The following is a 57,671-nucleotide window of genomic DNA, read 5'->3' as shown; positions in this document are numbered from 1 at the left end:
CTGATCGGCATTGGCATCCAGTTGGTTTTTATATCTCCGCTCCAGCAGTTGTAAATAACTAGTTACCATCCGCAATGGCTCTTGCAAATCATGGGAAGCCACGTAGGCAAACTGTTCTAATTCCGCATTAGAATGAGCAAGTCCCTGACTTTGCTGGGTTTGTTTTTCTAATAGTTTTGCCTGAGATAAAGCAATCCCAATTTGGTTCGCTAGTTGCTGTAACAAATCCATCTCAAACTGATTCCACTGTCGAGGTGCGTCACACTGATGAGCTAGCAATAAGCCCCAAATATCGTCCCTGACAATAATCGGCACTACCAGATTAGCCTTGACAGCAAACCGCTGAAGAAATTCTCGATGGCATGGTTGGATATCAGCAGTTTCAATGTCTTCAAGGGCGCTGACTTTTCCCTGGCGATATCTTTCTATATAGTCTTCTTTGAAGGAGGGGTCAAAAAGATTTTCTCCTAGAATTACCGGCCAACCAGGCAGCACTGCCTCTTGTACTACTGTTCCCGAACCGTCAGGTTCCACTCGAAAAATTAACACTCGGTCAGCTTGCAGTAATTTTTGTACCTCTGTGACAGCGGTTTGAAGAATTTCATCTATTTGTAAAGATTCTCGAATTTTTAGGGTGATTTCGGCTAATAATTGCGATCGCAAATTTTGCCGCTTTAATTCTTCATCTGCCCGCTTGCGATCTGTGATATCAGTATAAGAACCAACCATCCGTACTATATCACCCAATGCGTCCCAAAGTGCCTGTCCTCGATCTAGAATCCATTTATAGCTGCCGTCTTGGCACTGGACTCGATATTCACAGACGTAAAACGGTGTTTTCTTGGCAAAGTGGTCTTGGAAAGCCTGAAGTACCCAATCTCGCTCATCGGGATGGATTCGTTTTGTCCATTCGTCCCAACGGTTGGAAACTTCGTAGTCTTTATAGCCGAGCATTTCCTTCCATCGAGTTGAGAAGAACACTTCATTAGTCTTGAGGTTCCAATCCCAAATACCATCATTATTACCATGTAATGCTAATTGCCAACGTTCTTCACTTTCTCGTAGTGCTTCTGCTGTTTTCCGTCGTTCAGTAACATCTTGAAAATAAACAGACAAGCCGTCTTTTGCCGGATAGGCGTGAACTTTAAGCCATTGTTGCTGTGGCAGATACAACTCCTCAAATTCGACACTAACCTGTTCTAAGATTGCCCTGCGATATTCACAATCAAATGTTGTGCCGATAATTTCTGGAAACACCTCCCAGATGTTTTTACCTAAAAGCTCATTGTGAGTTTTTTGCAACAGCCGTTCTGCTTGATTATTAATATAGGTGAATTGCCACTTTTGATCTAGAGCAAAAAAACCATCAGTGATACTTTCGAGAAGATTGGTGATGCGGGTTTTGGCAGCTTCAGATTGGGCGCGGGTTGCTTGCTCTTGTGCCACTAGTTTCTCAGTAACTTTAGATACCTCACTTACATGACGCCTGAGTTCAAGTTGGTCGATTACCAGGCGACTCAAACCCACAAAAGCCTCCACTTGTTTTTGGCTTAGTTGTCGTGGAACTTGGTCAATCGCACACAGAGTTCCTAACATATCTCCCTGCGGAGTAATTAAGGGTACACCTGCATAAAACCGTATATATGGATAGCCAGTTACTACCGGATTATTTGCCAGCTTCTCATCAGCTAGAGTATCAGGAACCACCACAACATTACGCTGCTCTTGGCAAAGATAAGATAATCCAACACTCCGGGGCATTTCTGATACGTCTAAACCTATTTTTGCCTTAAACCATTGACGGTTTTCATCAATAAAATTTACCAAGGATATGGGAGTGCCACAAATAAAGGCCGCTAACTGAGCAAGATTGTCGTAGGCTTCTTCAGGTTCTGTGTCAAGAATTTGATACTGGCGGAGGGCTTCTAACCTCGCTACTTCTGTATCAATATGTTTAGGTTTCATTAACTTTTTTTAATAAATCTAAATGTGATATCCAGTCAGCAGCGTGATTGTCTCAAGAATAGCTTATTCTACTGTGTCGGGATTCTCAGGAATACTGGCTTTTACATTAATGTGAAATTTATCTGCATCAGCATTAATTAGCTCAAATATCAGCATTGATGCACAAAGGCTGATTGTGATATATCGCTCTAGTATTTGCACTACATGGCTAAGGGTATTCTTAATTTGCTCAATCAGTGTACTGCGAATGTATAAATAAACTCCGCTAGCAAACAGCAGTAGTAATCTGGCAGTTGCTGAAGTGTATCAAATTTAAAGACTGTAGCGAGTAGTCTGAAGTATATTTTTTACTCCATTTTTGAAGTTAAGCGCCTTTGATTACGTATTTATACGGCTAAATTATTGCTCGATTTTTGAGCTGTGGTGATTTTGCTGAGGTTGAATTTTTGCTCAAGAATTACACTCTTGTTGCAGTAAATCTGCTTAATCCTATTTTATTCTTTGCGCCAGGATAAAAAATCAAGCTTTTTTGACTACCTATATTTACTGAAACACTGTTGAATTCCTCGAATCAAATAAATCAATAATAAATTCAAAGACTAAGTATTAAATAATGGTTAATTTTTGACATTAGCCAATGTTCAATAGTTTGAATCGCCAAAAATTTTATTCTGAAAACATTGAAAAATCCAAATCGAAAAGGTATCAATATCTCCCTAATGAGATTCAAAAAAAATGTAAAAATTCTTGGAATTTGTTTATTGTATTCAACGATTCTATACAAAATTGTATTTATTAAATTACCTGCGATCGCTTTAAGCATAAACAGGCAAAACAATATTGATTTAATCGCTACTCATAACAAGTCATTAATAAATTCCGATCAAAAAACAAATAACTTACCAAGGCAAGAACTGTTAAAACAGGCTTTAAAAAAGTCTAACTCTAACCTAGAGAAACCAAAACAATTACGCCAATTCATCATTGCTGACGTTATCCCAATTGAAGAATACAAAGACAAACCTCCCAAGCTACCTGAAGAGGATGAAGAAAAGCCTCAGCCAGATACAATTCAACCATCAAATTCAAATCCATCAAAACCATACACACCCCAGCAACAAATACTAATAGAAAAACTACGTCGAACAAAAAAACAACAACAAGTAATCCAAAAGAAAATAATTATTGATGCTCTGACAGCAAGTTCCAATCGGTATTCTTGGATTGTTAATCCAACAGATAACCTGACTTTTAAACCTCAATTATTTAAACCAAATGAAGACGAAAATTATATAGATACAGATTTAAATATCAGATTTTCTGGAGACAATCAGTTTATTGATAAATTTACTCATGCTAAATTTCCCAAGGACGACCAGTTTTACTGGGTTCTCGATAACAATAGATTAGTAATTGAGACTAAAGGTAGACAAGCTGGTATTCTTGCCCAAGGTAGAGCTTCTGAAACTTACACTACCCAAAATATGACATCAACCCAAGGATTTTGGGGATTGCAAAATATTAGTACTTTACCTGTGAATTTTGATGAATTAGTCGGCGGAGCTGAAATTCAAGATTTTTCTATACTTTCTCTAGCAGGAGAACTAATTAATCCTGAAGGAATACCTGCTGGTAAAGTAATAATTAATAGCGGAATTAATCTTAACGATCCTAATGTCATAGTTCTGGGAAATACTACACCAATTATTGGAAGCGGTTCCACTTTTAGTAATGATGGTGGCGGATCTTTATTTGATTTTTTAGATGCTACTAATACACCTAAAATTTTACAAGCCTTTCCTACTACTAATTTAAAGCCTTTACTAAATGGCGGAAGCGTTCAACTTAAACTAGGCGAAATTATTCCTGATCGGGTTCTAGAAGCGACTGGTATTTTATGGGGAAATATCTTGACAGGTGAAGGTTTTGGTTTTACTGCTCCTGTCTCTTCACTACCAGGTGTTAAGATTGCCCAGATAGGCGAATTTGATAATTTTGATTTATTAAATCTAGCAGTTAATCCTTACTTGACGCCACTTGAGAGAGACTTGTCTTATTTAAATTCTTTATCTTGGGTATCTTTCGGCAAAAGAGACCCCATATTTAAAACTTTATCTGAGACACAAAAAACTTCTAATTGGCATAGATTATATGTTAACTATCCTCATAACCGTACTATTGTTCAATATGATAAAGAAAAAATTAGTGCTAGTTATTCTAATATTTTTTCTAGTCCAGGATTGTCTCTTACAGCTAATTTAAGTGACTTTAGTATTGATAGTATCCAAACAGCTAACTCTACTTTAGGATTGGCATTAGGCGGAATCTTTGAATACATTAAAATAGATAATATTAATGAAAGTTTAGCAGAAGCACGAGAAAGCTTTAAAAATGGAGAAGGTTTTGTTGAATTAAATACAAAGTCTACACCAAATCAAAGAAGACAAATTAACAACAGACTAAATCGTACTTTAGCTTATTCTAATGCAACCAGCGATCTAGAGCAAGTGTCTGGAAGTATGACAATTCAGAGTAAAATCACTCCCAATAATTCTAGTATTTTGGAACTGAGAACAGGAAATCATAAACGCACAGTCCAATTTTTACAAAGAGATGTTGAACTTTTAGATCCAGGGGATACATTCTTTTCAACCCTCAGACTTTCTAATGAAAGATTTGGCCCTCTGACTTTCATAGGAAATCAGATGCCTTTGACTAATACTGACATTAATCCTATTAACGAATCTAGCGGTGCTGAAGTTATTTTGACTAACTCCCAAGGACGACAATTTGTACAACGATTTAATTCCGAAGATAACACTATAGTACCAATTCCAGTCCGCACATTTGATTTAGCATTCGATTATTTTGAACTCACCAGAGTCGATCGTATAGGTGTGAGTTTTAAAAAATTTGATGGTTATCTATCTTTACCTTCAGTTGAATTATTAGCTGCGGGTTCTGCTGGGGATTTAAACTATAGTGCTAGCTTAGGAACTTGGTTTAATATAAATGCCAACTCAGCGCCTGAAGTTTCTAATAATAATTTAGGGTTAGCAGAACCATCTGTGGGTATATATGCCAGTATTCTGGCTAACTATATTAAAACTCATGTCCAGTTAAACTCAAATAAAAAACCTGTAGCTGTCAATACTCACATACCATCATTAAAAATTGACTGGAATAGTGCATCAAATAACAATAATCCTTTTTCAACTGTATTCAGCTATTATTTTAATCATCAAGAAAAACATCTAAGTTTTTCCTTAGCGCCTGCAATAGCTTTTATTCAAGATAATAGCAATGGTGAGTTTTTAACACTGTTTAGTGGTGAAGTTAGCACTAGTACAGGCTTAAATATTAATACTAACTTAGAGTTAGGTAAAAACCTTTTTTATGAGTTAGAAGGCTTGCAAAAAGTTGGTAGAAACTTCTCTGTTGGTGCTTATATTAAAAATTATTTTACTAAAAACGTGGGTTTAAATACCCGATTATCTGGTCTAAACTACGGAGCCATTTTTAGATATAATTTTACAGATAATAATATTTTTATACAATCTAAAATTGGTACGGGAGAGAATGGGCTTGATATGCAAATTCAAGGTGGTTATCGATTTTAAATACAAAAATAAATAGGGAAGCTAAAATTAGAAAAATTTATCCTGGATTATTTGATTAAATAATATAAATTTAATATATAAAAACAATCAGTATAATCCAAGGAGGCTTCTTTCCCTTTATATCTTGGCTTTTTCCTATTGCGTTCTGCCCTTTACTTCTTGCCTAAGAATTATCAAATATCGTAGATGCAGCAATAAATTTAATATAGTTTTTGCAACTATTCTAAAGCCCCTAAGCCATTAGTACTGTTGATTGTCTGAATTAAAGAGGCTGTATCGGGAATTAATGTTTGATTATTGACTGTTTCTAAAGTTTGGTTCAAAAACGAATTGTTATTATTTGTGATTATTTCATTTGCTGTGCCTACTGTCAGAGACAAAGAAGTTATTCTTTGATTAGTTGCTCCAATATTTGTCAAAGTAGGCGTTACTGTGAGAGTTGTATTTGTGCCGGGATTTAAAAAATTATTACTAACAGGTAAAGAGAGTTCACCACTAACACTTTGATAAGCGCCGGAAGGCGAAACTATAGAAATAGCCCCACGTGCCACAGCTTCTTGTGCATATACTGGCACTGCAATAAAATTGCCTATACTGATAAAACCTAGCAAGCAAATGGTTCTTTTGATAGTTCCAGGCAATTGACGAAACACGCTATACATAATTTATTTCTCATGCTTTTTTTGATTGGCATGAGCAATATAGCGGTAACTTTTCAGAAAATTTGATTGCTAGACTACTAAAATTTGGTATAAGAATTGACACTTAGTAAATAAAGGCAAAGTTCAATAGGCAAATAGCAAGAGTAATTATTGTGTGATTGTCTTTCGCCTATTGCCTTCTAGCTTCCGTCTTTTGCCTTTTGTATTTTACCTATTGGCTAATTTAAAAGATTTCGTGAAGTATCTATTTAAACAACATCAAAAGCCCGATTTCTGCAAGAAACCGGGTTTATATGGTAATATAGTAGATAAGTTTGAAATACCGCCCCTCAACTACATTCAAGGGGCTGTATTTTTTCTTCAATCTTTTACATCTCAGTCACTCTCTACTTTATCCCCTGTCAAAACTATGGATACAAGTAAAGTAGAGTCAGTCAAAGAATCGATTCGCGTATTACCAAATACTTTGATGCAAATGCCCAGCATGGGTATAGTCGTAGACGTTTCGTCTCAACTGATGGCAAAATTTTCTCAAACAATACCTAAACAGAGGTTGAAAATCAATTCAAGAAGTGAAAGCATATAGACTAAAAGCCAATAGCTTTTAACACTATAGTGATTTTCTGTCAGTTAACAATCAGTCTATTCTAGACCGCCATTAACACTAGCTGCTCTGATAAGAGCTGCTAGGTCTTCAACTGATGTAGCAGTACTCGGCATCAATCTTAGCTGCAATGGCTGCTTCGATTGTAGAACTGGGTGGTGAGACCAGGTTTACAACTGCACCTGGATCTATTGTTAAAGTAACTACGCTTTCGTCATTGGCACCTATGGTACCGTTATATGTAGGTGTAACAACTAACGCTGGTCCGGTGAAATATGCAGAAGTGGGTGCAGTTAACTCAGCACTGACGCTGACAGAAGCACCTGATGGTCTAACAATTGTAACCGCACCACGAGCAGCAGCGTCTCCTGCATTTGCAGGTGCTGCAAAGAAATTACCAACACCAACCAAACCTAATACACAAACGCTGCCTTTGAGAATTGCAGAAATTTTCATGATTAACAAACTCCCCGTGTTGTTTTTCTTTACGTTCTCAATATAACCATTGCCTACCAAAAAAATCCCAGTAACAATACTGAAATTTAGATAAATTACAGAGGTCAGAAATTAAAAAAACTAATAGATGGAAGTAATGGCGTGGATCTGAATAAAAGCTTCAAAACAATCATATAAATAGAGTCGCAGCAAGGCTTATGCATAGCCAGTGCCTGTATAAAATTTGTGGCAATAATCACCAAATTATGGATTTTAGTTTCTAAAATCCATAAAGTACTGGAGGTAAGGCTTGAGACTGCTTTCGACACCACAATCTATGTAAACACTGCTTAATAATTCGNNNAAACTTGTCAGATATGGCTACGTCATATCTTTGNNNAATCTTAGGTGCATATTTATGGTTAATATGCTGTGGGCAACGAATTGAATCCTCAAGNNNATCGCAGTTATTGTATGGATGNNCAATATTTTGAAAGGGCAGATAACTATACGCCAATACCATATTCCACAAAATTGAAAACGGCTATAAAATCTAGTTATGGGTTGGGTGGTTAGGGTGATTATCTAGAATAGGACTTATATCATGTCCGGCAAATCACCCATAATATAAATAGAGGTAGATGAATTGGTGGGGTCGCAATGCCAAAAATCATAAAAATTGAGCCACATCTGAGTTTAGAAGAGTTAGAGGTAGGTTATCGCCAAGCCAAAAAACCAGTATTGCGGACACATTACCAGATAATTTGGCTGTTAGCCAAAGGTATGAGTACAGAAGAAGTAGCAGTAGTCACAGGCTATAGCCGAAGTTGGATTTATGAGTTGGTTTGGGGTTACAACCGCAGTGGAATTGAAACATTGGGAGATCAAAGGGTCTTAAATCAAGGAAGTAGTAAACCACTTTTAGACGATGTACAGCAAGCATTACTATGGCAGGCATTACAAGAGCCACCAGTAGAAGGGGGACAATGGAATGGTCGGAAGGTTGCTGACTGGATTGCTGATTTAATCGGTCGTCCAGTCAGTCGCCAACGTGGGTGGGAATATCTTAAACAAATGCGTTTTCGTTTAAGAGTTCCGCGACCAGAACATACTAAATCTTGCCTGGAACAACAGGCTGATTGGAAAAAAAATCTACAGACCAAAGTCGAACAGATACAAACACAAAATCCAGAATCCGACGTAGAAGTATGGGCGCAGGATGAACATAGAGTTGGTTTAAAACCAGTAATCCGACGTATTTGGGTTGATGAATGGACAGTACCTACAGTAAATGTTAATTGGCGTTTTAAGTGGCTGTGGCTTTATGGTTTTGTTCATCCACACTTAGGTCAAACATATTGGTGGATACTGCCCTACGTCAACATTGAATTATTCAACAAAGTACTTGCAGATTTTGCACAACACTTTGGCATTGGTGAGAAAAAACAGGTAGTTTTAGTTGTTGACCAAGCAGGATGGCACAAGAGCGCCAAAGTCAAGATTCCACAAGGTATACACTTGGAGTTTTTACCTTCCCACTCTCCTGAATTACAACCAGCCGAGCGTTTGTGGACTCTTACGAATGAACTGATTGCTAATCGCAGTTTTGATAGTCTTGATGAGGTTGAGGAAATTTTAATTCAACGTTGTCGTCAAATTATTGACCAGCCTGATTTTGTACATGGTTTAACCAATTTTCACTGGTGGTCGAAATTTGCAGCTTAATTATGGGTAATTTACCGGACATGATATTATTACGCAAGAAACCTCTGAAACTCTCATTCCTCCGTGAACTCTGCGTCCTCTGTGGTTCGATTTTCTGTTAACCGTGCGTAAGTCCTGTGGAAGATACCCAAGGCATCGCGCAAAGCACCCAAAAATTTCTTAGGAATCTTGGCTTTCGCGCCTACACAAGTTAATTTTTGAATCTTTGACTACAGTTATTTAAATACAAATAGATTTTTAAAAATCTGATGTCTATCCTTTACCAGTAACGAGGTAGATCGTAAGCGCAGCAAAAAATTGCCTTAGCGTCACCCTCAAGCACCATTTAACTTACTATATTTATTGTCCCCCAGTTCAATGGGCTACATCTGCCTGCCGTTAGGTCATTATGGCAAAATCTAAGAAAAGCGCTACCCCCATCAATCTCAGCGATCCACAATATTATCTTAACCGAGAGTTAAGCTGGTTAGAATTTAATGCCAGGGTATTACATGAAGCCTGTGACGATCGCACCCCACTTCTGGAACGCCTTAAGTTTTTGGGAATATTTAACTCTAATTTAGATGAGTTTTTTATGGTGCGCGTTGCTGGCTTAAAGCAACAAGTAGAGGCAAAAGTTAGCCTGTTAACTCCTGATGGTCGCACACCACAACAACAGCTAGACGATATTAGGTCTACCCTCACTCCCCATGTCAACAAACAGCACCAACATTTTGAGGAAGTACTTCGTCCTCTCCTAGTAAATCATGGCATTCATATTCTGAATTACATAGATTTAAATCAAAAGCAGCGGACTCATCTCAACAGCTATTTTGAGGAACAAATCTTTCCAGTTTTGACTCCTCTGGCTGTCGATCCTAGTCATCCCTTTCCGTTTATTTCTAATCTCAGTTTGAATCTGGCTGTTGTCGTCAAGAACCCAGACACCGAAGAAGAATTTTTTGCCAGAATCAAAGTCCCTAGTGTTCTACCACGATTTTTACCGATACCGCCTGAGTTGGGAGATCAGAACAGCGAAAAACCTGCCCACTGGACTGGAGTACCTTTAGAACAGGCGATCGCTCATAACTTGGAATCTCTATTTCCAGGGATGAACATTCAAGAATATCATCCGTTCCGCATTACCCGTGATGCCGATTTGGTCTTAGAAGAAGATGAAGCAGATGATTTGTTGTTAGCGATCGAACAGGAATTGCGAAAACGGCGTCTGGGTGGTAGTCCAGTCCGGCTAGAAATTCAATCCCAAACTCCTGAAATAGTGCGATCGCGATTATTGCAAGATTTGGAATTAACAGAAAGTGATGTTTACGAGGTAGATGGTCTTTTGGGACTGCGAGATTTAATGTACTTTATGTCCTTGCCATTGCCGGAACTCAAAGATCCACCACGCCAATCTGTTGTACCGTTACGTCTGCAAAGGCTGAGAGAACCAAGTTTAGACCCAGATGCACTGGAGACGGATGAAGGAAAAGACTTTTTTGCTGTAATTCGGGAAAAGGATTTACTAGTACACCATCCCTATCAATCCTTTTCGGAAACGGTTGTTCGCTTTATTACCCATGCCGCATACGACGCGAATGTGTTAGCCATCAAGATGACCCTTTACCGGACTTCTGGTGACTCGCCCATCGTCAACGCCTTAATTGCTGCTGCTGAAAATGGCAAGCAGGTATCTGTGCTGGTGGAATTAAAGGCACGATTTGATGAGGAGAATAATATTTACTGGGCAAAACGACTAGAAAGAGTTGGAGTTCATGTTGTCTATGGTTTAGTCGGGCTAAAAACCCATAGTAAAACTGTTATGGTGGTACGACGCGAAAAAGACCGGATACGTCGCTACGTGCATATTGGGACTGGTAACTATAACCCTAAAACGGCACGACTGTATACAGATTTGGGATTGTTTAGTTGCCGTGAAGAATTGGGTGCTGACATCACAGATTTATTTAATTTCTTAACAGGATACTCTCTGCAAAAATCTTATCGAGAGTTGCTGGTTGCACCTGTGAATATGCGCGATCGCTTTTTGGCACTAATTCACCGCGAAATCGAAAATGTTCAAAATGGATTTTCTGGACGGATTGTTGCCAAAATGAATTCCCTAGTCGATCCAGAAATTATCGCCACTTTATATGAAGCTTCCCGCGCTGGAGTGCAAATCGACTTAATTATCAGGGGCGTTTGTTGTTTACGTCCAGGAATCAAAGACATTAGTGAAAATATTCGCATCATCAGCATTGTTGGTCGCTTTTTAGAACACTCTCGGATTTATTATTTCCATAACAATACACAGGAGGAAATCTATATCGGCAGCGCTGACTGGATGCGTCGCAACCTAGATCGCCGAGTTGAAGTAATTACCCCAGTAAAAGACCCAGATATTGCTAAAGATTTGCAAGAAATTATGGGAATTATGCTCGCAGATAATCGCCAAGCTTGGGAATTACAAGCTGATGGTACTTACATTCAACGGCGTCCTTATGATGATTCTCCAGAAGCTAATTCACAAAAAATTCTCATGAACATGGTATTACGCTCAACCTAGGTGTAGTCCCAACCTGATTGATTAAAAAATAAGTTACTTATACCTTGACAACTAGCTCAACTTAGTTTTTTTGGAAAAATTAAATTTTTGAGCAGTTGTCTAAGTTGTTTATCATAGGTTCACACAAGTTATTCAACCATAGGATAGAGTCAGTGCTGGCACTTGTTCTCATAAACTGGAGAAGTTATTCTGAATAAATTTGTCTTTCCCCTCAATGTTAATGTTATCCTGCGAGCTCTCTACCTTGCGTGTTTTAGTAGTTGATGACCACGAACTGACTCGTTTAACTTTACAATTAGTTTTTTCTTGCCAGGAAAATATTCAAGTAGTAGGTTTAGCCAGTAATGGTGAAGAAGCTATAGAAATGGTTAAACGTTGCCATCCTGACGTAATTGTTCTAGATTTACAGATGCCAGTCATGGATGGCTGGAGTGCGTCCAGTCACATTAAAGCTATATCTCCGAACACTCAGATACTTGCTTACTCCTCAGTGGAAGACGTAAATTTTCATGGGACAAAGGCAATGTCTAGCTTTGATGACGTTTGCAAGAAAGATGTACCTACAAACGAACTTATTGCCTTAGTTAGGCAGCTAGGTCAGCGTGCAGGAGATGGTTCAGTGGCAGGATAAATGATGCAGTGATTTATTGCTTCGCCAACTCAGGCTTAGTTCAATTCTGGGGATTTGAAGACATGATACTAGTGAAGAACGTCGGTCTAGCCTGAAGTTGAGGTTAAACCGACGTAATTTTTGATAACTTCTACTCTACCGGAATGGTGCGTGTAAATTCATCAATTAGTTCATCCAGTTCTTCCAAAGCCTGATTTACGTCAATTCTCAAAGTTCCCAGGTTTGGTTGCTCCAGTAAGCTTAATAGGTAATCGCGTTTACTTTGAACTGCGACAATTCGTTCTTTTATAGTCTGTAGATCCATTATTTTTTTCCTATCTTTAACTACCTTTAAATTTAAAGTTAACTCAAAATCTAATATTCTGGAACACTATACCGCCCTTAGTGGTACAACTTAGAGTCAGTTGCCTTCCCTACGGGATGCGGCGCGAATGTAGACTAAGGAAAAATTCAGTGTTTGAAAACCACAAAGATAAAGGTGGGTAAAGTCTCGTTTAAACGAAGCCTGTGCTTTAGGCGGTAATGTAATGCCTGACTTGTTCGCTCTTGGTGTGTTTCCTTCCGTCTCTTAGCAACTGGTGTGCGATTTCTAACCCTTATATAGCAATTTAGAATTAGTTGAATACTAGCGCCTGAAGGCGATGTTCTTCCCTAATTTGTTGCTTATAACCGATGATAATAAAACTAAGGTATTCAGACTTTATACTAATTTAAGCTCATGCTACGCCAAATCTCTTTAGGAACACTCGGTCTAACTATCGGCGGTATATTAACCATCATTGGCTTCGTCGCCTATGCTGATAACAATGCCACACTCAATCTTGTCGGATTTTTTTATGGGATTCCTCTATTATTGGGAGGACTGGCACTAAAAGCTAATGAACTTAAGCCAGTACCATTTACCCAAACTACGTCACCGTCAGCATTGATACTGCGCCAGCAGCAAGCAACTGAGACTCAAAATAAAATTCGCAAAGACATCACCCGATATTGCTACGGTCAAGATGCTCATCTAGATACAACACTTTCTTTTCTGGGTTTGAGTCCCAATGACCAGGAACGGCCAACAGTAACAGGGTTACGAGAAACAGAAGTTAATGGAAGCTATGCCCTAATTTTAGAATTTGATTCACCGCTAATACCAATTGATGTGTGGCAAAAAAAGCATGAAAAAATGACCAATTATTTTGCCTCTGGATTGGAAATTCAAATAACACAGCCATCTGAAAATACAATTGAGCTAGCGCTAATCAATACTCAAAAAGAATCACTAGTCAGTAGTCAATAGTCAAGAGCAAAAATTATCGTTACCCAAACTTCATACCTGCATGACTTGTTGTTGACTATATTTTTGCAACAGTCAAAATAATTAATAATTCATAATTACAATTAGTGGTGGCTCCTGTACTCTCTATTCTCTTGTTTACCACTAAATTTTGATGAGTGTGTGGACTAGTGTACGGTGTCTTTAACTATGAATTATGAATTAGTAATTATTCTTTTGGGAATTCCCTTAACCACGATTTAACTCCCCAACTTCTTGAAGAAGTTGGGGAGATGGGCAACAATTTTTGCTTAAGATTTCTTTGGGATTCTCTTAAGCACTTACCAAAAATTTACTTTTCTAAACGAACTGCGTACCACTGTAAATATTTCCCAGAGCTAATATCTAATTCGCAGCTAGTGTCAATTAAATATTGGGCTTGAGTTTCCACAGTATCAAACTTTTGCAAGTCAGGCGGTAAATCTTGAATTATGAGTTGTTGAAGAGTTATTTTGAGCTTTTCTAATAGCTCTGATGGCGTCATAAATTGTTCTGGTTGATTTGTTTCTAGAACAACAAAATTATCCTGCTGGTACATTAATGAGTCTGGCATTTTAAAGATTTAGCGAATGTCAATAGGTTTGGATGGTTTTTGTAAGAGCTTTTGCTTGTTTGTATAGCTAACGAACGTGAATACTGGGCGGTTTATGGCTAGAACGGAATGGTTATGAAGTCACTTGAAAATAAAGTTTTTCACTAAGTTTTATCTCAATCTTATGTAATTATACTAAACCTCAGCAAGCCTTGTCGGATAGACTAAATAAATTTCAGTCAGGTGATATTAGTATTTAGTATTAACTATCTTCTGAGGGTACTTTGGCAATTGCCTTGCTCTGGATCGCTAGGTTTGTCAACTAACTACACAACTAAAGAATTAAGGTGTGTATTTGTAATTCTCAAAAAAATCGTAATTTGACTTTAACAATAGGGAAATATAAAAGTAACATTTCCTCCCATAACCATCGCTGAACAAAAAGGTAGCAATTGCCTTCGTGTTCCAATTACAGATTGTCTATGCAACTTATTTATCTACCGCTTGCTTGGCCCAACAACATTGGGCAGTCCATTGTCAAAAAACAGTTGATTGTGAAGCCAGACACGCCTTTCCCGCAAATCCTGGCATTGATGAAAATAGCGATCGCCCCCATACGATTGAGTTGCACAGCCTTTTTCAGGATAGTTCTGCAAGTGGAAGGCAACTCATGTCAGGCATAAGCCCATTTACTGTTTCTAAGCAACCACCACTGATTCTAGTGGCTGATGATGACAAGACCATCCGGGTATTGTTGCGTAAAGCAATGGAACAAGAAGGTTATCGAGTAGTCGAGGTCAATGATGGTAAGCAATGTTTAGATGCTTACGAGACTATCAAACCGGATATAGTTTTGCTAGATGCTGTAATGCCTGTGATGGATGGCTTTACCTGCTGTAAGAACTTGCTCCAGATTGCTAGGAATAATTTAATCTCAGCCCTTGCCACCTTTGATACTGACTCGACTCTTAATAATACAGTCATCTCCAAGATATGGGAGCGCACTCCCATCTTGATGATTACATGCTTGGACGATGAGGAATCTGTAAATCGTGCTTTTGAAGCAGGAGCAACTGATTATGTTACCAAGCCAATTCACTGGCCTGTATTGCGCCAACGGTTACGCCGACTACTACAGCAAGCACAAGTATACAAACAGTTAGAGGCGGCAAACGAAGCTTTGCATCACCTTGCCAATGTAGATGGCTTAACTGAGTTGGCTAATCGTCGCCGCTTTGACGATTATCTCAATACTCAATGGATTAATCTCGCACAAGAGGGATTTCCGTTGTCAATGATTTTGTGTGATATCGACTTTTTTAAATTTTATAATGATAAATATGGCCATCCGGCAGGGGATGTATGTTTACAAAAGGTGGGTGCTGTCTTAAGCCTTAAGGCACAAAAACATCAGGATTTAGTAGCGCGTTATGGTGGCGAAGAATTTGCTGTGATTATGCCATACACTCCTGCATCTGGTGCACTTCACGTTGCCGCCGCGATCCAAGCTGGAATCAAAGATTTGCAAATTGTTCATGACGGTTCTGCGGTGAGTCAGCACGTCACTCTCAGTATGGGCGTGGCAACTGTTGTCCCGACATGGGAATCTTCTCCTTCAGAGTTGATCGTGCTGGCAGATAAAGCACTCTACCAAGCAAAGGCCGGGGGACGCGATCGCTTTATCTCAAGTTCTTAATTGTCATTAGTCATTGGTCATTTGTCAATACCCATTACTTAAGAAGGATAAACTGGCAGTGTGAAGTGAAACCATGCTCCGTTATTGGGGGCAGAATCCACCCAAATTTGGCCATAATGTGCCAGGACGATGCGTTGGCATAGACAAAGACCAATGCCGTAACCTTCTGTACCTTCATCCCGTTGCAGGCGGAAGTGGTTTTCAAAGATGCGATCGCGATTCTCTACAGGAATACCAGGTCCAGTATCGCCAATACTAAACTGAACTTTTTGGGTAGTGCGGTGCAATCCGGCGATGCTAATCTTGCCACCTGCTGGAGTGTATTTGATGGCATTATCCAACAGATTCACTAGCACTTGCCGGATGCGTTCTGGATCGGCATATACATAAGGTAAATCGTTGGGAATATCTGTTTCGACCTCTTGGGATTTGGCGGTATAGCGATCGCACAACTCTTCTAGTACATCTAAGCACAGTTTACCTAGCTGCACTTTTTGTGGTAAAATTGGAAACTCAGTATCTTTGCCACGACCTACCTGCAAAAGGTCGGCAATCATCCGATCGATGATCTTAGTTTGATTACGGGCTTGTTTTAATAGATGCGCTGTCAAAGATGGTTTGAGGCGCTGAAATTGCCCTGTCTCTAAATTGTAGTTAGATTGGAGAGTTTCAATGGCGATCGCGGCGGCAGTTAGGGGATTGCGGAGATCGTGTGCCAGCATCCCAATCACCCGATCTTTAAACTGTAGCTGCTCTTGGAGGTTATCTTTTTCTTGTTTTAAGCGAAAAATTTCGTCTGAGAGTCGGATGAGTTCGGCAGAAACAGCAACTGAACGGATAGTGGATTTGGGTGATGTCACTCTAGCAGTATCGTCTATCCGTTCTTGTAAGTCTTCCTGTAATTTCAAATAGGCGTCTACAGCGGCTTGCCAGCGAGGCCACCAGTTTTTCAATTGCGCTATGATATTACTCCCAGCTAAAACCTGTCGTGGTTCCGGGTGAATTTTGATTAAAGCTGGCGTTGCTACCAATTTAAAGTGTTCTGCTAAGTAAGGTTGTTGTCCAACATCAATAGTTTGAAGTTCAAAGCTATACTCAGCCTGCAATTCTTTTAAGTAAGCACGTATTCGCTGCACCTGTTGACGGGACTTGGGGCGTCCATCGACAAACAGTAACAGTCTGGAGTGGAGCCTCAGAATAAATAGGCTGATCCTGGGAAACTTGCATGTAATCGTGTTTCAGCACTGGTAACAACCCGGTGACGCTTTACAGAAAGTAAAAAGGACTGACGGTTGTCGATGGTCGTTGTTTTTTCTTCTTAATATCTATTTTAGATTTTCATATTCCTATCCGATCTGCGTTTTTGACATCAGACATATCTTATTCAGCCTTTTGCTCCCTTTTGGTTAACTTCATCTCCAAGAAACACCCAAGCCCCTTGAATATAAGTCTTAATTTGCCCTGAATCAAAAATTTTCACCAGAGCCAGGAGGTGAAAGGTTTAATGGTATGTCAAATCGGCTAGTGCAGCACCATGTCAATTTGAGTATTCGCTTTAAGCAAGCGATCGCCCAAGAAAACACAGATGCTAATTGTATCTAATCTATCAGGAAGCTGTTAACTGTTCAGACCAAGTTTGTAGAGGTTTTTTTTTCAACCGCCAGTGCATTTGATGAAGTGTCTTTTTTGCCTCAAGCCAATCATTAACTAGGATTGGGAAAAACAGCCATAGCTAGCTATGTACTACTTCTATAACTTGCGAAGCGCACCTTCCAGCTTTCCTAAAAGAACCACAGTCCTATCCCAGAATAACAGGGGATGGTTTGATTGAGGGAAAGTTTTGGATAGGCGATGCCTACGGCGGCAAACTACGCACTTTTAGACGAAGCACTCATTGCCTTCGAGGCTGTCAAAAAACCCTTGATTACAGCACAAGTAGCACTTTCTCCAGATAATAAATTTAGAAATACTAGGGAAAATGCTGCGACTCTTGACTGCTTTACCTATTTACCCCAGTTGCCAAGAAGAACGAACTTACGCTAATTTTCTGGAATTGTTTAACACTGCCATTTTCCAGAGATTGCCTTACTCACCTTACCATCGTCAGATGAATAATTTCCAGAATCGATTGTCAGCCAGTGTTAGTTAACTCGATCTATTCCCCTCTTTGGGTGAGGCTAAGGGGGGCTTTATTCCTAGTCTATCACTTCAGTTGCTTGGCGTAGGCTTTGCCCGCCATAGGCATCGCATTACAACTAGTGCATCTGGAAGTAGATTCAAGCTTTTGCTAGCTAAACTGTGTTTTGACCAGTTATCAATCAGTTATCTGCTCTACAACTTGGATGTTTAGATAACTCTCTAAAAGATTGGTTCACAATCTAGTATCGATCGGTTTGTAGTCGGTGGCTCTACGGTTTCATCTAAATACTAAAGTCCTGACTACGAACTCTCAAATTATAAAACTCCTATCTAGCAAGCATTTCAGATTTATTTATGTTTTTTTCTCAAAGATGTTAGTTTTTCATAATTCTAGGGAACTCTATAAATAAGCATAGGAATTATCAAAACCTAATGGCTGTAAAACGAAGACAATACGGTAGCTTTTGCTACCGTTTACTCATTTTTAGAGATATCATCACTCAAATAGACATTTAGGAAGAAGACGTAGTAAGTCGGTAGTGTCTTTTAGTGATACGGAGAGTCAGAGGAGAGCAGGGAAATAAAGGAGAATAACCGTGTTCCATGCCCCATGACCCATTCCCATTTAATGGACAGTCTGCGCTAGGGTAGAAATTGAAACTCAATTTGTGATTTCCTGTGCTTCCCTGTAAACGTCCAGCTGTATTTCTAATTTGGGCTGTTATACTCACTTCGTTAACAGCCTGTGCTAATAGTCCAGTCGCCAAAAACCTTGAGGAATCTTTGGCGGCAGATCCGAAACTGCAAAGCAATCCAGTTGTCTTTGGAGAATCTCAGAATAACCAACCGCAAGCACAGCAAAACGAATCAACTGTTCAGTTACCCGCTGATTTTCCTAAAGATATCCCTTTATATTCCAATGCCAAGCTACAGGAAGTTACACCTGCTAGCGGCTCAGAAAACAAAATCTCAACTCGTTGGTTAAGTTCTGACCCCAGTAATTTTATTGCTAGCTTTTATCGCAGCCAGTTTCAAACAAATAACTGGCAGATTTTACAACAGCCGACAGATGATACAGGAGGAGCTTTTGAGGCACGTCGCAACGATTTGCTGTTGAAGGTTTCCATTCAGCCCAAATCAGTTACTAACGCCACACCTAATCAACCCCAAACGGCCACTGAATTACTGATTGATTACGTACCGAATAGCACTGTAACAGCACAACCTACTTCAACTACAAATCCTAACGAAACTGCTAACGCCGTTCCTCAACCGGGAAATTCACAGTTCATTGGCCCAATACCACCCGCAAACTTGGCAGCACAGCCACCAAGCACAACTAATAACCAAACAATCCCTACAGCCACTCCTAAATCTCAGGTATTTAACGATCTGAATAAGGCACCACAAGAATGGCGGCAACATATCCAAGACTTAGCTGCATTAGGTGTTTTATCTATAGAAGCAAAGACAACTAAGAGCAACTCCACTACTACAACTAATCAGTTTGAACCCAGTAAAACCGTTACACATCGGGAATATGCTCGTTGGCTAATCGCTGCTAACAATGCTGTGTATACCAACAATCCAGCTAAACAGATTCGCTTGGCATCAGAAAGTACTCAACCAGCTTTTAGTGATGTGTCAGCAAAAGATCCTGATTTCCCAGCAATTCAGGGATTAGCCGAAGCTGGATTAATTCCCAGTCCTTTATCTGGAGATTCTACAGTAGTTTTATTTCGTCCTGATGCACCTCTAACGCGAGAACAATTGCTGCTGTGGAAATTACCCCTAGATAGTCGCCAAGCTTTACCCTCTGCTAACTTAGATGCGGTTAAACAAACTTGGGGTTTCCAAGACGCAGCGCGAATTGACCCAAGGGCTTTAAGAGCAGTATTGGCTGATTACCAGAATGGCGAACAATCCAATATTCGGCGGGTGTTTGGTTATACGACTCTGTTTCAACCCAAAAAACCAGTAACTCGTGCTGAGGCTGCTACGGCTTTGTGGTATTTCGGTAGTCAGGGTGAGGGTGTTTCGGCTACTGAGGCTTTGAAATTAAAGCAAAGTTAAAGCTATGTCTACGACGGTCTACGTAATTTAGTTGCGGTTAGTCTAGCATCAGCATAAAAGTAGGCAATTCCGTCCTTTAGGATATAAATTTTGCTATTTCTTTGTAATACACCTATTTTTCATCAAGAAAATGTAAATCTCAGTGTTTTAAGCGTTTTTACCTGTGTTTCATAAATTTTTGAGGCATAGTTAAGTGAAACAACGTAAATTACCTCAATAGACGTACTTAGTTTTGAAGTATCTCAAAAGAGTAAGTTGTGAGACTATCGCCCTTTCATTGCTTTTAACAAGTTAAAAAGACCACAGGTAAAACAAATATGAAAAAACAAGCTGTAGCAGCGGGATTTGTTCTATTTTCTTTCATGTTGCCGACCACAGCTTCAGCTGTGAGTTTTGATCGGCTTTATGTATTTGGCGATAGTCTTTCTGATACAGGCAATATATATAATGCTACTGGGAAAACATTCCCTCTAAGCCCACCTTACTTTGAAGGACGTTTTTCCAATGGGCCTATCTGGGTAGATTATCTCGGAGATCGGCTAGGTTTAAAGCCTACTTTATTAACTACTATTCCTTCCACACCTCCTACCCAAGGGATAAACTTCGCTTTCGGTGGGGCTAGCTCTGGTTCAGGTAACGCTGTCGTTCCTAATCCAAATTTACCGGGAGTACTCCAACAAGTCCTTGGTTTTGCTGGAACTTTGCAAGCAAATAATCAAACTGCTGACCCAAATGCACTTTATACATTGTGGGGAGGTGGGAATGATTTCCTTTTTCTTAACCCCGCAGACTCTACCACGCCAATTAGTAATATATCCCTGGCGTTGAATACTCTGGTAGGAGTCGGCGCGAAAAATATTTTAGTGTTTAACTCGTCAGATTTAGGAAAGATCCCAGCAGCTACAATTGACGATCGCAATCCTGCAACCCTTAGCAAATCTACTAATGAGTTTAACTTGGGTTTAGCAAAAACTGTGAGCGCTTTGAGTCAAAACCCAAATCTCAACATTATCTCTATTGATACTTTTTCTTTATTTAATCAGGCCAGTGCATTAGATTTTACTAATGTAACCGAGTCTTGTCTATCTAGGCTAGATATATGTAACCCAGTTAACAACAAGTTTCTATTCTGGGACGATTTCCACCCAACGACTGCTGCTCATAAGTTAGTAGCGGACGCTGCACTGGCGGCGATTGAGGCTAAGTCTGTTCCTGAACCTTCGATAAACTTGGGGATTTTAGCCCTTAGTGCTTTTGGTGCGGTAGGGGTGTTGAAGCGTCAACAAAAAAGGTCAGCAGTCCGGGTTATAGATGGACAATTTTCTCATATAACAGTTAAAAACTAAACTAATTGATGTGAGATTGCGATCGCTTATTTCAAATTATTGAAGAATTAGTTATGCACCATTCTCCTAGTGGTGCAGAAACCGAGATTAACCAGTTGTTAATGCAACGATTTGCCGCACTGGGTGTAGAAGTCTGGGGCGTAGCTTGCCGCCGTAGGCATCGCGCTGATAACATTATTGCCAAGATTCCAGGGAAAAATCCAGACCGAGCGATCGCTAATTGTATCGATTTATTAAAAGCTTTCTGCGAAACTGAGTTTGAGTGATAATTCGAGGCTTTGATTTGAAGGAGCGATCGCATATTAACCCAAAATAGCGTGAATTTTTCTGGTTGTAGAAAATGTCCGTAGGCCTAGCCCGTCGTAGACATCGCACAGCAAGATTATTCCTACTATTGATGTGACGTGAGTCAGATAATTTGCTCTAATGCCTACTTCTGTTTATTTCTCTTTGGTTTCGGTTGAGTAAACCACCACGCTAATATCCCAAAGATCGCCGTAGCTAAAACACTCCAAAGTAAAGATGACACCAAAGGGTGAACTGGGTACTTGAAATTTATCTGTGGTGCAAAGGGTTTATCTATGTGTTGGGTGACAATACCAGAAACTATTGCACCGCCACCAAGGGCTATACCTAGTACTTGGATGGTGCGTTCTAAAGAGCGATCGCGTTTGGCTTGTTCTAACTCTACTATGCCGCGAATTGTACCAATCATCTGGTCAAAGAGGTTTTGACCGGGGGTAAGATAAGCTAAGTTTGTGTTAACTTGTTCGACAAAGGTATCTTCAGCTAGTTCTAGGAAGTTGGAAAAAAATTCTAAATTATCTGAGTCAATGCCTATTTTATTTAGCTTGTCAAGATATAAACGATAGTTTTTACTATTAGTTTGAATTGTAGTTTTGTGCAGTTCTAAATCTCTTAAATAATCAACATAATTAAAAGAAATTTCTGGTATTTCCTGTAGCCATTGATTTAAATTACCAAATTTTGAATCTATAGAGTTATTTTTTTGCTCTTGAAATTCTTGTTTATACTTTTCCAGCTTATAATAAGCCGTTCTAGCTTGTTCGTAACACCATATAGCTTCAGAACGAGCATAAATAATTTTACTGCGACAAAGAAGAAGGTCAATTAAAGGATAATAATATTCTCCCTTGTTTTCTAATTCTGTAGTTTGGTAATGAGTATTTAACCAAATTAATAAATGACACTGTGTTTCAGGAAAATCAGCATCATTGTTATATTCAAATATCGGACTACCTAATAATTGCCCTTGATGCTGACGATAAATCTTTAGTTCTTGGCAAGTTTCTTCTGATAATAATGCTTTGACACAAGCATCAGCGAATGCTTGTTCATCATCTATTTTTCCTACAGGTTGAGCAAGAAATACTAGGGTTTGTCCTAGAGAAGCTTTGATATTTTTAGACAGTAAGCAATCATCTGGATTTAGCCGTCTTAAATCAGCAAGTTTTACTTCTGGATCAGGATAACGTAAAGTTAAATCAAGGGCGTAGGTATCGTGAATTTCTAGGGGATTAGCTTCACCGCTTAAGTGTAGATTTTGTTGATGTTGGATGGCGGTAAATTTTAAGAAACGTTCGGGAAGTATTTCTCCAGTGATGCTAGTTTTTTTATTATTTGCTTTTTCAATCAGTTCAGGTAAAGTTTCTAGTTTAGGAATACCAAGTTGTTTACCAAGCTGCTGGCATTTTAACCATAAATCATTGGCATTTTTTACAGGGGTTTTAGGTTTTTGCGATAAGCTATGCTTTAGATGAAAGGCATAAAGAGTTAGTTTGGGATAAGCTATTTTTCCTGTTGAAAAATAATCCATTTTAAAATAAAGATAAATGTCGTGGTGTTCAGATACTTTACCCCACCCTAACCCTCCCCTTGCAAAGGGGAGGGAACCGGATTTTCTTATTTCCCCCCTTTATAAGGGGGGACTAAGGGGGATAATAATTTGATAAAAATTACAACATATCACTTTTCAAACAACCTCTTAGCCTAAGTCGGTTTTTTTGTCTCCTTAGCAGATGACGAACTTTGTTGAATCTCATTAAGTATATTCTTTTTATCAAGTTCGTATTTGGGAATATTTGTATTTGCTTGCTTATCGCCTGGCGCTCTTGTTCCTATTTCCTCAAATTCTGCTAAAGCTTTCTCTACTTCAGGATGTTCTGAAAGCCAATATGAGATAGCATCGGATAAAGATTTAATGTCATCAGTTTGGTTATTAATCAATTTTATTAGTGTAATTCTATCCTCTGAAAATAGAGAAGATTGAGTCTTCAGCAGATGGATAAAAATATTAACAGTTATTTCATAATCAGACATTATTATTCTCCTATTTGCCAACAGCAGTAAATGCAGCCCAATGAAAAGGAGAGTTAAATGGTTGCTCTCCAGTCATATTATTAATTTGACGACGTATCTTTCCTTTCTTAGTGTTATCTAACGCCAATTTTTTTACCCATTCCTGCAATTCTTCTTTAGTCGCATCCCGCAACCAACGCTGCGCTTGATTCATAGCAAGTGGTATTGACATATCTGTAGCATTTTTTAAAATTTGAATGAACTTAATCATTAAAAAGGATGTTGATAAATCGTTTACCGTCCATAAACTACTTACAACACTGCTACTACCTGCGTAGAGAAAGCCACTAGGTAAGCCGATATATTCATCACTGGTATTATTGAAGTCAATTAAACCTGTTTCGCAGGCTGAGAGAACCACGAGACGAGTTTGACTAAAGTCGAAGGTTCGTTCAAATAAATTACCTAATGTTAAACATTTACTTAAATCTATAGCTTTGGTATCGGAAACTTTGAGATATCTTTCTGGATTAGCATCATCAGGAATAGGGGAAACGTAGGCATTTGCTAACAATAAAAAAGAATTTTGGGGAGAGTTGAAATTGAAATAACCGTGACAAGAAAAGTGAAGATAATTTGCTTTTTTTAATTGTGTTGCTTCTTTGGATAAGTCATCTTTTGTGGCTTGATTTTTGGATAATACTTGATGGGAGGGAAAGTAAGATAATATGCTTTCTACTTCCAAATTGGTGTAACTCAGGTTTTCTGTAGGATTTTGAATTGCAAATAGAGATTGAAAATCAGGACGTTTGCGCTGTTGTACCTGTTGCAGTAGTTGACAACTGGGTGCATAACTCACACCACCAGCAAATAAATCCAAAAGACAAGACGAATTTTCCGAATTTTGATTTACTGGAATTGCATGAAGGGGGAATAAGTGTAGGAATTGATGGGGAATTAGGATGAGTTTATCGCAGTGCTTTGGTATCTGGGTTAATATTTCATCAATGTGCAGAATCGAAGCTAATTGTTTAAGTTTTTCCTCTAAGTTATTTAGCCATTGGTCTTTTTGATTGTAGTAATTCTGCAAATATTGATTTACCCAATTTTCCAAAGCTTCTCGGTCTTCTGGTTGGGATGGGCAAACAGTTACCTCTCCTTGTTTTGTGACAATAAACACCAGAATTTTATCGTTGAGAATATACCACTCGATAATGGCTGTATCCTCATCCAAAGAACCTTGGAATGAGTCGAATTTGAAACTATAACCAACGAGTAAGTATTTGTTTTGCAATTCATTACGCTGGTTTCGCAACTGTTGGAGATGTTGTGCAAGGACTTTGGGATTTTCAGCTTTGCCATTTTGGATTTGATCTTGTCCTGTGGCTATTTCATATCTGTATTTTTCTAGTTGAGTCACAACATCTGGGGGGAAGATGTTTTTAGAGTCACGTTCCAGGATTTGTTCAACTAAATTACGAGTTTTACTACGTTCAACATATTCAATTGCTTCTGTGATGTTACTTAATTCCAGGCAAACTTCTACCATGCTGCTATAAAGCTTGTTCCATTCTTCTGCGTGTTTACGTTTTGTCTCATCACCAGAAAGAATTTCACTCCGCAAAGATTCAATTGTTTCTATTGCAGATTCAAAGATGGTGTAAGCTTTTTTGATATTTTCTGCCTTCTCTCCCACAATTCTATCCTTGTAGGCAGCACCGAGAATATTTTGCGTCATTGCCCAATCAATAGGAAAAGCTTCGCGAGTGAAGACAGTTAAAGCAGCAGTATAAGCAGTGATGGAATTTTCGATATTTTCTGCTTTCTCTCCTACAATTCTATTACTGTAGGTAAGACCGAGATTATTTTGCGTACCTGCCCAATCAACGGGAAAAGCTTCGCGGGTTCTGACAGTTAAAGCAGCAGTAAAAGCTGCGATCGCTTTCTCGACATTTTCTGCTTTCTCTGCCACGACTCTATCACGGTAGACAATACCGAGATTATTTTGCGCTTTAGCCCAATCTTCGGGAAAAGCTTCGCGGGTTCTGACAGTTAAAGCAGCAGTAAAAGCTGCGATCGCTTTCTCGACATTTTCTGCATTCTCTCCCACAATTCTATTAAGGTAGGCAACACCGAGATTAATTTGCGTCATCGCCCAATCAGTAGGAAAAGCTTCGCTGGTTCTGACAGTTAAAGCAGCAGTAAAAGCAGCAATGGAATTTTCGATATTTTCTGCTTTCTCTCCCATGATCCTATAAAGGTAGGAATTTCCAAGATTATTTTGGGTTGCAGCCCAATCAGTAGGAAAAGCTTTGCTGGTTCTGACAGTTAAAGCAGCAGTAAAAGCAGCAATGGAATTTTCGATATTTTTTGCCTTCTCTCCCCAGATTCTATCCCTGTAGGCAATACCGAGATTATTTTGGGTTGCAGCCCAATCAGTAGGAAAAGCTTTGCTGGTTCTGACAGTTAAAGCAGTAGTAAAAGCAGCAATGGAATTTTCGATATTTTCTACCTTCTCTCCCCAGATTCTATTACCGTAGGCAATACCGAGATTATTTTGGGTTGCAGCCCAATAACTAGGAAAAGCTTCGTGGGTGTAGACAGTCAAAGCGTCAGTAAAAACAGCGATTGCTTTTTCGATATTTTCTGCTTTCTCTCCCATGATCCTATAAAGGTAGGCATTACCGAGATTATTTTGCGTCATTGCCCATTGTTGGGGAAAAGCTTCGTGGGTGTAGACAGTCAAAGCGTCATTAAAAGCAGCGATTGCTTTTTCGATATTTTCTGCTTTCTCTCCCATGATCCTATAAAGGTAGGCATTACCGAGATTATTTTGTGTTCTAGCCCAATCAATAGGAAAAGCTTCGCGGGTTCTAACAGTCAAAGTAGTAGTATAACCAGTGATGGCAATTTCCATGTTGCTGGCTTTGCTACCCAAGGGGAATTCCTGAATTAGATTGCTAAATGTGGCAATAACTTGTGCTACGTATTCTGCCTCATCTGCTTTCGCTTCCCCAAGTCTATTTATCCCCCAACGGTGCAATATTTCTGCTAACACCTCATCGAGTTTGTCTGTATTCTTTGCCAGCAAGGAGTAAACTACCTGGGAATTACCCCTACTGTCTGCGGTTACTTGTATTACCTGCATCAAGAATTGGTAATATGTCTGTATCTGCTCCTCGTTGAGAGATTGCAAATCTACTTGATTATCTAGATTCAACGTTTCCCCTAGTTGCATTGCCAAACCTTGTAACCAATTCGCTGTCGTCTCATCCCCTTGCTGTGAAAACATCTGTGCTACTGCTTCTATTGTCTGCAAGAAGCCAATATCTACTAATTCTTGGTTTGCTGCCAAAATTTTTTGGACTTCATCGTTAGTACGGCAATTCAACAGACGTTGAATGAGGTTGAAATAGGCTTGCTGACGCTGTTCGTTCATGAGTAATGGTGTGAGATGCAACTTTATCATGAGATAAATTCGACACCAACACGCTAAATTCCAGAAAAGTGTAGAATTTCATCACAAATGATGTGTTTCTGACAATGAAACAACCTCGTGGATGAGTATTTTTTACTTGTGAACAGACAATATACTGATTTTGCGATCGCTTGATTTCCAAAAGATGCGATCGCGTTTTGCTAAGAAGCTTTTGAGGAAACATTAAGCAACACCCACCCAATATAAATTGTCATCTAATCGAGGGGGAAGTTCCGGTGTAATATTGAATTTTAAATTGTTACACTGCTCTGTGTTCGTCGCAGTTTTTGATGTAACGACGTAAAACAGAGTTGATTAAGGTTTTATATTCTCCGCTTTGAGCTTGAAACCACTCTAGTATATCTGGCTCAATCTGTACCAATTGCTGTGCTTGAGGTGCGGGAACTCGGAGAGTAGCTTTCTGAAAAAAATCTTCTGTCAATGGTGGAATATCAGAGTAGTCAATTTCTTCATCGTTCATTGACTCCAATGCTGTCCAGTTAGTACGAGAGGTATTTCTCAAGTTTTTGTCGCTCATACCGATTTGCCCTTCGTGCTGAAATGATCAGAATCACATTATTTTTGCGTTCTGTCCAAACTACAACGGCTACACCGTTGCCGAGGAAACCTATACCGAACCAACGGTTTTCTCCGTAATCAAAACGATCATCTAACTCAATTAGCATTGGACTTTCAAACATCTCAGGAACATCGGCAAAATCAATCTCATGTTTGCGAAGATTCTCTAAATTTTCCGCCTCATCCCACTCAAACTGCATGAAAATTTAGACACGCTAATTGAACCATCTCTATTATCCTGCATAATATCCCAATACGCTCGGTGTTAGAGATAACCTGATTTTTGTGTAGGTTGGGTTGAGCGATAACGTAGGCGCAATGATTTTGTGATGCCTGCGGTAGTCTACGCCAACGCATTTATAGATTTGGCGATCGCATTTGCTATTTCGGAGTACGCAATTGCTATTTCGGAGTACGCAATTGCTATTTCGGAGTACGCAATTGCTATTTCGGAGTACGCAATTGCTATTTCGGGGTATGCAATTGCCATTTCGGAGTATGCAATTGCTATTTCGGAGTATGCATTTGCTATTTCGGAGTATGCATTTATTGATTTTGCGATTACTGTTGCTGATTTTACTTATTCTCAAACAACAAATCGATATGAAAAATGAGTAAAAACACAGGCAAACTCGTAATTATTTTGTTGAACTTTTAATGAGAGAAATCCACAAAACTACCCATCTCAGGCAAAAGCATACTCCACTATGTTGAAAAAGGAATTATTAAAAAAGGATGTGTTATGTCTTTAAAAACTCGCGGTTCTGCTGCTATTGAAAAAGCCCAACTTCGTCTCGCCTTGCTTAAATCTATTGATGAAAATCTGGATTTAGGACATGGGTTAACCATTGAAGCTTACAACCACCTAATCAATACTACCCGTGCGATGGTAGAAGCTAATAATACGCTGGTTTCCAATCTGGAAGAATCGCGTAAAACAGTAACCCAGATGGATAAAGCTCTCTCCGAAATGTCTGAACGAATGCTAAGTGGAGTTGCAACTGTCTACGGCAAAAACAGTATGGAGTATTCCAAGGCTGGCGGCTCTAATCGAAAACGAAGTAGACAATCTAGTTCAAAAGTTACTCCACTTGTAGCGGTTCTTACTACTCAACCTACTCAAGCTGCAATTGCGAATGCCTCAACTAACGGTAATGGCACAACTCCTCTGCTGCAATAATCCACACCTACTTAAACAAGAAACCAGATCCCCGACTTTTTAGAAAAGTCGGGGATCTTTTTGTCGCCAACATTTTTTTATGTCAAGGATGCGATCGCTCCCGAATTAGTAGTAAATACTTGAATTCCTCGCACTGTCACATAATCACCATCATCAGTAATAATCTAGGTTTGATGACAATAATTTGTCACAACGACATCAATGTGCCACCGATCATAGATAATTAGTCACTGTACATGATTTGTGTCAAACTTGACTATTGAGCAATACTTTCATTAAAGCCGATGATGGGATTTGAACCCACGGCCTGCTGATTACGAATCAAGCTTGCTCTACCACTGAGCCACATCGGCGTACACAATCTAAGAGTATAACATGATTTCATCATGGTAGATCAAAATCCTAAAAATCGCCTTAATTCTGAACAGTATGCCAGCCTCAAAGCAGAAATAGCCGCTCCTTATCGGGGCTTACGACAATTTTTCTACATTGCTTTCGGTGCTTCTGGTTCACTAGGTGCATTCGTCTTTTTCTTCCAAGTGCTTGCCGGACGAAATGTTGAGAGTGCTTTGCCAAGTTTAGCTCTCCAAGTAGGAATAGTTGCCTTAATGGTTTTCCTTTGGCGCTGGGAACAGCGTCGGCAACAACGCCCCCAATCAGGTAAAAATCCTAATTCCTGAAGGGAGAAATTTTAGCTAGTTAATTTTTGACTACTTTCTTTTGATATATCTTTATATTCTTCAAATTTATTAATGCTTTTATGAAGATTAAAATATCAAGAAAGAAAAAATAAAAAAATTATTAGGAAATCTTAAAAAGCAAAAATTTCTGAGAAAATAGAAATCATTGAAACGGGGTCAGCCAATATAAAGACCCTGACCATAAACCCAATCACATTTAAATGGGGTTAGCTATATTTAAAGACCCCAATTTTTATGTTTAAAAACCCTAGAATAAAAAAACTCAACATTAATTGGAAGCGCCAGACTAACAAATTATCAGTCTGGCGCTTCCAATTTGCTAACTAGGTATTTACTGAACTGTTACCAAATAGGATGAAGGAATTGGTTGGGCACGTCCAGCATTAACAAGTGCCTGGTAGACAAAGGCAGCAACCTCAGCTCTGGTTGCCTGACGATTAGGATTGAGTTGCTTCACTGTGGGATAGTTGATTACTAGTTGCCGTGCAGTTGCAGCAGCAACAGGAGCGATCGCATAATTAGGAATCTGGGCTGCATCGGTGTAAAAAGAAAGGATATTTTGATTACTTGCAGTTAAGCCCAAGCCATTAGCTAAAGCGACTAACGCTTGCACTCTGGGAATTTGCTGCTGTGGCTTAAAAGTGCCATCGGGATAACCAGAAACAAATTGACTCTGGTAAGCAGATTGAATGGCAGCGTAAGCCCAGAAATTGCTTGCTACATCCTTAAACTGAATGGCTGGGCGTTTGGCTGCTGGCGTTAAAGCTTTAGTAACAATAGTGGCGAATTGAGCGCGGGTTACAGGTTCATTTGGTTTAAAGCTACCATCAGGAAAGCCCGCAATAATATTTTGGGAGGCTAAAGCTTCGATGTAGGTTTTTGCCCAGTAATTTGCTGGCACATCTTTAAAGGCAACAGGCCCTCCAGGGGGTACATCAACACTGGCGGCAACAAAATCTACTGAGCCAAAAATCTTTTTCTGATCGATATCGTTGCCAACAGCGACAATCTTACCTGTTTTGGTGGCGTTGTTCACATCATAACGAGTGTTGTTGCGAATAAGATTGCCACCAGGATTTTCGTTAGTGCCAAGGTCGGGTAAAGCACTAACAGTTGCTACAACTCCATCCCGCTTATTATTTTGAATGACATTCTTACGCAATACGGGCTTCGCTGACTCTGAGATAAAAAGACCGTCTTGGTTTTCGATAATTTGGTTTTCTACAATTAGAGGTGTGGAAGTGCCACCGATCGCAAGACCAAAACCAGTATCCTGAAATAAGTTACTCCGAATTTCTCCTTGGGCAGTCTTAGCAATTGAAATCCCATTGCCTTTGTTTTGCACAAAGAGATTGCCTTCGACTTTGGGATTGCCTGTACCTGTGACAAAAACACCCTCTCTGGCACTGTTAGTAAAAGTACTGTTTTGGATAATCGGATTGGTTGACTCCACCCACACACCCGTACCCCGGCTATTTGTGTTGGTGACGGTGACACCAGTAATCGTGGTATCTTGTCCGGCAAGGATTGTAATGTTCTGTTGGGCAAAGGTGCGACTAGTGTAGAAGCCTCCACCTGTAATCAATATTGCCTGACCTTTTGTAGCTTCATCACCCCGCAGTGTCACCCCTGGCTTAAGTAAAAGCGGGAAGGTTTCACCACTTTCTTGGTTATAGTTACCAGGTGCTAATTGAATAACAGCACCTGCTTGGGCTTGACTGAGAGCGAAACTTATGCTTTTGTAGGGTGCAGCTGAGGTTGCACCAGCACCAGCCCTATCTGCACCAGTTGCTGGATTAACGTAAATTGCTGCGGCAGTTGCTGGAGCTTGCGCTGTGCGAGTTGGGGCGATACTTTCTGGGTAAGTTGCACCAGCATTAACCTGACCAGGTAGTAGTAGTGAACCACTAGATACAACGAGCATTGCCGTGAGTCCGGCTCCTACGCGCAAAGTATATCTGAGATGACTGCTAGAAAGAAGGCGAAAATTTTTCGCTAGAGAAATGTGATAACCCCGATATTTCATTTTTTGAGTCTGTGATGTGCTTAATTACGGTATGTCGAACAAGGTTAAAGGTAGCAGCTTTGTAGCTGCTGTAAAACCCATGCAAACTATACTGGATGATTAGCACTGATTCAGCTAAATTCCTTAGATAGATCACAGAACTTATACATTGCTTATATTTAGGACTTACGCACAGTCATGGGAAATCAAACCACAGAGGACGCAGAGTAATAAGATTTAAAGAGGTTTTTTGCGTAAGTCCTAATATTGTGTTAGTTAGAAAATTTTCGTATGGCCACTATGGGGATGAGGCGATTCGCCAGTATTTAACAAAGCCAGTAAAGTTAAACACTATATTTTTACATAGAGTGTCTAAATAGCCAGATTGGTAATATTATTTTTGATCAAATTAGTCCAGTTATTTATACACCGTCTCGGAGAGCAGATCGGCAGGCTTTACGAGCCGCTTTGGTACTTTCTGCTAGTCAAGACAGGCAAGTCTCGCTGATTGAAATTATTAAGAATTATCCTACCAATGAAGTGGAAGTTGATGGCAATCGCTTGGAGAGTGTATACCGTCAACTCCGCCGCTTACAAACAAACCTACAAGATTTATTAGGTGTTTAGTAAGCTAAAGTTTCTAAAGTTTCTCGTAAATACCGTTGTACCTGCTGTTCCAAGCGAATTCCATGCAATTGAGCATCGCGTTCTATTTGCCAACGTTGAAAACCTGAACTAGTGGAGATCGCACATTTGAGACTATACCAAATTTCAGTATCGGCAGAAAATTGGCGATCGCTAGAAGCTGGAATTTGAGCCATAGTTCCTTAATTCCTTTATTTTAAACTTCAACGGTAACTGGACGTTAGGCATTGGGCATTGGTTATTTATTCTTCTCTGCTCCTTTGGTCACTGAGCGCAGCCTCTCGTAGAGAAGTGCTGCCCCCTGCCTCCACTGCTCTTCTCTCTAGCCCTTGAAAGTTAAATAATATACTTTATGGGCTACTACGAATCTGTATTTATCCTAAACAAGGATTGCAATAATCGGGGCACGATTTGATTAACCCGGACTCCTAAAATGGTGAAATCTTGCTTAATCTTTTCTAAAGATAATGGCTCGATGCCAGCGAATTCTGTCTCATTAATCACCAAAACTCGCATTACACTCACAGGGATTTGTAAAAATAGATTGCTGCCCAAAAAGGCTAATCCCGCAAGCACTAGTGCAAGGCTACGCCATTGTGGGAGAAATTTAGCTGAATTTGCTACTAATGGGGCAATTTGGTAAAGATTCCACAGTACCCAAACTGATAATACTGCTGCAACTAATGCCAGGATACGATTTAACTTTGTATTAATTAAACAGAGAATTTTTCGCTGCCGTTCAGTCAGATTTTCTGGCTTTAGGGCTATTCCTAAAAGAGCAAATATATAAAAGGGGCGACGCAACTGCATCCATAGCAGGGGTAGAACACCAATAGAGGCAACTAAGACTAGCTCCACCCAGACTGGCAAAAACGGTTCGCCTACAGACAGGAACAATAAGCAGAGTACTAAAAAAACAGGCAACGTCGCCAACCCAGCGACGTGAATCCACAAAATAGGTTCAGAGCGAAATGAATGCATAATAAAAAGTTATGAGTTAAGAGTTAGGAGTTAAGAATTAGCAGCCTTTAACTCCTAACTCCTAATTTATTACTCCTAACGTCTAACCATTTTACCCTTAACACTATCTCGTTAAGGTGAGAGTGCGGCGTTTCGTAACCATCTGATAGGATTCGATGATGTCACCTTCAACCCAATCATTGAATTTATCCATACCGACACCGCATTCATAGCTAGCGTTGACCTCACGGGCATCTTCTTTCATCCGTTTTAGGGAGTCAAGGACACCTTCAAAGATCACCTTACCACCGCGTCGCACTCTGACTTTGCAGTTGCGAACTAGCTTGCCAGATTGAACGTAGCAACCAGCAACCGCACCACGACCGACTGGGAAGACGGCACGGACTTCGGTTTGACCCAAAGGTTCTTCCACTAACTCTGGTTCCAAAAGACCTTCCAAGGCATCTTGGATATCTTCTAGGAGTTTGTAGATGACGTTATATTCCCGGACATCGACACCCGCTTCATCGGCGGCTTGTCTAGCACCACTGGCAAAGGTGGTATTGAAGCCGATAATTACAGCGTTACTGGCAGCTGCTAAGTCGATATCTGTCTCGGTGATTTCCCCAGCCGTAGCCAACAGCATCCGAATTTGGACTTCGTTTTGCGGGATTTGCTTGAGCGCTCCCACAATGGCTTCCACCGAACCTTGTACGTCTCCTTTCAAGATCAAGTTGAGTTCTTTCAACTCGCCTTCTTGTGCTTGAGCCGACAGGGTTGTGAGGGTAACACGTCCCTGTAAGAGGCGGGATAGGCGTTGTCTATCTGCGCGATCGCTAGCGAGTGCTCTGGCTTCTTTTTCGTTCTGGAAGACCTCGAACTCGTCACCGACTGCTGGCACATCACTTAAACCCAACACCTCGACAGCAAAGGAAGGAGAAGCAATATCGACTCTCTTACTTCTGTCATCCACCATCGCTCGGACTTTACCAAAGGCCGAGCCAGCTACCAAAATATCTCCCACATGCAGAGTGCCATTCTGAATTAGTAGGGTAGCAACTGCTCCCTTGGCTTTATCCAGATGTGCTTCAATGACAGTTCCTTTGGCGGTACGATCTGGGTTGGCAGATAGTTCTGCAACCTCTGCTACCAACAGAATCATCTCTAAGAGCGTATCCAGATTTTCACCTCTAATGGCGCTCACGGGAACCATGATTGTCTCACCGCCCCAGTCTTCTGATGTCAGACCATACTGGGTCAGTTCTTGTTTAACCCGCTCTGGCTGTGCCCCTTCTTTGTCAATTTTGTTGATTGCCACAACAATTGGCACTCCCGCAGCTTGGGCGTGACTAATGGCTTCAATGGTTTGAGGACGGACACCATCATCAGCAGCCACTACTAACACCGCAATGTCTGTTACCCGCGCTCCTCGTGCCCGCATAGCTGTAAAGGCTTCGTGACCAGGAGTATCCAGGAAGACTATCTGCTGAGGTTTGCCCTCATGCTCCAAATCTACATGGTATGCACCAATGTGTTGAGTGATACCGCCAGCTTCGCCAGCAGCCACTTTGGTTTTGCGGATTGAGTCGAGCAGAGTTGTTTTACCGTGGTCTACGTGACCCATAATTGTCACGACTGGCGGACGGCGGTGGAGATATTCTAGGTCTTCTGCACCGACCATTTCCGTGATTTTGCGAGCTTCTGCTTCTCGTTCGACGGTTTCGACTTCTATTTCTAGTTCTTTTCCTACCAGGGTAATTGTGGGAATATCTAGATTTTGAGTGATACTCACCGCCATACCTTTAAGGAACAGGATTTTGACAATCTCTGTATCGGCAACGCCTAATACGTCAGACAGTTCTTGCACAGTCAACGGCCCTGTGATCGTCACTTTTTCGGGGCGATCGCGCTTTGTCTCAGCTTCTTGGCGACGGTTTTGGTGATGGTCGCGACCCGAAGACTTGGAACCAGACCTAGAACCAGATTTTCTCCCTCTTGCAGTTGGGGCGCTAGCAAGGGTTGCACCTGGCATCTGTACAGGTCGAGTCGCTTTCGGTTTCGGAGGACGAGCGATGGAAAGGCTGACTTGGACTGTGGCTGGTGAATCTATATCGTCATCATCCAGCAAATCTTCTTCAAACTCATCATCAAGGATGGGTTTGATCCGCTTGCCTTTGACGCCAGCTTTCGCCTTCTCTTTAACTTCGTCAATGATTTCCTCTTCTACCCACTTTTTGCCGCCTTTGGTCGGGCGAGGCGGACTTGGGCGTTTCAAATCGAGGAGATCCGGTGTGACTGGTTCATCACCCAATCCTTGAGATTTGCCCGCTATGCCTGACATCTGTCTGGGTGGAGTAGCGATCGGCATTGCGGCTGCTACTGCTTCACCTGGACGTGCAGGTCTGGGTCTTTGTCCCTCTCCTAGTTGTGATGGTGCAGATGGTCTATTGCCTCTCTGCTCTGGTCTGCTGGGTGCAGGGGTAGGACGACTTATCCTTTGTGGCGCACCTGGTGCGGACTGGTCGGTTGGCAGTTTAGCGACTCTTGGCTTAATTTGTTCGCGATCGCCTTCCGCGGGACGTAGCCGTTGGTCGCGTTTGAGGATCGGTTTATCTGCCTGAGATACTGGCTGTTCATCTGCCACCACCTGTGCTTCTTCCGCGCTCGGTCTGGCTGGAGGAGCAACTAGTTGCGGTTTGATTGGTTTTTCCGATTTCGGTCTCGGTGAAACTGTTTTTTCCGGTTTTGGGGATGCTATTTTTTCCGGCGCCGGATTTGGATTAGGCGTTTGTTCCAAGTCAGCGATCGGAGGTTGCTCTTGAGTCTCAGATTGAGTCCGGGGCACAGGTCGAGTTGGTGCTGCCGGTTTCAGGGGTGAGACTGGTGTAGCGAAAGGCCGTGGAGGAGAGGGAGGATTAGCTTCAGACAAGGCAGCTTGGGTATTGTTAGCAAGTGACGCCTCTGGGGCGTTGGGAGTAGTATTTCTCAATATTTTGGGTTTGCGTATTTCCAAAATTTGCTGTTTGTGGGGTGCAGCAGGTCGGTTACGTCCGCCGTTGGGTGGTGAATTTGGCTTATGGCTGGTTGTACCTAGTTCCTTTTTGGCAGACACACTCGTAGTTGCAAGCTTTTCTGCTGCCGCCCGGATGTTTTCTGCCTCGGATTCGGAAATCGTGCTGCTATGGCTTTTGACCGCAATATCGAGCTGGTCGCAAATTGCTAGTAGCTCTTTGTTATCCAAATTCAATTCCTTTGATAATTCATAAATTCTAACTTTGCCGTTGGTCATCCACTCTTCCCCTTTAATTTACAGTTTTAGCGGATGGTTGCCTGGTTTGCGACATCTCCATCCTTGGATTACTGTTTTTAGACTGCCGTTCAGTTTTTGCTTAGGTGCCTCCAATCAGGAAAGAGAGATGTTTCGGTTTAATAATGGCATCCCCACCAGGAATGATGGTTGAGGGATACCCATAAAAATTTCTTAAATAAAAGATTTTTATAGGAACCCTTGACGCCGAACTGCGCCTGAGCGCTACCAGGTTGCCATTTTGTAGTTTCTTGTTTTGTTGATTCTGAGTCTTCCACAACACAATCGATTACATCTTGTTCTGGGAATGTTGCCTCGCCCCTCGCTATTGGAGAGCCGAATGCGTTTTACACCCATTTACTATTTTGGCACTAACCTTAACGATCAACAGAGGGTGTGATGAAAGCGCGACTTCGGCTTTCGACACAATTTCTCTAATGATTACGTCACAAAGTTGTTCCAACTAAATTTGGTTTTGGGTATTACTGGGGGCTAGACGTTGCGACAAGCTTTGGTACAGTGCTTCTGGCACTGATGCATGTAGCGATCGCCCTAGTCGATTTTTTTTTTGAGCCGCTTGTAAGCAACTCGTTTCTGGACAAATATAGGCAGAACGCCCCATGCCCTGATCCAATTGTACCTTTCCATCGGGAAAGACGCGGACAATCCGCCAAAACTCATCTTTTGAGCCTACTTTACGGCAACTAATACAGCGCCGATAATTTGGTTTCATCGGTTCTTTGCGATCTCAGTCCAGGATTTTGGGTGTAAAAAGAAGTTTATTATTACTATTTTTTACTTATACCAAATAGCTTTTGAGAAAATTATCCTTAAGACTGAGACTACAATCTACAGTATCAAAACTTTACAAAATTAATCAATTATTCATCATCGTTATTGTCAAAACTATCCTCCTCTTCTAATTCGTTCTGATTTTCATCCTCGAATTCTTCTTCATATTCAAGATCGTCTTCTTCTGATTGCTCTGATTGATATTTTGTTCTGACGGCTGCAAACTTAGTATCCTCTGCTGCATAGTCATACTTAGCTTTGTCTTTAATGTCTATTTTCCAACCAGTCAGACGGGCTGCCAAACGGACGTTTTGCCCTTCCTTACCAATGGCCAAACTCAATTGATCTTCAGCTACAAGTACGTGAGTTTGCCTCGATTCTGGGTCCATTAGGCGTACTTCATCCACCCGTGCTGGACTTAAGGCATTAGCAATGTATGTTGCTGGGTCTGGCGACCAGCGAATTACATCTATTTTTTCACCACGTAATTCGTTGACTACCACTTGAATTCGCGATCCCCTGGCTCCAATACAAGCGCCTACTGGGTCTACATCGCGATCGAGAGTATCTACTGCTATTTTAGTCCGAGGGCCGACATAACGGGAAGGGGGNTTTGCCTCCCTAGCTACGGCAACAATCCGTACAACTTCATCTTCAATTTCTGGGACTTCATTGGCGAAAAGATAAACTACCAAACCAGCATCAGCACGAGACACAAGCAACTGTGGCCCTCGTTGCTGACCTTGGGAAACTTTTTTCAGATATACCTTGAAGGTGGCATTTGCCCGATAATTATCGTTGGGCAGCTGTTCCCGCTTCGGTAATTCGGCTTCTACTTCTGGCTGACCAAAGCCGCTGCTAACTGCCAAAACCACTGATTGCCGCTCAAACCGCAGGACTCTTGCTTGGAGAACAGTTCCTTCTAAATCTTGGAACTCTTCTTGCACCATCTGGCGCTGTTGATCCCGTAATTTTTGCGCCAATACTTGCTTAGTTTGCATCGCCGCCATCCGACCAAATTCTCCTTGGTCGGGGGTAACATCCAGCACTACAGAGTCGCCTAACTGCGCTTCGGGAGCGACTTGTTGAACTTCGTCTAGGGAAATTTGATGGTCTGTATTATCTACTTCTTCAACAATGGTTTTGGTGGAAAGAACGCGAAATCCTTCTCCTTCAATATCGAGTTCTACTTCAAAATTTTCAAAATAATCTTCGTCAAACTGTTTGCGCTCTAAATTTTGGGCGCGGCGATAGCGTTCATAGCCTTTGAGTAGTGCTTCTCTAATAGCTGATTGAACTGCAAGCCGGGGTAAATTCCGTTCGCGACTTATACTTTCAATTAATTCTTTTAATCCAGGTAAAGTAACCATTGACATAAGCAATCTCCTTTAAAAATTAGGGAGTGGAGAGAGATGCGATTAATCGCGCCTCTACTGAGTGGGGACTAGAGACTAGGGACTGAAAACTACGCACTAGAGCCAGGGATTAGAGAATAGCTTTAAACTAATCTCTAACCTCTAGCCTCTAACCTTTAGCCCTTAGTTCCTAATCTTTAGCCTTGAGCTAAGGTGCTCTAGTCTCTAACTCTTGAGCCATAGCCCTTTGTTTATCGGCGCTCCTCTAACTGCACCTTAGTAATTAGGGAGCGGGGAATTTCGACTACACGACCTTTTTGGTTTAAGTAAAGTGCTGTCTCATCCCGACGAATCAACAGACCAATCCACTCTTGTTGTCCGTCGTAGGGGGGCGTTGTGGAGATAATGACAGGAAATCCTTTAAAGGAAATAAACTCCCTGTCTGTTACCAGTTGCCGCGAAATACCAGGACTAGACACTTCCAAGACGTATGTATCTGGAACGATTTCCGCAGCATCTAAGGAGGCTTCTAAAGCACGGCTCATCCTCTCACAATCGTTCAATCCAGTGTCTTGCTCAGGATTGCGAATGTCTACCCGCAACACTGGTGGACTTTGGTTGGTGTGAAAAACCACGCCAACCACTTCCAAACCCAGTTCTTCTGCCACTGGTGTCGCCAAATCAATAATTTGTGGAACTAAAGGATGAGCCATGAGAGAATTCAATAAAAAAAGTGGGCATCGACCCACTTCCTGCGATAGGTATATCTTCCAAGAAGTCTTGTGACGAACCAAATAATGATTCGCCTAATTCGAGTTTAGCGCATTTCTTTTATAGTCGTGTATTGGGAATTGGGCATTAGGAGTTAAGAGTTAGGAGTTAGAAGTTAAGAGTTTTGTTTACCCCCTTGTCACCTTGTCTCCCTTGCTCCTCTGCTCTCCCTACCCTTCCCGTATTTTTGGGAGAATAGTGCCTTTATCCACTACCACGGGAACTGATACTTGTGTTCGTAGCTGCCGGGTTTGCTCGATAATTTGGTCTATGTCTTCTTGGGATAAACGCTGGACGTAGTTGAGTTTGATTTCCTCTAAGAAGTCAAAAAGTAAACTCTGAATTTCTGAGAGTACATGTTTTTCCTTGATTTGAGATCCCAATACCTTGGTGAAGCTTTCTATTAGTTGACTGGTGAGTTTTGCTCCTACAGGGTCTTCAACAGCGCTAATTAAAGTTTTATAAAGATTAGTTGTGATTTGAGTCGCCAGTTGTTCGCTTAATTGGGTTTGAGCCTGTCCCACGCCAGGGAGATTCTGGAGGTTGCGGTAGACGGGGACTTGATGGAAGACGGTTTCGATGTTGTGGCGCAGAATGGCAACGATCGCAGGTTGGATATCAGGTAGCACTTGGTAGACAATTGTTTTTATTAAAAGACCTGCGATCGCTTCTACTTCATTCACATTATTAATATCTATGTAGGGACGTAAATTTTCTTGTTGGGAGAGCCAGCTTGTTAACTCACCCCGCTGAATTGAACCCTGAACCTGATTAATCACCCTCACCACGACAATTTCTGTGAGTTCTTCGGCAAAATTGGCGACAATCCCCTGATTAATTTGCTTTCGCACTGGATGCAGATTGAATAACTGCGCTTGATCGAGGCGAATTAATACAGGTATGATTCGCAACCCTCGCCAAAATGGCAGTAGTAAAAATAAATCGTACCAACGCCACAATAGTGCTTCTAACCAGCTAAAACCAGGATGTTGGCGTTTGAGCAAGAAGGTACGCCCCAGCAATTCTACGCCAAATAAAATTACAAAGGGTAAGTCAATAAGCCAGAATTTATCAATAAAATCGCCATTTTCCCCGATTTGGCGGTAGTAGTTACTGGCGATCAAAGGGCGGATGCTCTTGTTAAAAAAATTAATTTCTTCAAGCCAGCCATTTTGTGATAAGTGCGGCTGACTCCAAAAAGTAGCGAAGGACTGTTTTGCAGATTCTTTGCGGATGTGCGATCGCATCCTTTGTTTGATTTTTTCCAGCGTCCCACTCTTATTAGCTCCCGCAAACGGGTTACTGTCAATCATCTCGCTACTAAGACGACTTATTTGTATTAATTTGCCATTTACTTGAGGCGACTGTAACCCTGTTTGTCTAACTTCTTCTTCTAATGCGTCTACTGTTTTCAGATAGTTTTCTGTGTCTCGATGGGCTTCAATACCTTTTATCGGGTCATAAATCTTAGTAATTTGGGGAAGTTTTCGCAAGTAGAAATCTCGCCAAGGTACGTAACTTAAATCAAACAACACTAAACTTAAATTTACGGTGGCAGTAATTGCCATAAATCTTTCAAACCAAAGATTACGCTGCTTAGAAGATTTTACATTTTTCATTTTTTTGTAATATATAATACCTGTTTGGGTATTTAAAATATAAACTCTTTCATTTATTAATTTTCGCCCCTTTCTAGTCGAGTAGACCTCAATAGAAGGGGACATCTGTCATGGGCGTCAACTTCAGCCCAAACCAAAACCCCTTTAAAACCTTTTTTCCAACCATAGGCTAGAAATACTCTTGATTGCAGCATAGCCACAGGTAAAGAGACACAGACTACCTTTTATTTTAAGTTGACACAAATGCTCAGATGTGGATTACACAGCAACTTAGTGTTGAAAAGGTGTATTCGATTCAAATGATCAGATCGCTGCTGTACCTCTACCAATACAAGATGCTTCTTTTGATAGATGACATAAATTATTTTTTAATTACGGAGTTAAATTTAACAAAAAAAAATCACAATTTGTTCAAAATTCATTAAATAATCGTGAAAAAAGTTATTAAACAAACTTAAAATGCAGCTGTTAACGTTTACAATCCTGCTGATTTAACCCAAAGGAGTTTTGAAGTATGTGGTGTGGGTTTGGAAAATCAAGCGCAACCTTTGCTGTTACTTGCCTGATGACTGCTAGTTTGGTAATTGCAGACACAGGTTTTGCAGCCCCTCAAAAAAGTTATACGCCCCAGCAATTCCGTGAGGTATTGCGGGGATTAGGCTATAACGTCAAGGTAACAAATACTGCTTTGACGGATGAGGAAACTAAAAAGGCAATTCGAGAATTTCAGACTGGTTATAAGCTAAAACCAGTTGATGGCATTGCAGGGCCAAAAACCCAAGATTTTGCTGCTAACATCGTTCAAATTCTGCACAGAAATTTGAATGCAGTGGTAAAACCAAATCCTCCCTTGCCGCGCGATCATTTTTATGGTTCCCGCACGGAAGAAGTGGTGAAGGAGTATCAGAAGAAATATCAGTTGCAAGAAACTGGAATTGCTAATTTAGCACTCCGCCAAAAGCTGAATGAAGAAGCAAAGACACTCTTCAGCCAGCCGACAACTAAACCAACAACTAAACCAACAGCTAAACCAACAGCTAAACCAACAGCGACACCAACAGCGACACCAACAGCGACACCAACAGCGACACCAACAGCGACACCGACAGCGACACCAACAGCTACACCGACAGCGACACCAACAGCTACACCGACAGCGACACCAACAGCTACACCAACAGCTACACCAACAGCTACACCAACAGCTACACCAACAGCTACACCAACAGCTACACCCTAGCCCCCATAAAAAACTCTTACCCCAAAACTAGCCCCTCAGGTCATCTGATTTGGTTCTTCTAAGGGTCTGCCCTTGGGTGTAGGTAGAATTGGACGGAGATCGTTGTAAGGCATAGGAATGTACTGCACGCTGGGTCGTCCTCCTTGTGGCTGTGGGTACAGATCCATGAGATCATAAATAGAATGGGGCAGTCCGACGGTTACGGGCAGCCCCATTTCTGTTGCTTCTTCAATAGTGATGGGATAGTCGTGGGTGACGCGCCCAGTTGTCAAGGCTTCGATAATCGGTTCAATATTTTCTGGCAGAACTTTTTGTTTAGGTATACTGTCTTTTAGCAAAGTTCGTACAAATCGCTGTACCTGCTGAATTGCTTTGCGTGATAAATCGGCCATAATTAGAGTTTGGTCATCAATCTCACTGATGGGTTTATCTTCAACCACTTTCAGGATACTGGCTGCGGGGTAATTACCCAGTTGGGGATCAACTGGCCCTAAGACAGCGTTAGCATCCATAATAATTTCATCAGAGGCGATCGCAAGCATTGTACCGCCACTCATAGCATAGTGGGGTACAAAGACTGTGACTTTTGCTTGGTGGCGAATTAATGCTCTGGCGATTTGTTCTGTAGCCAAAACCAAACCACCAGGAGTGTGCAAAATTAAGTCAATCGGTACATCTGGCGGTGTGAGGCGAATTGCTCGCAATATTTGTTCTGAGTCTTCAATAGTAATGTAGCGAGATAGGGGAATTCCCAAAAAGCTAATGGACTCTTGACGGTGAATCAGCAAAATCACCCGACTTTTGCGTTCCTGCTGGAATTGTTGTAAAGCACGCAAGCGCCGATATTCTATTTGACGTTTTTGCCAAAGGGGTTGCAAAGAAGTCAGAAGGAGGAAAATCCAGAATAAATCACCAATACCAAAGCCCATATAATTTATTTTTGTTCAAAAATAACGGTTGCCGTCATTATTGTCACAAATTTGGGGCGATCGCAGTTCTATCTGTAGATTTATAGAAAAATTACGAATTATTTACTACCCCCTTCGCCAAATTTTAATAGTGTCGTCATCACTACCGCTAACTAGGGTTTGGCCATCGGGACTAAAGGCAACGCATCTAACATAGTTGGAATGCCCTGTAAGTGTACTGATTTCTGTACCACTGTGTATGTGCCACAGTTTGATAGTGTTGTCCCAACTGCCACTAGCGAGAAATTGTCCATCCTGACTAAAGGCGACTGACCAAACTGAATCAGAATGACCTGTGAGAGTACGAATTTCTCTGCCTGTATTTACATGCCACAGTTTAATCGTGTTGTCACCACTGCCACTAGCGATAATTTCCCCATTTTTGCTGAAGGCGATACAGTTGACAAAGAAAGAATGGCCTGTGAGTGTGTAAATGTTTCTACCTGTGTATATTTGCCACAGTTTAATGGTGTAATCATTACTGCCACTAGCCACTAGTTGTCTATCCTGGCTATTGGTTGCAAGCGTTCTTGGAGAGTAAGCAACTGACGAAACTGGGTCGGAATGACCTGTGAAAGTTTGGATTTCTATGCCTGTGTGTACCTGCCACAGTTTAATTGTGCAGTCAGCACTGCCACTAGCTAGAAACTTGCCATCTGGACTAAAAGTAACGGAATTCACCCAATTAGCATGACCAGTGAGAGTGCGAATTTCTTTACCCGTCTTGACATCCCACAATTTGATTGTATTATCCCAACTCCCGCTAGCTAAGATTCCTCGGTTCAGGTCTGCAACTCCCGCAGATTTGCCGGATTCGCCTTGATAAGAAAGGTTTGAAGAGATTGGGCTAAAGGCGACGGAATGAACCATACTGGAATGACTAGAAGACCAACGACCCAGTTGACGCACTAACTTACCAGTACCGACTTGCCAAAGTTTGATGGTCTTGTCATTACTGCCACTAGCAATAAATTGTCCGTCTGGGCTAATGGCGATCGCATGAACCATACTAGAATGACCTTTGAGGGTCTGTATACATTGCCAGTTCTGCCGATCTAATACAACAGGTACAGGTATAGTTAATTTCACTCTAGGTGTTATCACTAGAGTAGATGATATTTTAGTTATATCTTCCCCAGTATCAGGGCCCAATAAATCTAACCACTCCTGCACAGACTGGGGACGATACGTTGACTCCAGATCCATGCCGCACATAATAGCCTGATTTACCCTGTTGCTGATGTTGGGATTAAAATATTGTGGTGGTTCTAAATTAATATTGTGACGTCTATCATCTGCACTAGTTGGTACAACTGCGGTAAGCAAGTTATACAAAGTAGCGGCTAGGGCGTAAATATCAATGTATTCTCCTCGCGGCGCTTCTGATTCATACTGTTCAGGTGGGGCAAAACCAGGAGTACGATACACTGTATGCCTTTGGATCATATTAGGAACAAATTCTCTAGCGATGCCAAAGTCTATCAGCACTGCTTCTAATTTATCAATGCGGATCATTATGTTGCGTGGTTTGAGATCCCGATGCAACAGTCCTTTAGAATGGATTAGGGTCAAAGCATCGCCAATTTGCCGGATGTACAGTAGTGCTTCTGCCTCTGATAGCACCCCTATTCGCCTCAAGCGCTGTGCTAAGTCTTCCCCTTCGATGTAATCCATCACCATGCAGGGCAAATTCCCCTCATCAAAGATGGTTTCTATCTGTACTATATGAGGATGGTGGCACACAGCCAGCCGAACTGCTTCATCACGAAAGTCTTGCCGTAACTTGTTTCGGTGGAGTATCCAGGCGGGGTGATTCAGGATTTCTTCTTTGAGGGTTTTAATCACTCGCTGTTGATTTCGTTGATTTCTGGCAAGATAAGTAATGCCAATTCCGCCTTCACCTAATTGGCCTTCAATAATGTAGCGTCCCCCGAATAAAGACTTTCCTGCATTCCACACCATTAGTAATATTTGACAATTGCTGGTATTTATTTTGGCAAGGTATCAGAACAGCCAACACGAATTTTTGGGAATTCCATTTGAATCGCTGTCGTAGCTTTTTTGCATATAGCTTACTTAGAGAACATTTTCATTAACCTCAATAATTACTAATAGTATAAAGTTTGGATATACCCTCATAGTTTTGGCTAAACCATGCCTTTACATGAAAATATGAAAGTTGATTGCTCATGTTAGAGTAAACAGTGACTTTAGACATATTTGTTCATAATAATTTGACTTGTAGGTAATCTAAGATTATGCTAAAGAATCTCAATTTGAAACAAAAATTTACAATTCTGCTACTGGTAATTTTGACATTTGGTCTGAGCTTGAGTGGATTTACTCTTTCTTCTCTACTGAGGGAGAATGCCAAACAAGATGTTAGCTCAACTGGTCTCATGCTGATCCAAACAATGAGTTCTGTTCGTAAATACACCAGTACTCAAGTGAATCCAAAGCTAGTTGATAAATTGGCTACTGAATTTTTGCCGCAAACTGTGCCTGGATACTCAGCACGAGAGGTGTTTGAAATTTTACGGGAAACAACAGACTACCGTGATTTCTTTTATAAAGAAGCAACTCTCAATCCCACAAATCTTCGGGATAAGGCTGACGGTTTTGAGACGGAAATTGTAAAACAGTTCAGAAATAAACCAGACCTTAAAGAAGTTAGTGGATTTCGTTCAATTCCTGGAGGGGATATCTTTTATATTGCTCGTCCCTTAGCAGTTTCTGAACAAAGTTGTCTGGTCTGTCATAGTGTACCTGAAGCTGCACCTCAAAGTATGATTAGTCTTTATGGTGCTGCTAATGGATTTGGGTGGAAGCTTAATGAAATTGTTGGCGCTCAGATTATATCAGTACCTGCAAAGAATGTCATCAGCAAAGCCAATCAGTCTTCCTTAGTAATTATCTTGATTGTATCAGCTATATTTATAGCCACTATTCTGTTAGTCAACTTGTTCTTGAATCGACAAGTTGTGATTCCTCTCAAACGCATGACTCGCATAGCCGAAGAAGTTAGTACGGGACATATGGAAGTTGAATTTGAGCAGATGTCTAATGATGAAATTGGTAATTTAGCTAAAGCCTTTAAACGGATGCAGTTAAGTTTAGAAATGGCAATGAAAAGAATCAAACGTACTCAAGGAGGTACAAGCGATTACAATAATTCGTAATGATGCTCTCTGCAAGATGCTGCGTTTAGGTTGCTTCCCCCCAGGGTTACGTGGACTAGCTACCGCTGCGCTAACGTCATAACGTTTTGTAGAAGACGTTGCATGTAGCTTTGCCAAAAAACCTTGTTACTTTTATTAGCTCTCTTGGCTTCAACTTACAGAATTAGTTAAGAGATAAAAAATTATTCCTCAATTTCATGATGTCTAAATCTCTATGAAAATAAGCTTTTTTTGAATTCAAAAGCTGCTTGAAAGTTAGGAATTTCCTTAGTTACAAGTTCAATAAATTGGTCAGCTGAAATATAAGGATTGTGAGCTAGTATTTCTTCTATAATCAGATTTGCCATTGGGCTGATGTGGTAGGCTAATTCTTGCTGGCAATGTTTGATAAATGCTGGTTGGAGTGAGGATTGTTGTTGCTGTTGTTCAATTCGCCGCCCATTTTGTGGACTAGTCGGTGAACTAAAAATTGTTTCTTCAGATTGGTTATATGACTGCGATATGGCTGACATAGCCTGAAATTCAGGGTTAAATACCGTGGCTGGCAAATCATCAACCATGATTGCAGAAGATATTGCTATTTCTGGTTCTCCAATACGCTCTAAATCTCTAAGAACTTCGCTGGCTGTTTGGTATCGCTTATTAGGTCTATCTTCCAACATACAATCAAGTACTTGAGCAAACCCATCAGTAACATAGGTATAATCACGCCAGTTCCATTCAAGTGAGTATTGATCCATTAGTAAAGATGGATCTCTAGCAGTGAGTAATACAATAGCAGTTACACCCAAAGCATAAAGATCGCTAGAGGGTGAACATAAACCCAAACTAATCTGTTCGCGGGGAGCATATCCAACTTTGCCTACAAGGGACATTTTGCCAACAAACGTTATTTGGTGGTTGGAACTTCTCCCCTCGTTAATATCAGCAATTTGCTTGCCTACCCCGAAATCAATCAGCACTGGCAGATCCTTGCCATCGGGTAACATGATGTTGTCTGGAGAAATATCTCGATGGATAATGTTGTGCTGATGGACATATTCCAAAACAGGCAGCAGATTCTTTAGCCACTGTATAACTTCGTCTTCAGAAAAATTTCTTCCTTGACGTTGAAGTTCTCCTAGCAGTCTTGAATATGTTTTACCGTCAACATACTCTTGTACTAAAAATAGCCGGCCATCTCCTTCAAAGCAAGCCAAAAACTTGGGAATTTGAGGATGTTGCAATTGATGAAGAATTTTTGCTTCTCTTTTAAATAAGTTACGATATTGTTCCAGTCCACTTTCGCTTGGTGCCAATGGGTGCAAATTCTTTGAGAACACAGGCTTCATTAAACCGACGAGTGTCAAATGCTAAGTAGGTTCGTCCCAATCCTCCCTGTCCTAGAAGTTTTTGGATAATATAGCGGTTATCGATTAGAGTTCCAGCAGCTATTTCTGGTCTTGTCATAGGGGACTGTGACATCATCATCGCACTCCTAGCGATTTTGTTATTGATAAATTATCTAATTTGCTGAAAGTCAGAAACTCTAGCAGATAAAGGCTGATAACATCCTTTAAATTGAGGTTAGCACCACTATCGAGACAAGGAAATACACTTTTCTACAATTTTCTGATGGTCTTGTGTTACCAAATAGACAATTTTAACCTGGGTAGTTAGCTCGTACTACTCATACTTAAGTATTTTAGCCGCCGCCACATAATCAGTGTCTGCGGTAATATCTGCAAATGTTCAAGGCATCGCCTTTGAGATTTGCTGCTGAACCTTATTTTCCCCTTAGTAACCCAATTGAAACTGAGTTGAGGAACAGTAAGGATATAGCGTGACATCATGATTTTTCATAAAAACTGAGGTTGCTATAGACTTGCCGAAAGGAATATTATATGTATTTCAAGTGCTAAATATGCGATCGCTCTCAAAAATTAATCTTTCTGAGAGCNNNTATCATTATCAGATAGCTGCTTCGGCATCGACTATCAAAGTTTTTAGNTGCAGCAATTCCTCAACAGCAGAAAATCATGCTGCGTATCAGAAAAGACTTGTGAAGTTACAAGAATTCATCCAGTTCATCAGGATTCACACCTAACTGACGCAAACGTTCTGCTAATTGTTCTGCTTTTCGTTTGGCTTGAGCTGCTTCTTGTTTAGCTTCTGTAGCTTCTTGTTCTGCAATAATAGCTCGTTGAGTTGCAGCCGCCGCTTCCTCTGTGGGTGCGGGAATTAATTCTCCCGCCAAGGTGAACCACCTTAACCACAACCTTTCTATATCTCGAAATGAACCCTGCCATAAGCCTAAACTTAAATCTATCTCTGGCATTAGTAGGTATCCATTAGTCAAGTTCATCGGTTCATAGTGACCGCCGACTAACTGAAAAGCCCGAAGTTCATTAGTGTAACGACTAAAAACAACATAGTAAGGAATCCGCAAAATACGCTCATAAACTTCCCATTTGCTAGGAGGTTTCTCTGCTGCATTTTCTCTTCTTGTGCCTAAATCTTCGTCTTCCGTACCTGGAGATAATAACTCAACAACTACAAAGGGATTTGCTGGTTCTTGCCAAGTTACATAACTTAAGCGTAAATCCTGCCCCTTGTATAACTTTTCTACGCCTACCACACCAAACCAATCTGGGCGTTTATACCACAAAGGATGCTGTAAATCATAGTAGAGATTAAGATCAGCCGCACTGTAAACTAGTTCGGGATTCCAGTTAATGGGTTGAAAAGTTAAGTATAAAAGTAAGGGTTGTAAAAAGTGGAAATCGTCTGGCAAACCTGGTTCCTCTGGGTTGTCACTTGGTAAATCATACATCGTTGGTAGAGTTTCCCAAGGAGGAAGCGGCGGGTCAAATTGAGGGATGTAATGGGGAGAAGAAGTCATATTATGCTAAATTCACAGCTTCTAAGAGGGAATAGGGAATAGGAAATAGGGAACAGAAGCGAATAGATGTGTACTGAGTTTTTTCACGCAATCAAATAGGATTTCTATAGAAGTAATAATGGTATTCCACAACTAGCTGCGAAGTGCTAGCGCACCGCTTTGCTAACGCCAAATTTTGAGATCACCTCTGCTAGTATTATCTCTAAATGTTCGGCTTCTTTGGGTCAAATGCCACTGGACTCTAATTGTGAAACTTGCTCAAGGTTGGTAATTAGCGAGATATCACTTATTTAAAGGTATAAAAAATTTTCTTAATTGCTGATAAATAACTATTATTTTCTAAATTACTTGGGGAATACTGAAATATAGTACCCTTAAACGTGTATGAAAAATGGCAGATAATAAAGTCAGTGCAAAACTTTCCTCCGCAGACAGGGAAGCTGTGATGCAAGCTATTACTACTATCCGCGAAAAGTTACCGTTCTTGATTGATTTGACAACGGAGGAGCGTAAAGCTTTACCCAAGCTGGGGGATAAGAGTCGGGCGTTTGTGAGTAAGGCGTTGGAAATCGGCACACAAAATCCTGACTTCTTACCTCGTTCTTTTGACTTGAATGATATGCGCCAAGATATCGAATTATTTGAAGCCCTGTATCCGATTTTGCTGTCGTTGACGCAACTGCAAGAACTGGTGGATGATACTTCTGTGGCTGTTGGTAGCGAAGCTTATGCGGCGGGATTGATGGTTTATAACTATGCGAAAGTCAGTGGTAAAGGCGCGGGTTTAGAGTCAATGATTGATGATTTAGGACGCAGATTTGCCCGGAAAGCTAAAAAAGTGCAACCACAAAGTTCATAAGGGACTTCCAACAAATAAATTATCCAATCTTGTGGAGTGGACATCTTGTCTGCCCAAGGCTTGGGGCTATCGTGTCGCCCACCCCACAAGAAGTAGTTGAGTATTTTTTTATTTGGAGTTCCTAAGTCGAGAAATTAACTCAATGCTTCTACCTAAAAACCTAAAACTTTGAGCTTTTGAGCTTGGGTGTTTCTGTTTTAAGTGAAAAACTCCCAGTCAGAAGCTTAAGTTTTGCTGTTGTCAGCAATAACGTTTTTGTTTCAAGTGAGAATGTTTTGGTTTTAAACGAGAACTTTCCGGTTTCAAGTGAGAACGTTTTTGTTTCAAATGAGAATATTTTCGTTTCAAGTGAGAATGTTCTGGTTTTAAACGATAACTTTTCGGTTTCAAGTGAGAATGTTTTCGTTTGAAGCCGGAAAGTTTGTGTTTAGAACTAAATAGTTGTAGGTTAAAGAGCAATACGGTTTGTAGCGCTTCTCGGTTGAGTGGAATACAGACCTAACCCCCAGCCCCTTCCCTACAAGGGAAGGGGAGTAAGATTCGATAATTTTAGATTGCTTAAATGGTGTCTGTGTTACTCTGCCACAATATGTAGAATACGGGCGTAGAGAGCATCAGCAACTCTAAACTCGGCGGTAGCAATTAGCTCATCAAGTAGAGGTTTAACAGCTAAAATAAATCCCTTTTGTTTGGCTTCAATCAGAACACCTAACAACCCTGTAATCCGCAATCCTAAACTATCAGCTTCTGCTCTGCCTCGACGTTCATCAATAATTAGCAATTCTGCCTTGAGTTCAATAGCAAGTGTAATTGCTTCACACTCACCTTCATCCAATTGCTGTCCCAAAAGGGTTGCGACTAGGGAGCGATTTGTTACTTGGCGTATCTCAATCCATTTCAACGTTTGTACTTCGATTGAACCAGGTACAGGTACAGGTGTACCTGTCAGTTCTTTATAAACAGCTTCTGGAATCAGGATTTTATTATACAGTTGCCTGAGTAAGTCTAATTGACTTATTGCAGCCAAGCTGGTGATTGGCGAGGTATCACTAATTACAATCACAACCTGCCTAACTCCCGCAAGTTTTTTAAATCTAGTTCAAAATCTTCTATGTCATAAGAATAAAGCGGAATTTGGCGTTCTTTGAGCAGTTGTCGAAACCGTACTTTATCCATTTGGGCTAACTTGCTGGCGTGTCCTACAGGCAATTTACCAGACTGAAACAATAGCAATGCAATTTCCTGTTTGAATTCGGTTGCGGTCATTCCACAGGCATTTAAGGTTTCATCCGATATAATGACGCTCATATTTGTTGATTGTTTACAAGTATTACTTACTATTTTGACGCTGTTATTGTCAGACTAACTGCGATCGCCAAATTTTGATATTTCCGCCACTATCTCCAGCCGCAAGCCCATTTCCATCGGGGGTAAAGGCGACGGAATAAACCTTGTCAAAATGAGTCAGGCTGTGAATTTCTTTACCTGTTGCTACTTCCCACAATTTGATAGTCCTGTCCCCACTACCACTAGCGAGTACTTGCCCATCACGACTGAAGGCTACACACCGAACCCCACCGGAATGACCAGTGAGAGTGCGAATTTCTTTACCTGTTGTCATTGACCACAGTTTAATAGTCTTGTCCCAACTGCCACTAGCTAAAATTTGCCCATCACGACTGAAGGCGACGGAATTAACCGACTCGAAATGACCAGTGAGAGTGCGAATTTCTTCCCCTGTTGTTACCGACCACAGTTTGATAGTCTCGTCCGAACTACCACTAGCCAACATTTGTCCATCTCTACTAAAAGTGACGGAATTAACATAACTGAAATGACCACTCAGGGGGCGAATTTTTATACCTCTTATCGTTTTTAGCCAGGTTCTTGAAATATCCCAAAGTATGATGCTACCATCCTTACTACCACTGGCTAGCATTTGCCCATCACCACTAAAGGCTACTGAGCAAACATGAGAATGACCACCAGTGAGGTTGCAAATTTGTTTTCCTGTTGTCGCCGACCACAGCTTTATATTTTTGTCAAAACTACCTTTGGCTAGCATTTGCCCATCGCTACTAATCGCTAATGAAAAAGACTGGCTTACATCGTAATGAGTGAGGGTGTGAATTTCTTTTTTGCCCGTTGTCGGGCATATTTTAATAGTTCTACCATGACTCCCACTAACCAGCGTTTGCCCATCACTGCTCATGACTATGGAATCAACCCAGAGAGTATGACCAGTGAGGGTGCGAATTTCTCTACCTGTTGTCACCGACCATAGTTTAATAGTTTCGTCATCACTACTACTAGCCAGCATTCGTCCATCTCTACTAAAAGTGACGGAATTAACGAAGTCGCGATGACCAGTAAGGGTACGAATTTCTTTCCCTGTCGCCACTGACCACAATTTGATAGTCTTGTCCCGACTGCCACTAGCCAGAATTTGCCCATCATTGCTAAAAGTTATGCACTTAACTCTTCCAAATATTCTGGAATGGCCAGTAAGGGTATGAATTTCTTTCCCTGTTGCCACTGACCACAGTTTGATAGTCCCGTTCTCTCCACCACTAGCTAACATTTGCCCATCAATACTGATAGCTGTGGAATAAATATCTCTGGAATGACCAATGAATGTGGAAATTTCTTTCCCTGTTGTCGCTGACTCACAGCTTTATGGTCTTGTCCTTACTACCAATAGCTAGGATTTGCCCATCACTACCAAAGACTACAGAACGAATGTAGGGATACCCAGAATAACCATTCAGCGTGCGAATTTCTCTACCTGTTGTCACTGACCACAATTTACCACTATCCATATCCAAACCAGCACTAGCGAGCATTTGCCCATCACTACTGAAGGCTAAGGAATAAACTCCGTCGGAAAGATCATCTGTGAAGGTACAAATTTCTTTCCCTGTCGCCACTGACCACAGTTTGATAGTTTTGTCATCACTACCACTAGCCAGCATTTGCCCATCATTGCTAAAAGTTATGCACTCAACACTATTCCAATGACCAGTTAGGGTACGGATAAGTTGACCTGTAGTCGGTGACAACAAATGAATAACTGAACCTGTCGCACTTGCTAAAATATCTTCCTTGGGGCTAAAGGCTATTCTTTTATGCGACCCCAATCCTGTAGAAATCCCCAAAATATCGTGGACGCATTCCCAAGATGTAGATGTATTGGGAGAAAATATTACCGGTTGTGTTGGCGGTATGGCACTTGCACCCAACAAATCCAACCACTCCTGCACAGACTGGGGACGAAACTTATAATTTAACGCCATCCCCTTCATAATTGCCTCATTCACCCTGTTGCTAACACTGCCATTCAACTCCTTGGGTGCTTGTAGCGTAAAATTTTGCAGCCTAGCTGGTGCTGGCATAGGCAATTGTCCAGTCACTAAAGAATATAACGTAGCTGCGAAGGCGTAAACATCAATATATTCTCCCCGTTGTTCGATGGGTGCATATTGTTCTGGTGGGGCATAACCAGGAGTATGATTCTCTGTATGCTTTAAAACTCCACCAGAAATAAATTGTCTAGCAAGACCAAAGTCAATTAGCACCGCTTCTGGTTTACCCGCCCGCATCATAATATTACTGGGCTTCAAATCCCGATGCAGCAAGCCTTTCCCATGAACTAATATCAAAGCTTCGCCAATTTGCCTAATATATAGTAGTGCTTCCCCTTCTGGTAACGCCCCTTTTTCGGTTATCAGCTTCCCCAAATCTTCGCCTTCGATGTAGTCCATCGCCATACATGGCAAATTACCTTCATCAAAGACGTTTTCTACCTGCACAACATGAGGATGGCGACACAAAGCCAGTCGCAAAGCTTCATCCCGGAAGTCATGCCGTAATTTATCTTGATGTGGTATCCATTTGGGATCATTGAGTATTTGTTCTCTGAGAGTTTTGATAACTCGCAACTCGCCGCGTCGATTTTTAGCGAGATAGGTAATCCCAACTCCACCTTCGCCTAATTTTCTCTCGATAATGTAGCGACTACCAAATAACTCCTGCCCTGGATTCCACACCATTGGTCAAAACCGTAGTTTTACTGATATTTTATTTTGACATACGCAAAACTCAGTCTCGTGGGCGGGAAGATTTAAACTGCTGTTGATGGAGCCTACAATAGCAATATATTCAATCGCCATAAACCTATGACACCAGCAGTAGTTAAACCTTCATCTTGGCTAACGACTGGTATCCGAGTCGAAAAAGTTAATAATCTTAATTTGTTTAAATTTACAGACGAATTGGGTTTGCGGATGCAAGAACTGCTAGATAGAAAAAAAGCTGATTCTTTGACACCAGAAGAAGCTGCTGAACTGGAGGCGATTGGGGAATTAGATGAGATTTTCAGCTATATCAATGCAATGATTGCATCTCAGGTATGACAATTCCTAATCATATCCAAGAGTTAGTTCGTAAACGTGCTGGCTTTCGATGTGAATACTGCCATTATCCTGAATCATTAAGCACGTCTCCTCTGACAATTGATCATATTCATCCACAATCTTTAGGTGGCTCTGATGATGTGGATAATTTAGCTCTAGCTTGTCGTCGATGTAACGAGCGTCATTATAATTTTACGGTGGGAATTGACCCAGAAACTAACCAAGAAGTCGCCTTATTTAATGCCCGTCAGCAACAGTGGTCTGAACACTTTGTTTGGTCAGCAGATGCTACAAAAATTATTGGTATCACACCCACAGGTCGGGCAACTTGTAATAGATTAGATTTGAATGATCTACGCCGTAGCGATCGCTTCATTCAAAAATCCCGGCAACTTTGGATAAAAGGAGGTTTTCATCCTCCCTCTGAAGATCCACGACAGGAAAAATAGAAACCTTGCGCTGTTCAGAACCCCGACTTTTCAAAAAAGTCGGGGTTCTAAGTTAGATAGGGGTTATTGCGTTAAAATTTGACGGCTTAAAATACTCATGACTTCACCTGGGTTGGCGGTTGGTAGCAGTGGACTCCAATCTCCTACACTGGCATAGCCAATTACCTGCAAGTAGTGAATTGTACTGCTAACGGCTTTGGGAGAACCAATCAGTAGATGCTTAATCGGTTCTCTGTTGGGAAATGGCTGTGCAGTTGATTCTTTGCGGGTGGGTGTATCTAAATTTTCACCCAGGTATTGCTTTAACTGTGATTGGGCAGACTTTTGTAATTGTGCCATCATTGTATTTATCTCCTGATAAAGGGGTGACATAAAGGCGATCGCATTCTTCTTTCCGGGATTAGGCGATCGCCTTTATCATGTCTTTATATTAAAGTATAAAATTATACTTATCAACTACAAGCTTGGAAATTATTAATAATATTTTTCAAGTTTTAACGGGAATAAATTAGCCTTAGCTTTGGTATTATTAGCAATAATAATTAACAAAAATACTCTCAAATTTTGGCTGTAATTGGTATTATTGAAAATTTCATCTTTCTAAAAAAAATGCTAGATTTAGCAAATTTTTCGCTAATCTAGCAAACTTAAATTATTTACAGGAATTCTAATCTTCTGGCTCAATTCCCGCCGCCCGCAATTGTGCTGCTAGTCGTTCAGCGCGTTGGCGTTCTTGTTCAGTGCGTTGGCGTTCTTGTTCGGCTAATTCTATTCCCCAAGGTAAAAGGTTTCCTTGTTCATCCCACCACCTTAACCACTTTCCTGTGCGGTTTTCACGAGTACCTTGCGACACTCCAAGGTAAAGATTGATTTCGGCTATCCAATAGCGTTGATTTTCATCAGGCTCTTGCAAAATGTACTGTTCTGTGGTTAAGCGATACATCTCTAAACTGCCGCTATCTGGCTCAAAAATAATGTAGTTTGGTACTTTTAAGATGCGCTCATAGAAAAACCATTTTCCTGGGGGATATGTCGCTTTGATAGAATACTCTGTCTCCTGTGTATCAGAAATAAATTCCATCACAATTACGGGAATGTCACCCTGTAATTGAGGTGTATAACTGCGTGTTACTTCTTCTCTACTAACATTAATTTTGGCAATGAAAGCCCAATCAGGGGCTTTAATGACCATTTTGTTGTTTAGAGTGGCACAAATACCGTAATTAGTTGTTGTTAAGGTGTTAGCTGAAATTTTTCCGGCTAATTGTAGGCTTTCTGTGAGTGCAGCAGCTAAGGCTGGTTGGTTGATGTTATCCACTGGATCGTCAGGGAGTTTGTAATCATCAGGTAGTTTTTCCCAAGTGATTTTGTAGTCTTGGGTGAGGGTTGTCATGGTGGATTGTCCTTTGGGGTGTAAAAGGGACTGTTGAGTTAGGAGTTAGGAGTGAAGAGTTAGGAGTTATTCTCCCTCATCTCCTTCATCTCCCCCGTTATCCTTACTGATCTTCATCGGGTTCTAAATCGTCGGCTGTCAATTCCTGATGCGGGATGGCGGCGATAATTGCATCTATGACTTTAGAGACTGGTAATATCTCAATATTTAAATCGGGGAATTTTGTCCCTTTGGGCACGATCGCTCTTTTAAATCCCAACTTAGCAGCTTCTTTTAACCGCAGTTCCATTTGGGAAACCGATCGCACTTGTCCACCTAAGCCAACTTCACCGATTAATACTGTACCGGGATCGACAATGCGATCGCGGAAACTAGCGACAATTGCGATCGCAATTCCCAAATCTACTGCCGGTTCTTCCACATTCAACCCACCCGCAGACGCAACGTAAGAATCTAACTTCGACATGGGAATTCCCACCCGTTTTTCTAAGACGGCGAGAATTTGTACCAAGCGGTTGTAATCTACACCAGTACCAGCACGACGGGGTGAGGGGTAGCTGGTAGGACTCACTAAAGCTTGCAATTCCACGACAATCGGGCGAGTACCTTCGCAAGCAACCACAATTGCCGTACCTGGCGCTGGATCGTCACGGTTGCCTAAAAATAGCTCTGAGGGGTTGGAGACTTCTCGCAATCCATCTGTCACCATTTCAAAGATGCCGATTTCGTGAGTTGCGCCGAAGCGGTTTTTCACTGTCCGTAATAACCGATGGGAAGCAAAGCGATCGCCTTCAAAATACAACACTGTATCGACTAAATGTTCTAAAACTTTAGGCCCNGCGATCGCTCCTTCTTTAGTAACGTGTCCCACAATCAGCATGGTGACATCTTCGTGCTTCGCCACCTTCATCAGTGCTGCTGTACATTCCCGTACCTGAGCGACTGAACCTGGTGCAGAAGTCAGCGCTGGAAAAAACACCGTTTGGATACTATCAATCACCGCCACATTTGGCTTGAGAGAATCTATTTCCCGTAAAATTTCTTCTAAATCTGTTTCTGGCAGTACATATAAATCTGCACCTATACTGTCAGGGTCTATGGGTAATGTAGGATCTACTACTACTGTTACCTTCTCTTCATTAACCACACTTAGGGGTTTTGATACTCCCAAACGGGAAGCTCGTAATTTTACCTGCTGTCCCGATTCTTCGCCAGTTACGTAAAGGATGCGGTATTTCTGCGCTAATTGATTAGATACTTGCAACAATAAAGTCGATTTACC

48 protein-coding genes, 1 tRNA gene and 2 pseudogenes (2 of these 51 cut by a window edge) are annotated in these 57,671 nt (G+C 41.0%); 20 read left to right on the top strand and 31 right to left on the bottom strand.

What is annotated here, in order from left to right; genetic code table 11:
- Positions 1-1,965: the 5' portion of a GAF domain-containing protein gene (locus QUD05_RS15720; RefSeq protein ID WP_289796879.1), read on the bottom strand. 600 nt of this gene lie to the left of the window's left edge; 1,965 of the gene's 2,565 nt are visible here — the first part of the coding sequence; the start codon lies at positions 1,963-1,965; the stop codon falls past the left edge of the window.
- Between the two features lie 680 nt (positions 1,966-2,645).
- Here QUD05_RS15720 and QUD05_RS15715 point away from each other — a divergent pair.
- Positions 2,646-5,585 carry a hypothetical protein gene (locus tag QUD05_RS15715; protein ID WP_289796878.1) on the top strand — a complete coding sequence of 980 codons (2,940 nt, stop codon included), beginning with the start codon at positions 2,646-2,648 and terminating at the stop codon, positions 5,583-5,585.
- A gap of 218 nt (positions 5,586-5,803) precedes the next feature.
- Here QUD05_RS15715 and QUD05_RS15710 read toward each other — a convergent pair whose 3' ends face one another.
- Positions 5,804-6,247 (bottom strand): hypothetical protein, encoded by a 444-nt coding sequence (locus QUD05_RS15710; RefSeq protein WP_289796876.1) that lies wholly within the window; start codon positions 6,245-6,247, stop codon positions 5,804-5,806.
- 154 nt (positions 6,248-6,401) lie between these two features.
- On the opposite strand from QUD05_RS15710, the gene QUD05_RS15705 reads away from it, so the two are divergent.
- Complete coding sequence (locus QUD05_RS15705) at positions 6,402-6,833, top strand: hypothetical protein (RefSeq protein ID WP_289796875.1); 432 nt, start codon at positions 6,402-6,404, stop codon at positions 6,831-6,833.
- Positions 6,834-6,941: 108 nt separating this feature from the next.
- Here the strand turns inward: QUD05_RS15705 and QUD05_RS15700 are convergent, their stop codons facing one another.
- Positions 6,942-7,307, bottom strand: a complete 366-nt coding sequence (locus QUD05_RS15700) for a hypothetical protein (protein WP_289796874.1) — start codon at positions 7,305-7,307, stop codon at positions 6,942-6,944.
- A 639-nt stretch (positions 7,308-7,946) separates the two neighbouring features.
- Between QUD05_RS15700 and QUD05_RS15695 the strand changes: the two genes are divergently transcribed.
- The 3 genes from QUD05_RS15695 to QUD05_RS15685 all read left to right on the top strand — a co-directional run bounded on the left by QUD05_RS15695 (position 7,947) and on the right by QUD05_RS15685 (position 12,187).
- Positions 7,947-9,011, top strand: coding sequence for an IS630 family transposase (locus QUD05_RS15695; RefSeq protein ID WP_289796873.1), 1,065 nt, complete (start codon positions 7,947-7,949; stop codon positions 9,009-9,011).
- A 388-nt stretch (positions 9,012-9,399) separates the two neighbouring features.
- The gene (gene ppk1 / locus QUD05_RS15690; RefSeq protein ID WP_289796872.1) at positions 9,400-11,556 is read left to right on the top strand and encodes a polyphosphate kinase 1; all 2,157 of its coding nucleotides are present in this window, start codon (positions 9,400-9,402) and stop codon (positions 11,554-11,556) included.
- A 214-nt stretch (positions 11,557-11,770) separates the two neighbouring features.
- The gene (locus tag QUD05_RS15685) at positions 11,771-12,187 is read left to right on the top strand and encodes a response regulator (protein ID WP_289796871.1); all 417 of its coding nucleotides are present in this window, start codon (positions 11,771-11,773) and stop codon (positions 12,185-12,187) included.
- Between the two features lie 130 nt (positions 12,188-12,317).
- Here QUD05_RS15685 and QUD05_RS15680 read toward each other — a convergent pair whose 3' ends face one another.
- Positions 12,318-12,491 carry a hypothetical protein gene (locus QUD05_RS15680; protein WP_094348556.1) on the bottom strand — a complete coding sequence of 58 codons (174 nt, stop codon included), beginning with the start codon at positions 12,489-12,491 and terminating at the stop codon, positions 12,318-12,320.
- Positions 12,492-12,905: 414 nt separating this feature from the next.
- Here QUD05_RS15680 and QUD05_RS15675 point away from each other — a divergent pair, with 414 nt between their 5' ends.
- The gene (locus QUD05_RS15675; RefSeq protein WP_289796870.1) at positions 12,906-13,475 is read left to right on the top strand and encodes a DUF2854 domain-containing protein; all 570 of its coding nucleotides are present in this window, start codon (positions 12,906-12,908) and stop codon (positions 13,473-13,475) included.
- A gap of 328 nt (positions 13,476-13,803) precedes the next feature.
- On the opposite strand, the gene QUD05_RS15670 is transcribed toward QUD05_RS15675, so the two are convergent.
- Complete coding sequence (locus tag QUD05_RS15670; RefSeq protein WP_289796869.1) at positions 13,804-14,064, bottom strand: CRR7 family NDH-1 assembly protein; 261 nt, start codon at positions 14,062-14,064, stop codon at positions 13,804-13,806.
- Positions 14,065-14,713: 649 nt separating this feature from the next.
- On the opposite strand from QUD05_RS15670, the gene QUD05_RS15665 reads away from it, so the two are divergent.
- The gene (locus QUD05_RS15665; protein WP_289799981.1) at positions 14,714-15,739 is read left to right on the top strand and encodes a response regulator; all 1,026 of its coding nucleotides are present in this window, start codon (positions 14,714-14,716) and stop codon (positions 15,737-15,739) included.
- A gap of 38 nt (positions 15,740-15,777) precedes the next feature.
- Here QUD05_RS15665 and QUD05_RS15660 read toward each other — a convergent pair.
- Positions 15,778-16,984 (bottom strand): annotated as a pseudogene (locus QUD05_RS15660) (histidine kinase).
- Between the two features lie 606 nt (positions 16,985-17,590).
- Here QUD05_RS15660 and QUD05_RS15655 point away from each other — a divergent pair.
- The 4 genes from QUD05_RS15655 to QUD05_RS15640 all read left to right on the top strand — a co-directional run bounded on the left by QUD05_RS15655 (position 17,591) and on the right by QUD05_RS15640 (position 21,563).
- On the top strand, positions 17,591-17,782 hold the full coding sequence (locus QUD05_RS15655; RefSeq protein ID WP_289796868.1) for a hypothetical protein: 192 nt from the start codon (positions 17,591-17,593) through the stop codon (positions 17,780-17,782).
- A 774-nt stretch (positions 17,783-18,556) separates the two neighbouring features.
- Positions 18,557-19,951, top strand: a complete 1,395-nt coding sequence (locus QUD05_RS15650) for an S-layer homology domain-containing protein (RefSeq protein ID WP_289796867.1) — start codon at positions 18,557-18,559, stop codon at positions 19,949-19,951.
- Between the two features lie 317 nt (positions 19,952-20,268).
- Positions 20,269-21,297, top strand: a complete 1,029-nt coding sequence (locus tag QUD05_RS15645) for an SGNH/GDSL hydrolase family protein (protein ID WP_289796866.1) — start codon at positions 20,269-20,271, stop codon at positions 21,295-21,297.
- A gap of 53 nt (positions 21,298-21,350) precedes the next feature.
- The gene (locus tag QUD05_RS15640; RefSeq protein WP_289800147.1) at positions 21,351-21,563 is read left to right on the top strand and encodes a hypothetical protein; all 213 of its coding nucleotides are present in this window, start codon (positions 21,351-21,353) and stop codon (positions 21,561-21,563) included.
- A 164-nt stretch (positions 21,564-21,727) separates the two neighbouring features.
- On the opposite strand, the gene QUD05_RS15635 is transcribed toward QUD05_RS15640, so the two are convergent.
- From QUD05_RS15635 to QUD05_RS15615, 5 genes are all read right to left on the bottom strand, one after another.
- Positions 21,728-23,134, bottom strand: coding sequence for a hypothetical protein (locus QUD05_RS15635; RefSeq protein WP_289796865.1), 1,407 nt, complete (start codon positions 23,132-23,134; stop codon positions 21,728-21,730).
- Positions 23,135-23,307: 173 nt separating this feature from the next.
- The gene (locus QUD05_RS15630; RefSeq protein WP_289796864.1) at positions 23,308-23,637 is read right to left on the bottom strand and encodes a hypothetical protein; all 330 of its coding nucleotides are present in this window, start codon (positions 23,635-23,637) and stop codon (positions 23,308-23,310) included.
- A gap of 10 nt (positions 23,638-23,647) precedes the next feature.
- Positions 23,648-27,085, bottom strand: coding sequence for a CHAT domain-containing protein (locus QUD05_RS15625; RefSeq protein ID WP_289796863.1), 3,438 nt, complete (start codon positions 27,083-27,085; stop codon positions 23,648-23,650).
- A 268-nt stretch (positions 27,086-27,353) separates the two neighbouring features.
- Positions 27,354-27,575, bottom strand: a complete 222-nt coding sequence (locus QUD05_RS15620; protein WP_196512378.1) for a BrnA antitoxin family protein — start codon at positions 27,573-27,575, stop codon at positions 27,354-27,356.
- A 19-nt stretch (positions 27,576-27,594) separates the two neighbouring features.
- Positions 27,595-27,873, bottom strand: coding sequence for a BrnT family toxin (locus QUD05_RS15615; RefSeq protein ID WP_289796862.1), 279 nt, complete (start codon positions 27,871-27,873; stop codon positions 27,595-27,597).
- A 126-nt stretch (positions 27,874-27,999) separates the two neighbouring features.
- Here QUD05_RS15615 and QUD05_RS15610 point away from each other — a divergent pair, with 126 nt between their 5' ends.
- The gene (locus tag QUD05_RS15610; RefSeq protein ID WP_289796861.1) at positions 28,000-28,287 is read left to right on the top strand and encodes a hypothetical protein; all 288 of its coding nucleotides are present in this window, start codon (positions 28,000-28,002) and stop codon (positions 28,285-28,287) included.
- A gap of 128 nt (positions 28,288-28,415) precedes the next feature.
- Entirely contained in the window at positions 28,416-28,853 is a 438-nt protein-coding gene (locus tag QUD05_RS15605; protein WP_289796860.1) for a hypothetical protein, read from the top strand.
- A gap of 279 nt (positions 28,854-29,132) precedes the next feature.
- Here the strand turns inward: QUD05_RS15605 and QUD05_RS15600 are convergent.
- Positions 29,133-29,206 (bottom strand) — tRNA-Thr (locus tag QUD05_RS15600).
- A 33-nt stretch (positions 29,207-29,239) separates the two neighbouring features.
- Here QUD05_RS15600 and QUD05_RS15595 point away from each other — a divergent pair.
- On the top strand, positions 29,240-29,533 hold the full coding sequence (locus tag QUD05_RS15595; protein WP_289796858.1) for a DUF3493 domain-containing protein: 294 nt from the start codon (positions 29,240-29,242) through the stop codon (positions 29,531-29,533).
- A 352-nt stretch (positions 29,534-29,885) separates the two neighbouring features.
- Here the strand turns inward: QUD05_RS15595 and QUD05_RS15590 are convergent, their stop codons facing one another.
- Positions 29,886-31,580 carry a DUF1565 domain-containing protein gene (locus tag QUD05_RS15590; protein WP_289796857.1) on the bottom strand — a complete coding sequence of 565 codons (1,695 nt, stop codon included), beginning with the start codon at positions 31,578-31,580 and terminating at the stop codon, positions 29,886-29,888.
- Between the two features lie 342 nt (positions 31,581-31,922).
- On the opposite strand from QUD05_RS15590, the gene QUD05_RS15585 reads away from it, so the two are divergent.
- A complete protein-coding gene (locus QUD05_RS15585; protein WP_322637580.1) occupies positions 31,923-32,186 on the top strand; it encodes an alpha/beta hydrolase in 264 nt (87 codons plus the stop codon).
- Here QUD05_RS15585 and QUD05_RS15580 read toward each other — a convergent pair.
- The 7 genes from QUD05_RS15580 to QUD05_RS15550 form a co-directional block, all read right to left on the bottom strand.
- Entirely contained in the window at positions 32,183-32,380 is a 198-nt protein-coding gene (locus QUD05_RS15580; protein ID WP_289796856.1) for a hypothetical protein, read from the bottom strand. The two genes, QUD05_RS15585 and QUD05_RS15580, sit on opposite strands and share 4 nt — an antisense overlap.
- A 184-nt stretch (positions 32,381-32,564) precedes the next feature.
- Positions 32,565-33,185, bottom strand: a complete 621-nt coding sequence (locus QUD05_RS15575) for a low-complexity tail membrane protein (protein ID WP_289796855.1) — start codon at positions 33,183-33,185, stop codon at positions 32,565-32,567.
- 103 nt (positions 33,186-33,288) lie between these two features.
- Entirely contained in the window at positions 33,289-36,453 is a 3,165-nt protein-coding gene (gene infB, locus QUD05_RS15570; protein ID WP_289796854.1) for a translation initiation factor IF-2, read from the bottom strand.
- Between the two features lie 481 nt (positions 36,454-36,934).
- Entirely contained in the window at positions 36,935-37,204 is a 270-nt protein-coding gene (locus tag QUD05_RS15565; RefSeq protein WP_289796853.1) for a YlxR family protein, read from the bottom strand.
- Between the two features lie 148 nt (positions 37,205-37,352).
- A complete protein-coding gene (nusA, locus tag QUD05_RS15560) occupies positions 37,353-38,639 on the bottom strand; it encodes a transcription termination factor NusA (protein ID WP_289796852.1) in 1,287 nt (428 codons plus the stop codon).
- 230 nt (positions 38,640-38,869) lie between these two features.
- Positions 38,870-39,331, bottom strand: coding sequence for a ribosome maturation factor RimP (gene rimP / locus QUD05_RS15555; protein ID WP_289796851.1), 462 nt, complete (start codon positions 39,329-39,331; stop codon positions 38,870-38,872).
- 228 nt (positions 39,332-39,559) lie between these two features.
- A complete protein-coding gene (locus QUD05_RS15550) occupies positions 39,560-41,008 on the bottom strand; it encodes a hypothetical protein (RefSeq protein WP_289796850.1) in 1,449 nt (482 codons plus the stop codon).
- A 514-nt stretch (positions 41,009-41,522) separates the two neighbouring features.
- Between QUD05_RS15550 and QUD05_RS15545 the strand changes: the two genes are divergently transcribed.
- Positions 41,523-42,248, top strand: a complete 726-nt coding sequence (locus QUD05_RS15545; protein WP_289796849.1) for a peptidoglycan-binding domain-containing protein — start codon at positions 41,523-41,525, stop codon at positions 42,246-42,248.
- A 35-nt stretch (positions 42,249-42,283) separates the two neighbouring features.
- On the opposite strand, the gene QUD05_RS15540 is transcribed toward QUD05_RS15545, so the two are convergent.
- Both QUD05_RS15540 and QUD05_RS15535 read right to left on the bottom strand, forming a co-directional pair.
- Positions 42,284-43,177 carry an SDH family Clp fold serine proteinase gene (locus QUD05_RS15540; RefSeq protein WP_289796848.1) on the bottom strand — a complete coding sequence of 298 codons (894 nt, stop codon included), beginning with the start codon at positions 43,175-43,177 and terminating at the stop codon, positions 42,284-42,286.
- A gap of 105 nt (positions 43,178-43,282) precedes the next feature.
- Positions 43,283-45,178: a serine/threonine-protein kinase gene (locus QUD05_RS15535; protein ID WP_289796847.1), complete on the bottom strand. Its 1,896-nt coding sequence runs from the start codon at positions 45,176-45,178 to the stop codon at positions 43,283-43,285.
- 296 nt (positions 45,179-45,474) lie between these two features.
- Between QUD05_RS15535 and QUD05_RS15530 the strand changes: the two genes are divergently transcribed.
- The gene (locus QUD05_RS15530) at positions 45,475-46,395 is read left to right on the top strand and encodes a Tll0287-like domain-containing protein (protein WP_289796846.1); all 921 of its coding nucleotides are present in this window, start codon (positions 45,475-45,477) and stop codon (positions 46,393-46,395) included.
- Positions 46,396-46,607: 212 nt separating this feature from the next.
- Here the strand turns inward: QUD05_RS15530 and QUD05_RS15525 are convergent.
- A pseudogene (locus QUD05_RS15525) lies at positions 46,608-47,859 on the bottom strand (protein kinase domain-containing protein).
- A gap of 583 nt (positions 47,860-48,442) precedes the next feature.
- A complete protein-coding gene (locus QUD05_RS15520) occupies positions 48,443-49,276 on the bottom strand; it encodes a Uma2 family endonuclease (RefSeq protein ID WP_289796845.1) in 834 nt (277 codons plus the stop codon).
- Positions 49,277-49,667: 391 nt separating this feature from the next.
- On the opposite strand from QUD05_RS15520, the gene QUD05_RS15515 reads away from it, so the two are divergent.
- Positions 49,668-50,135 (top strand): hypothetical protein, encoded by a 468-nt coding sequence (locus tag QUD05_RS15515; RefSeq protein ID WP_289796844.1) that lies wholly within the window; start codon positions 49,668-49,670, stop codon positions 50,133-50,135.
- A 574-nt stretch (positions 50,136-50,709) separates the two neighbouring features.
- Here QUD05_RS15515 and QUD05_RS15510 read toward each other — a convergent pair.
- From QUD05_RS15510 to QUD05_RS15495, 4 genes are all read right to left on the bottom strand, one after another.
- Positions 50,710-51,198 (bottom strand): PIN domain-containing protein, encoded by a 489-nt coding sequence (locus QUD05_RS15510; RefSeq protein WP_289796843.1) that lies wholly within the window; start codon positions 51,196-51,198, stop codon positions 50,710-50,712.
- On the bottom strand, positions 51,195-51,443 hold the full coding sequence (locus QUD05_RS15505; RefSeq protein WP_289796842.1) for a UPF0175 family protein: 249 nt from the start codon (positions 51,441-51,443) through the stop codon (positions 51,195-51,197). The genes QUD05_RS15510 and QUD05_RS15505 overlap by 4 nt, the downstream gene beginning before the upstream one ends.
- A 49-nt stretch (positions 51,444-51,492) precedes the next feature.
- Positions 51,493-52,716 carry a WD40 repeat domain-containing protein gene (locus QUD05_RS15500; protein ID WP_289796840.1) on the bottom strand — a complete coding sequence of 408 codons (1,224 nt, stop codon included), beginning with the start codon at positions 52,714-52,716 and terminating at the stop codon, positions 51,493-51,495.
- A gap of 85 nt (positions 52,717-52,801) precedes the next feature.
- Positions 52,802-54,184 carry a serine/threonine-protein kinase gene (locus QUD05_RS15495; protein WP_289796838.1) on the bottom strand — a complete coding sequence of 461 codons (1,383 nt, stop codon included), beginning with the start codon at positions 54,182-54,184 and terminating at the stop codon, positions 52,802-52,804.
- Positions 54,185-54,310: 126 nt separating this feature from the next.
- On the opposite strand from QUD05_RS15495, the gene QUD05_RS15490 reads away from it, so the two are divergent.
- Together QUD05_RS15490 and QUD05_RS15485 are read left to right on the top strand one after the other, a co-directional pair.
- On the top strand, positions 54,311-54,547 hold the full coding sequence (locus QUD05_RS15490; protein WP_289796837.1) for a hypothetical protein: 237 nt from the start codon (positions 54,311-54,313) through the stop codon (positions 54,545-54,547).
- Positions 54,544-54,996, top strand: a complete 453-nt coding sequence (locus QUD05_RS15485; protein ID WP_289796835.1) for an HNH endonuclease — start codon at positions 54,544-54,546, stop codon at positions 54,994-54,996. Before QUD05_RS15490 ends, QUD05_RS15485 begins: the two co-directional genes overlap by 4 nt.
- Before the next feature lie 63 nt (positions 54,997-55,059).
- Here the strand turns inward: QUD05_RS15485 and QUD05_RS15480 are convergent, their stop codons facing one another.
- The 3 genes from QUD05_RS15480 to radA all read right to left on the bottom strand — a co-directional run.
- Positions 55,060-55,338 (bottom strand): hypothetical protein, encoded by a 279-nt coding sequence (locus tag QUD05_RS15480; protein ID WP_099102210.1) that lies wholly within the window; start codon positions 55,336-55,338, stop codon positions 55,060-55,062.
- 325 nt (positions 55,339-55,663) lie between these two features.
- The gene (locus QUD05_RS15475; protein ID WP_289796834.1) at positions 55,664-56,389 is read right to left on the bottom strand and encodes a Uma2 family endonuclease; all 726 of its coding nucleotides are present in this window, start codon (positions 56,387-56,389) and stop codon (positions 55,664-55,666) included.
- A gap of 103 nt (positions 56,390-56,492) precedes the next feature.
- Positions 56,493-57,671 carry the 3' portion of a DNA repair protein RadA gene (gene radA / locus QUD05_RS15470; RefSeq protein ID WP_289796833.1) on the bottom strand. Its footprint extends 348 nt past the window's final position, so 1,179 of the gene's 1,527 nt are visible here — the last part of the coding sequence; its start codon lies off the right edge, out of view; its stop codon occupies positions 56,493-56,495.

Origin of the sequence: Nostoc sp. GT001, from assembly GCF_030382115.1 — a bacterium.
Classification (GTDB): domain Bacteria; phylum Cyanobacteriota; class Cyanobacteriia; order Cyanobacteriales; family Nostocaceae; genus Nostoc.
The sequence above is the reverse complement of the archived record's forward strand: the minus strand, read 5'-3'. Positions and strand labels throughout refer to the sequence as shown.

Excerpts from the sequence above, each read along its gene's own strand:
- QUD05_RS15475 (WP_289796834.1), bottom strand. The coding sequence starts at position 56,389 with ATGACAACCCTCACCCAAGACTACAAAATCACTTGGGAAAAACTACCT.
- QUD05_RS15590 (WP_289796857.1), bottom strand. The coding sequence starts at position 31,580 with ATGAAATATCGGGGTTATCACATTTCTCTAGCGAAAAATTTTCGCCTT.
- QUD05_RS15500 (WP_289796840.1), bottom strand. The coding sequence starts at position 52,716 with ATGTTAGCTAGTGGTGGAGAGAACGGGACTATCAAACTGTGGTCAGTG.
- QUD05_RS15540 (WP_289796848.1), bottom strand. The coding sequence starts at position 43,177 with ATGGGCTTTGGTATTGGTGATTTATTCTGGATTTTCCTCCTTCTGACT.
- QUD05_RS15615 (WP_289796862.1), bottom strand. The coding sequence starts at position 27,873 with ATGCAGTTTGAGTGGGATGAGGCGGAAAATTTAGAGAATCTTCGCAAA.
- QUD05_RS15520 (WP_289796845.1), bottom strand. The coding sequence starts at position 49,276 with ATGACTTCTTCTCCCCATTACATCCCTCAATTTGACCCGCCGCTTCCT.
- QUD05_RS15655 (WP_289796868.1), top strand. The coding sequence starts at position 17,591 with ATGCCTACGGCGGCAAACTACGCACTTTTAGACGAAGCACTCATTGCC.
- QUD05_RS15595 (WP_289796858.1), top strand. The coding sequence starts at position 29,240 with ATGGTAGATCAAAATCCTAAAAATCGCCTTAATTCTGAACAGTATGCC.
- ppk1 (WP_289796872.1), top strand. The coding sequence starts at position 9,400 with ATGGCAAAATCTAAGAAAAGCGCTACCCCCATCAATCTCAGCGATCCA.
- QUD05_RS15685 (WP_289796871.1), top strand. The coding sequence starts at position 11,771 with ATGTTAATGTTATCCTGCGAGCTCTCTACCTTGCGTGTTTTAGTAGTT.
- QUD05_RS15495 (WP_289796838.1), bottom strand. The coding sequence starts at position 54,184 with ATGGTGTGGAATCCAGGGCAGGAGTTATTTGGTAGTCGCTACATTATC.
- QUD05_RS15515 (WP_289796844.1), top strand. The coding sequence starts at position 49,668 with ATGGCAGATAATAAAGTCAGTGCAAAACTTTCCTCCGCAGACAGGGAA.
- QUD05_RS15480 (WP_099102210.1), bottom strand. The coding sequence starts at position 55,338 with ATGATGGCACAATTACAAAAGTCTGCCCAATCACAGTTAAAGCAATAC.
- infB (WP_289796854.1), bottom strand. The coding sequence starts at position 36,453 with ATGACCAACGGCAAAGTTAGAATTTATGAATTATCAAAGGAATTGAAT.
- QUD05_RS15575 (WP_289796855.1), bottom strand. The coding sequence starts at position 33,185 with ATGCATTCATTTCGCTCTGAACCTATTTTGTGGATTCACGTCGCTGGG.
- QUD05_RS15680 (WP_094348556.1), bottom strand. The coding sequence starts at position 12,491 with ATGGATCTACAGACTATAAAAGAACGAATTGTCGCAGTTCAAAGTAAA.
- QUD05_RS15640 (WP_289800147.1), top strand. The coding sequence starts at position 21,351 with ATGCACCATTCTCCTAGTGGTGCAGAAACCGAGATTAACCAGTTGTTA.
- QUD05_RS15485 (WP_289796835.1), top strand. The coding sequence starts at position 54,544 with ATGACAATTCCTAATCATATCCAAGAGTTAGTTCGTAAACGTGCTGGC.
- QUD05_RS15700 (WP_289796874.1), bottom strand. The coding sequence starts at position 7,307 with ATGAAAATTTCTGCAATTCTCAAAGGCAGCGTTTGTGTATTAGGTTTG.
- QUD05_RS15675 (WP_289796870.1), top strand. The coding sequence starts at position 12,906 with ATGCTACGCCAAATCTCTTTAGGAACACTCGGTCTAACTATCGGCGGT.
- QUD05_RS15535 (WP_289796847.1), bottom strand. The coding sequence starts at position 45,178 with ATGGTGTGGAATGCAGGAAAGTCTTTATTCGGGGGACGCTACATTATT.
- QUD05_RS15665 (WP_289799981.1), top strand. The coding sequence starts at position 14,714 with ATGTCAGGCATAAGCCCATTTACTGTTTCTAAGCAACCACCACTGATT.
- QUD05_RS15530 (WP_289796846.1), top strand. The coding sequence starts at position 45,475 with ATGCTAAAGAATCTCAATTTGAAACAAAAATTTACAATTCTGCTACTG.
- QUD05_RS15645 (WP_289796866.1), top strand. The coding sequence starts at position 20,269 with ATGAAAAAACAAGCTGTAGCAGCGGGATTTGTTCTATTTTCTTTCATG.
- QUD05_RS15635 (WP_289796865.1), bottom strand. The coding sequence starts at position 23,134 with ATGGATTATTTTTCAACAGGAAAAATAGCTTATCCCAAACTAACTCTT.
- QUD05_RS15710 (WP_289796876.1), bottom strand. The coding sequence starts at position 6,247 with ATGTATAGCGTGTTTCGTCAATTGCCTGGAACTATCAAAAGAACCATT.
- QUD05_RS15545 (WP_289796849.1), top strand. The coding sequence starts at position 41,523 with ATGTGGTGTGGGTTTGGAAAATCAAGCGCAACCTTTGCTGTTACTTGC.
- QUD05_RS15670 (WP_289796869.1), bottom strand. The coding sequence starts at position 14,064 with ATGCCAGACTCATTAATGTACCAGCAGGATAATTTTGTTGTTCTAGAA.
- QUD05_RS15490 (WP_289796837.1), top strand. The coding sequence starts at position 54,311 with ATGACACCAGCAGTAGTTAAACCTTCATCTTGGCTAACGACTGGTATC.
- QUD05_RS15580 (WP_289796856.1), bottom strand. The coding sequence starts at position 32,380 with ATGGCTCAAATTCCAGCTTCTAGCGATCGCCAATTTTCTGCCGATACT.
- QUD05_RS15625 (WP_289796863.1), bottom strand. The coding sequence starts at position 27,085 with ATGATAAAGTTGCATCTCACACCATTACTCATGAACGAACAGCGTCAG.
- QUD05_RS15605 (WP_289796860.1), top strand. The coding sequence starts at position 28,416 with ATGTCTTTAAAAACTCGCGGTTCTGCTGCTATTGAAAAAGCCCAACTT.
- rimP (WP_289796851.1), bottom strand. The coding sequence starts at position 39,331 with ATGGCTCATCCTTTAGTTCCACAAATTATTGATTTGGCGACACCAGTG.
- QUD05_RS15695 (WP_289796873.1), top strand. The coding sequence starts at position 7,947 with ATGCCAAAAATCATAAAAATTGAGCCACATCTGAGTTTAGAAGAGTTA.
- QUD05_RS15565 (WP_289796853.1), bottom strand. The coding sequence starts at position 37,204 with ATGAAACCAAATTATCGGCGCTGTATTAGTTGCCGTAAAGTAGGCTCA.
- QUD05_RS15505 (WP_289796842.1), bottom strand. The coding sequence starts at position 51,443 with ATGAGCGTCATTATATCGGATGAAACCTTAAATGCCTGTGGAATGACC.
- QUD05_RS15550 (WP_289796850.1), bottom strand. The coding sequence starts at position 41,008 with ATGAAAAATGTAAAATCTTCTAAGCAGCGTAATCTTTGGTTTGAAAGA.
- QUD05_RS15620 (WP_196512378.1), bottom strand. The coding sequence starts at position 27,575 with ATGAACGATGAAGAAATTGACTACTCTGATATTCCACCATTGACAGAA.
- QUD05_RS15630 (WP_289796864.1), bottom strand. The coding sequence starts at position 23,637 with ATGTCTGATTATGAAATAACTGTTAATATTTTTATCCATCTGCTGAAG.